This is a genomic window from Blastococcus sp. SYSU DS0539 (assembly GCF_054050855.1).
In genome coordinates this window covers 170,371-227,232 of record NZ_JBJHAF010000001.1, presented here as the reverse complement: position 1 = coordinate 227,232, position 56,862 = coordinate 170,371, and the positions used below count along the sequence as shown (strand labels likewise).

Annotated in this window: 50 protein-coding genes, 1 pseudogene and 1 riboswitch (2 of these 52 cut by a window edge); of the genes and pseudogenes, 26 read left to right on the top strand and 25 right to left on the bottom strand. The window is 72.8% G+C overall.

From position 1 onward, the window contains the following. The 3 genes in view from ACI790_RS01045 to ACI790_RS01035 are tightly spaced (each overlapping or abutting the next) and all read right to left on the bottom strand, a layout consistent with a single transcriptional unit that may run on beyond the window. A protein-coding gene (locus ACI790_RS01045) for a GIY-YIG nuclease family protein (protein WP_456567917.1) crosses the window boundary here: on the bottom strand, positions 1–586 show its 5' portion. It extends 359 nt beyond the left edge of the window; 586 of the gene's 945 nt are visible here — the first part of the coding sequence; its start codon is at positions 584–586; its stop codon lies off the left edge, out of view. Beyond that, on the bottom strand, positions 583–1,800 hold the full coding sequence (locus tag ACI790_RS01040; RefSeq protein WP_456567916.1) for a restriction endonuclease subunit S: 1,218 nt from the start codon (positions 1,798–1,800) through the stop codon (positions 583–585). The genes ACI790_RS01045 and ACI790_RS01040 overlap by 4 nt, the downstream gene beginning before the upstream one ends. Further along, positions 1,797–4,232, bottom strand: a complete 2,436-nt coding sequence (locus ACI790_RS01035) for an N-6 DNA methylase (RefSeq protein ID WP_456567915.1) — start codon at positions 4,230–4,232, stop codon at positions 1,797–1,799. Before ACI790_RS01035 ends, ACI790_RS01040 begins: the two co-directional genes overlap by 4 nt. 822 nt (positions 4,233–5,054) lie before the next feature. Between ACI790_RS01035 and ACI790_RS01030 the strand changes: the two genes are divergently transcribed. The 3 genes from ACI790_RS01030 (at position 5,055) to ACI790_RS01020 (ending at position 7,390) form a co-directional block, all read left to right on the top strand. Then, positions 5,055–5,672 carry a hypothetical protein gene (locus ACI790_RS01030; RefSeq protein WP_456567914.1) on the top strand — a complete coding sequence of 206 codons (618 nt, stop codon included), beginning with the start codon at positions 5,055–5,057 and terminating at the stop codon, positions 5,670–5,672. Positions 5,673–5,780: 108 nt separating this feature from the next. Further along, on the top strand, positions 5,781–6,074 hold the full coding sequence (locus tag ACI790_RS01025) for a DUF1330 domain-containing protein (RefSeq protein ID WP_456568131.1): 294 nt from the start codon (positions 5,781–5,783) through the stop codon (positions 6,072–6,074). A gap of 2 nt (positions 6,075–6,076) precedes the next feature. Continuing rightward, entirely contained in the window at positions 6,077–7,390 is a 1,314-nt protein-coding gene (locus ACI790_RS01020; RefSeq protein ID WP_456567913.1) for an ABC1 kinase family protein, read from the top strand. A gap of 96 nt (positions 7,391–7,486) precedes the next feature. On the opposite strand, the gene ACI790_RS01015 is transcribed toward ACI790_RS01020, so the two are convergent. The 3 genes from ACI790_RS01015 to ACI790_RS01005 all read right to left on the bottom strand — a co-directional run bounded on the left by ACI790_RS01015 (position 7,487) and on the right by ACI790_RS01005 (position 12,197). Continuing rightward, on the bottom strand, positions 7,487–8,032 hold the full coding sequence (locus ACI790_RS01015) for an enoyl-CoA hydratase/isomerase family protein (protein ID WP_456567912.1): 546 nt from the start codon (positions 8,030–8,032) through the stop codon (positions 7,487–7,489). Positions 8,033–8,234: 202 nt separating this feature from the next. After that, complete coding sequence (locus ACI790_RS01010; RefSeq protein ID WP_456567911.1) at positions 8,235–11,516, bottom strand: TM0106 family RecB-like putative nuclease; 3,282 nt, start codon at positions 11,514–11,516, stop codon at positions 8,235–8,237. Positions 11,517–11,654: 138 nt separating this feature from the next. Then, on the bottom strand, positions 11,655–12,197 hold the full coding sequence (locus ACI790_RS01005; protein WP_456567910.1) for a GIY-YIG nuclease family protein: 543 nt from the start codon (positions 12,195–12,197) through the stop codon (positions 11,655–11,657). Positions 12,198–12,575: 378 nt separating this feature from the next. On the opposite strand from ACI790_RS01005, the gene ACI790_RS01000 reads away from it, so the two are divergent. From ACI790_RS01000 to ACI790_RS00985, 4 genes and pseudogenes are all read left to right on the top strand, one after another. After that, positions 12,576–13,478 carry a hypothetical protein gene (locus tag ACI790_RS01000; protein ID WP_456567909.1) on the top strand — a complete coding sequence of 301 codons (903 nt, stop codon included), beginning with the start codon at positions 12,576–12,578 and terminating at the stop codon, positions 13,476–13,478. Positions 13,479–13,689: 211 nt separating this feature from the next. Further along, positions 13,690–14,634 carry a hypothetical protein gene (locus ACI790_RS00995; protein ID WP_456567908.1) on the top strand — a complete coding sequence of 315 codons (945 nt, stop codon included), beginning with the start codon at positions 13,690–13,692 and terminating at the stop codon, positions 14,632–14,634. Between the two features lie 7 nt (positions 14,635–14,641). Beyond that, positions 14,642–14,881: pseudogene (locus tag ACI790_RS00990) on the top strand (transposase); the annotation flags it as partial. A gap of 165 nt (positions 14,882–15,046) precedes the next feature. Further along, positions 15,047–15,670, top strand: coding sequence for a putative quinol monooxygenase (locus tag ACI790_RS00985; RefSeq protein WP_456567907.1), 624 nt, complete (start codon positions 15,047–15,049; stop codon positions 15,668–15,670). A 153-nt stretch (positions 15,671–15,823) separates the two neighbouring features. Here ACI790_RS00985 and ACI790_RS00980 read toward each other — a convergent pair whose 3' ends face one another. Continuing rightward, complete coding sequence (locus ACI790_RS00980; RefSeq protein WP_456567906.1) at positions 15,824–16,576, bottom strand: hypothetical protein; 753 nt, start codon at positions 16,574–16,576, stop codon at positions 15,824–15,826. 349 nt (positions 16,577–16,925) lie between these two features. Between ACI790_RS00980 and ACI790_RS00975 the strand changes: the two genes are divergently transcribed. The 3 genes from ACI790_RS00975 to ACI790_RS00965 are packed head-to-tail and all read left to right on the top strand — an operon-like array spanning position 16,926 to position 17,709. Continuing rightward, entirely contained in the window at positions 16,926–17,174 is a 249-nt protein-coding gene (locus tag ACI790_RS00975; protein WP_456567905.1) for a hypothetical protein, read from the top strand. Positions 17,175–17,220: 46 nt separating this feature from the next. Then, on the top strand, positions 17,221–17,451 hold the full coding sequence (locus tag ACI790_RS00970) for a hypothetical protein (RefSeq protein ID WP_456567904.1): 231 nt from the start codon (positions 17,221–17,223) through the stop codon (positions 17,449–17,451). Positions 17,452–17,502: 51 nt separating this feature from the next. Next, entirely contained in the window at positions 17,503–17,709 is a 207-nt protein-coding gene (locus tag ACI790_RS00965; RefSeq protein WP_306001666.1) for a 2-hydroxymuconate tautomerase, read from the top strand. A gap of 21 nt (positions 17,710–17,730) precedes the next feature. Here ACI790_RS00965 and ACI790_RS00960 read toward each other — a convergent pair whose 3' ends face one another. Then, positions 17,731–17,877 (bottom strand): hypothetical protein, encoded by a 147-nt coding sequence (locus tag ACI790_RS00960; protein ID WP_456567903.1) that lies wholly within the window; start codon positions 17,875–17,877, stop codon positions 17,731–17,733. Between ACI790_RS00960 and ACI790_RS00955 the strand changes: the two genes are divergently transcribed. The 9 genes from ACI790_RS00955 to fmdA all read left to right on the top strand — a co-directional run bounded on the left by ACI790_RS00955 (position 17,860) and on the right by fmdA (position 31,607). After that, positions 17,860–18,270 (top strand): alpha/beta fold hydrolase, encoded by a 411-nt coding sequence (locus tag ACI790_RS00955; protein ID WP_456567902.1) that lies wholly within the window; start codon positions 17,860–17,862, stop codon positions 18,268–18,270. The genes ACI790_RS00960 and ACI790_RS00955 overlap by 18 nt on opposite strands. Before the next feature lie 91 nt (positions 18,271–18,361). Beyond that, the gene (locus ACI790_RS00950; RefSeq protein ID WP_456567901.1) at positions 18,362–19,249 is read left to right on the top strand and encodes an alpha/beta fold hydrolase; all 888 of its coding nucleotides are present in this window, start codon (positions 18,362–18,364) and stop codon (positions 19,247–19,249) included. 141 nt (positions 19,250–19,390) lie between these two features. Further along, positions 19,391–20,641, top strand: a complete 1,251-nt coding sequence (locus ACI790_RS00945; protein ID WP_456567900.1) for an MFS transporter — start codon at positions 19,391–19,393, stop codon at positions 20,639–20,641. 174 nt (positions 20,642–20,815) lie between these two features. Further along, positions 20,816–22,741 (top strand): primary-amine oxidase, encoded by a 1,926-nt coding sequence (locus tag ACI790_RS00940; RefSeq protein ID WP_456567899.1) that lies wholly within the window; start codon positions 20,816–20,818, stop codon positions 22,739–22,741. Between the two features lie 185 nt (positions 22,742–22,926). After that, entirely contained in the window at positions 22,927–24,165 is a 1,239-nt protein-coding gene (locus ACI790_RS00935; RefSeq protein WP_456567898.1) for a polyhydroxyalkanoate depolymerase, read from the top strand. A 159-nt stretch (positions 24,166–24,324) separates the two neighbouring features. Beyond that, on the top strand, positions 24,325–28,839 hold the full coding sequence (locus ACI790_RS00930; RefSeq protein WP_456567897.1) for an HAD-IC family P-type ATPase: 4,515 nt from the start codon (positions 24,325–24,327) through the stop codon (positions 28,837–28,839). Positions 28,840–29,211: 372 nt separating this feature from the next. Continuing rightward, positions 29,212–29,496, top strand: a complete 285-nt coding sequence (locus ACI790_RS00925; protein WP_456567896.1) for a zinc ribbon domain-containing protein — start codon at positions 29,212–29,214, stop codon at positions 29,494–29,496. A gap of 79 nt (positions 29,497–29,575) precedes the next feature. Then, positions 29,576–30,280 carry an AmiS/UreI family transporter gene (locus ACI790_RS00920; protein WP_456567895.1) on the top strand — a complete coding sequence of 235 codons (705 nt, stop codon included), beginning with the start codon at positions 29,576–29,578 and terminating at the stop codon, positions 30,278–30,280. Between the two features lie 73 nt (positions 30,281–30,353). After that, positions 30,354–31,607 carry a formamidase gene (gene fmdA / locus ACI790_RS00915; protein ID WP_456567894.1) on the top strand — a complete coding sequence of 418 codons (1,254 nt, stop codon included), beginning with the start codon at positions 30,354–30,356 and terminating at the stop codon, positions 31,605–31,607. Between the two features lie 174 nt (positions 31,608–31,781). Here the strand turns inward: fmdA and ACI790_RS00910 are convergent, their stop codons facing one another. The 4 genes from ACI790_RS00910 to ACI790_RS00895 all read right to left on the bottom strand — a co-directional run bounded on the left by ACI790_RS00910 (position 31,782) and on the right by ACI790_RS00895 (position 36,165). Beyond that, on the bottom strand, positions 31,782–32,315 hold the full coding sequence (locus ACI790_RS00910; protein WP_456567893.1) for a DUF4916 domain-containing protein: 534 nt from the start codon (positions 32,313–32,315) through the stop codon (positions 31,782–31,784). A 17-nt stretch (positions 32,316–32,332) separates the two neighbouring features. After that, on the bottom strand, positions 32,333–34,117 hold the full coding sequence (locus tag ACI790_RS00905; RefSeq protein WP_456568130.1) for a putative bifunctional diguanylate cyclase/phosphodiesterase: 1,785 nt from the start codon (positions 34,115–34,117) through the stop codon (positions 32,333–32,335). Between the two features lie 194 nt (positions 34,118–34,311). Further along, positions 34,312–35,739, bottom strand: a complete 1,428-nt coding sequence (locus ACI790_RS00900) for a DUF4407 domain-containing protein (protein WP_456567892.1) — start codon at positions 35,737–35,739, stop codon at positions 34,312–34,314. A gap of 120 nt (positions 35,740–35,859) precedes the next feature. Next, a complete protein-coding gene (locus ACI790_RS00895) occupies positions 35,860–36,165 on the bottom strand; it encodes a hypothetical protein (protein ID WP_456567891.1) in 306 nt (101 codons plus the stop codon). A gap of 220 nt (positions 36,166–36,385) precedes the next feature. Between ACI790_RS00895 and ACI790_RS00890 the strand changes: the two genes are divergently transcribed. From ACI790_RS00890 to ACI790_RS00865, 6 genes are all read left to right on the top strand, one after another. After that, on the top strand, positions 36,386–36,784 hold the full coding sequence (locus tag ACI790_RS00890; RefSeq protein ID WP_456567890.1) for a hypothetical protein: 399 nt from the start codon (positions 36,386–36,388) through the stop codon (positions 36,782–36,784). 106 nt (positions 36,785–36,890) lie between these two features. Continuing rightward, positions 36,891–38,087, top strand: a complete 1,197-nt coding sequence (locus ACI790_RS00885; RefSeq protein ID WP_456567889.1) for an ABC transporter permease — start codon at positions 36,891–36,893, stop codon at positions 38,085–38,087. Continuing rightward, on the top strand, positions 38,084–38,656 hold the full coding sequence (locus ACI790_RS00880; RefSeq protein ID WP_456567888.1) for an FtsX-like permease family protein: 573 nt from the start codon (positions 38,084–38,086) through the stop codon (positions 38,654–38,656). The genes ACI790_RS00885 and ACI790_RS00880 overlap by 4 nt, the downstream gene beginning before the upstream one ends. 2 nt (positions 38,657–38,658) lie before the next feature. Beyond that, positions 38,659–39,381 (top strand): ABC transporter ATP-binding protein, encoded by a 723-nt coding sequence (locus ACI790_RS00875; protein ID WP_456567887.1) that lies wholly within the window; start codon positions 38,659–38,661, stop codon positions 39,379–39,381. Between the two features lie 51 nt (positions 39,382–39,432). Beyond that, on the top strand, positions 39,433–40,986 hold the full coding sequence (locus tag ACI790_RS00870) for an APC family permease (protein WP_456567886.1): 1,554 nt from the start codon (positions 39,433–39,435) through the stop codon (positions 40,984–40,986). A 34-nt stretch (positions 40,987–41,020) separates the two neighbouring features. Beyond that, positions 41,021–43,066 (top strand): primary-amine oxidase, encoded by a 2,046-nt coding sequence (locus tag ACI790_RS00865; RefSeq protein ID WP_456567885.1) that lies wholly within the window; start codon positions 41,021–41,023, stop codon positions 43,064–43,066. 60 nt (positions 43,067–43,126) lie between these two features. Here the strand turns inward: ACI790_RS00865 and ACI790_RS00860 are convergent, their stop codons facing one another. Next, complete coding sequence (locus tag ACI790_RS00860; RefSeq protein ID WP_456567884.1) at positions 43,127–43,552, bottom strand: hypothetical protein; 426 nt, start codon at positions 43,550–43,552, stop codon at positions 43,127–43,129. 7 nt (positions 43,553–43,559) lie between these two features. Beyond that, the gene (locus ACI790_RS00855; RefSeq protein ID WP_456567883.1) at positions 43,560–44,153 is read right to left on the bottom strand and encodes a TIGR03086 family metal-binding protein; all 594 of its coding nucleotides are present in this window, start codon (positions 44,151–44,153) and stop codon (positions 43,560–43,562) included. Between the two features lie 105 nt (positions 44,154–44,258). Between ACI790_RS00855 and ACI790_RS00850 the strand changes: the two genes are divergently transcribed. Beyond that, on the top strand, positions 44,259–44,417 hold the full coding sequence (locus ACI790_RS00850) for a hypothetical protein (RefSeq protein ID WP_456567882.1): 159 nt from the start codon (positions 44,259–44,261) through the stop codon (positions 44,415–44,417). 7 nt (positions 44,418–44,424) lie between these two features. On the opposite strand, the gene ACI790_RS00845 is transcribed toward ACI790_RS00850, so the two are convergent. The 11 genes from ACI790_RS00845 to ACI790_RS00795 form a co-directional block, all read right to left on the bottom strand. Further along, complete coding sequence (locus ACI790_RS00845; protein ID WP_456567881.1) at positions 44,425–45,243, bottom strand: N-acyl homoserine lactonase family protein; 819 nt, start codon at positions 45,241–45,243, stop codon at positions 44,425–44,427. A 95-nt stretch (positions 45,244–45,338) separates the two neighbouring features. Next, positions 45,339–46,922 carry an ABC transporter substrate-binding protein gene (locus ACI790_RS00840; RefSeq protein WP_456567880.1) on the bottom strand — a complete coding sequence of 528 codons (1,584 nt, stop codon included), beginning with the start codon at positions 46,920–46,922 and terminating at the stop codon, positions 45,339–45,341. Next, positions 46,919–47,560: a cysteine hydrolase family protein gene (locus ACI790_RS00835; protein WP_456567879.1), complete on the bottom strand. Its 642-nt coding sequence runs from the start codon at positions 47,558–47,560 to the stop codon at positions 46,919–46,921. The genes ACI790_RS00840 and ACI790_RS00835 overlap by 4 nt, the downstream gene beginning before the upstream one ends. A gap of 25 nt (positions 47,561–47,585) precedes the next feature. Continuing rightward, positions 47,586–48,728, bottom strand: coding sequence for an agmatinase (gene speB / locus ACI790_RS00830; protein ID WP_456567878.1), 1,143 nt, complete (start codon positions 48,726–48,728; stop codon positions 47,586–47,588). 6 nt (positions 48,729–48,734) lie between these two features. Beyond that, entirely contained in the window at positions 48,735–49,730 is a 996-nt protein-coding gene (locus ACI790_RS00825) for an ABC transporter permease (RefSeq protein ID WP_456567877.1), read from the bottom strand. Between the two features lie 12 nt (positions 49,731–49,742). Continuing rightward, on the bottom strand, positions 49,743–50,606 hold the full coding sequence (locus tag ACI790_RS00820; protein ID WP_456567876.1) for an ABC transporter permease: 864 nt from the start codon (positions 50,604–50,606) through the stop codon (positions 49,743–49,745). A 1-nt stretch (position 50,607) separates the two neighbouring features. Continuing rightward, entirely contained in the window at positions 50,608–52,644 is a 2,037-nt protein-coding gene (locus ACI790_RS00815) for a dipeptide ABC transporter ATP-binding protein (RefSeq protein WP_456567875.1), read from the bottom strand. Between the two features lie 52 nt (positions 52,645–52,696). Beyond that, a riboswitch (guanidine-I (ykkC/yxkD leader) is annotated at positions 52,697–52,801 on the bottom strand. 88 nt (positions 52,802–52,889) lie between these two features. Continuing rightward, a complete protein-coding gene (locus ACI790_RS00810; RefSeq protein WP_456567874.1) occupies positions 52,890–53,570 on the bottom strand; it encodes a cyclase family protein in 681 nt (226 codons plus the stop codon). A gap of 18 nt (positions 53,571–53,588) precedes the next feature. Next, positions 53,589–54,956, bottom strand: coding sequence for a glutamine synthetase family protein (locus tag ACI790_RS00805; RefSeq protein ID WP_456567873.1), 1,368 nt, complete (start codon positions 54,954–54,956; stop codon positions 53,589–53,591). A 118-nt stretch (positions 54,957–55,074) separates the two neighbouring features. Beyond that, complete coding sequence (locus tag ACI790_RS00800) at positions 55,075–55,851, bottom strand: creatininase family protein (protein ID WP_456567872.1); 777 nt, start codon at positions 55,849–55,851, stop codon at positions 55,075–55,077. After that, positions 55,848–56,862 carry the 3' portion of an isopenicillin N synthase family dioxygenase gene (locus tag ACI790_RS00795; protein WP_456567871.1) on the bottom strand. 29 nt of this gene lie beyond the right edge of the window, so only the last 1,015 of its 1,044 coding nucleotides appear in the window; the start codon falls outside the window, past its right edge; the stop codon is at positions 55,848–55,850. Before ACI790_RS00795 ends, ACI790_RS00800 begins: the two co-directional genes overlap by 4 nt.

Below are 56,862 nucleotides of genomic sequence, written 5' to 3'. Positions count from 1 at the left end.
GGAACATCGGCGAACCCGCCCGAGTGGTGGTCGGCCCGGCGCTCGGTACGGGCAACGTCGTTTTCGGCGACCGGAAGATGTTTACCCCCAGCACCGGCAGCACAATTTTGGCCTGCTCGATGAAGTATTCCATGTCCGACACGTCGGCCTCTGGCAGGACAATGGGCGACGGCGTGGTGCCGTTGGTGAGCCGTGCCCGGTTGGCCTGGAGAGCAAGCGTGATGAACCGGCTCTCCAGGTAGCGGGCGTGCGCCTTTGTCAGGTTGGTGTCCTTGCTGGTTAGCACGACGGCTCGATCCCAGAAGTCTTTGCCGTTCTGGTCCTCCGAGCGAGCGTGCTGATACAGCCGCTTGCTGACGTCATCGCCCTCGCCGATGTACGCCATCTGGCCACCCAGACTGTCCGGGTCATCGCCGAGAAGGATGTAGATGCCGGTCCGGGTTGCCTCAGGGCGCTTCAGGAGCGTCGCGAGGTCCGATCGCGGGGCCGCCACGACGTGCCCCGTCCAGTTCATGATCTCCGCCGTCAGCAACCCGCCGGGCGTGCCATCTGCCAGGAACAGCCGAACGGACTTGCCGCTACTCACCCCGCGGCCTCCAGCGGCAGCCGCGTGCGGCCGGTCAGTAATTGCTGCATCATGCCAGCCTTGATGTTCTGAGCTTTGGCGCGACGTACCTGCAATACCTCAAGCTCAGCATCGGCGCAGGACAGCATGTCCGCGATCGCGGCCTGCTCCCCCACGTCGGATGGCAGCTCAATCGGGAGCGAGCGCACAATGCTCGCGGTATAGCTCATTTGCTTAGTGCCCTGCGTGTAGTTGAAAGCCAGACTCTCGCCATAGTGAAGGTAGTAATAGAACAAATACGGTGTCAGGAGTTCTGGCCCGGGAATCACCGCCATACATGACTGGTTTGTCGCCGCATCCGCCATAAGAAGTCCGCAATTCCCCCTCGTTCCCGCGGCCTCGAGTCCTGTGATTGCCATCAGGAAGGTGCCGCTCGGCCAGATCCTAAGGCTGGCACTCTTCCGGCCGGCTTCGGTGATCCGCTGAGGAATCTGACGAATCTTTCCACGCTTCAGCTCGGTACTGGTCACCCAGGGGATGGAGCCGCCCCAGTTTCGCGGATCGGACCGCCTCGGGGTCGCTCCACTTGCGATTGTTGTGGACAACTCGCCCCATGTAGAGGTCCTCCAGGGATGAGTGAACCCCGGCAGGCGCGTGCGGCAGGTCAGCAGCTGCTGCATCATGCCCTGCATAATCGTCTGCTTCTTGGTAATGAGGCGTCCAAGGGTGCCGATCAGGTCGTCGACGTCTTGAAGTACCTCGCCGATCCGACGTTGCTCTGGCTCCGACGGCAGCGGAAGCGGCATTTGGACGAACTTTTCACGCGGAAGGTGAGCAATACTCGTCTGGGTTACAAAGTCGGCGAAGGCACCTGTTGCAGACCAGTATGCGAGCAGCGCGAGCATCAGCCGAACATCGTAACCATTCTTTGGGCGAAGTCGATGCAGAGCCTTCTGGTAGTAGCACTCTGGCAATTCGTTTCGCCAGATTGCACCCCGCCCGACCTCCCCGCCCTCGCAAACTAGGAGGTCGCCATCTCGCAATCGATAACGCTGGAGATCTGAGCGACTCATTGGCACAACGCCGCCGGCGGAGACATCAACCCGCCCCCACTGGACAGCGCGATTACCAACGTAAGGCTTAGGGATGCCGACATTCTTCGCCGCGTCGAGCATCTTCCCAAGCTGAACATCGAACTGCTGACCTACGGTCGAAGTCGCCCATGTCGCGGTCATACTTCAACACCCATGGCTGCAAGGTGATCTGCAACCTTCGATGCGAGCTTGTTCAACTCCGCGTCGAGATCACCCACTGCCGCTTCATAGCGTGCACCGAGCTGCTTGACGCGTGCAACAAGATCCAGCGTGAGGGCTTCAACTTCGCCATTCACGCGTTGTAGGACGACAGCCTTCCACTTGCCGTCAAGCACTAGCGCTTTGACGTCGTCTTCGGTCAGGTCGCCGTACTTCTTGAGCGTGGCCAGGTTGAGCTTTTCCTGCGCCTCCTTGACTTCCATCTTCGCGGCAGCTTGCGCCTCGTAGAGCCCAAGGACGTGCTCAAGCGCCTTGATCTCGTCGGGATCGAACTTCTCGCGTTTGGCGACACGGAGGCGCGCCGTTACGAGCGCTTTGGAAATCTTGTCGTCGTCCATGGCGTCGGCCAGGAGTCCGTCCTCGACAGAGTGCTCTTCGACGTACTCCTCGACGCCCCGCGCGGCGTCCTCGGCTGCGGCGTTGAGCTCATCAAGCTGAGCCTGGTCGTCGGCGAAGTAGCGCGCCACGATCAGCGCTGGCGGGATGAGGTCCATCCTGTACTTGGTGGCGCTCCGGCCGGAGCCCACCACAAGATCGGGCGTCTCGGAAAGCTTGCGCTCCTTATCCTCGATGGTCTTGCGCGGCTTGGCAGCTTCACGCCAGCCCTCGGCCATGACGAGATACACGTCGTCGTGCATGACGTCGTGCCAATAAGACATGAGTTGCTCGTAGATGTCGTACTCGTCGAGTAGCGGCATCGGCTTGAAGCGGGCGAGTAGGTCGTCGCCGAGGGTCGCGATCAAATCGTTTGGCTTGGTGTCGGCAGTGATCCCGAGGAGCGCGTCGCGGTGCGCGGCGAACCAGTCCTCGACAATCCCGGCGGCTTCGTCACGCAGCCTGTGGAAGCCCGGAGCATCGAAGATGGCCTGCTGCACCGCGCTGACATCGATGGCGAGGTTGCTGTAGCCGGGACGGTTCGGCGTGAAGATCTGGCTGCGAAGTTCCGGGAAGGCGTCCCAGTAGCGCTGCAGCGCGTCGAGGTCCCGGTCTGGGATGCCGCCGTGCAGATGGGCACTAAGGTCCTGCAGGTCCTCGGGCTCCGAGGAGTCGATATAGCGCGGAATGTTGAGGTTGTAGTCGTTCTTGGGATCGGCAATTTCACTCATCGGCACCATGCGCGAGTAGCGCTCGATCTCGATCCGCTTGTTGAAGGTGTCGACAATCTTGTGCAGATCCTGGCTACGCAGGCGGTTCTTGTTGCCGTCCTTCATAAAGCCCTTGGAGGCATCAATCATGAAAACACCTGTGCGGGACTGAGCGTTCTCCTTGTCAAGGATGACCACGCAGGCCGGGATGCCGGTGCCGTAGAAGAGGTTGGGCGGCAGCCCGATGATGCCCTTGATGAAGCCGCGCTTAAGTAGGTTGCGGCGGATAGTGGCTTCGGCGTTGCCGCGGAAGAGTACGCCGTGCGGAAGGATGATGGCTGCCTTGCCGGTGCTCTTGAGGGACTTCAGGGCGTGGAGCAAGAAAGCATAGTCGCCGTTCTTCTCCGGTGGACGGCCGTACTCAAAGCGGCCATAGTCGTTCTCGAGTCCGTTCGTCCAGGCTTTGTCGGAAAATGGCGGATTCATGACGACGAAGTCGAAGGTCCACAGCTGGTCACCCTTCGTAAAATGCGGGCTCGCGATGGAGTTACCCTTTTCGATCACGGCGATCTCGTTGCCATGCAGGATCATGTTCATCGTGGATAGCGCCCAGGTGGCATTATCCTTCTCCTGGCCATAGACCGTCATGCCGCGCGGCGCCTCGGCGGCCGCCTTGAGCAGCAGCGAGCCGGACCCGCAGGCAGGGTCGTAGACGGTCTGGTCCTGCGGGGTGTTCGGACCGATGCCGACGACCTTGGCGAGGATCCGCGAAACCTCGGCTGGCGTGTAGAACTGCCCCTTGCTTTTGCCTGATTCGGTGGCAAAGTGCCGCATCAGGTACTCGTACGCGTCACCAAGCAGGTCATCACCCTCGGCGCGTGAGCCTCGGAAGTCGAGATCCTTGAAGATCGTGACTAGCTTGGAGAGGCGGTCCTGCATCTCCTTGCCCTTGCCCAGCTTCTCTTCGTCGTTGAAGTCGGCTTGGTCGATGACGTTGCGCAGCCCGCTGGCTTCGGCCAGCTTGGCGATGATCTTGTTGAAGCGGTCGCCAATCTCCTTGTCGCCCTTGGCGGCGAGCATGTCATCGAAGGAGCCCCCGGGCGGCACCTCGATGAGGCTGTTCGGGTCGGTCTTCTGTTTGTCGGAGACGTACTTCACGAAGAGCAGGGTGAGGATGTAGTCCTTGTACTGACTCGCGTCCATGCCGCCGCGCAGCTCGTCACAGCTCTTCCAGAGCGAGCTGTAGAGGTCAGATTTCCGGAGTGCCACGGGCGGCCTTTCGATTTAATGAGGCTGTCGCCATTGTTGTATTGATTTCAGCACGAAGCAGCCCAAACGGCGTCGGCCTTCAATCAGCGGCCGACTTTACCGGCACCCTCGTGCATACGCGGGGAGGCGGCGCCTCGGCTTCAGGCCGCCAACCCCCAACGAGGGGTGTGGTGCTTGGCTCAGCGCGGCCGCCGGTGGCGAGAGCGCGAAGCTCGGCGGCCGCATAGGCCGGCCGCCACGATCACGCGCAGGAGTCCTGCCCCAAGAGGTCCTCAGCTGCCGGTGCGCGCGACCGGAATGGCTGGCCACCCGGGGCCGGGCCGGAAGGTGCGACGTGCGGCCGGCGGGGCGGCCAACGGAGCGGCGACCAGGCGGAGCGTCGTTCCGCTCGGAGCTGGCACCTCCCGGCGGTGAAGGTTGTCCCGGCACCAGCGTTCGCAGTCGGCCATCAGGTTGCCGGTGGTCATCGGGCGGGAGATCCCGCTGGACGGCATGCCGGACAACTCTGCGCAGCTCCTCGGCTCAGGACGACGGTTTCGGCGTCCCCACCGCAGGGTGCTGCCCGGCACGGTCGTCACCGGCCGAACGACCGAAGGACCTGCCGGGAGCGCGCCGGAAGACGGGGAAGGACGCAGGACCAACGGTAGGTGACGCCCGTGTCCGAGCCGGGCATCCCGATGACCGGCGCGCCCCGCGCAGCGCGCCTGCGCGGCGCATCCACCGCCAGGCCGTCACAGCATTGCGGCAGAAATGGATTACAGCCAAGGTGAGCGCCAGTGGCGACGCCACCGGGGCGCCGCCACGAACGGAAGGTGCGGCGGCATGCACGCTCGATCCACCACCATCAAGGCCGAGCCCGACAACCTCGACGCCGGCATCGCCTTCACCCGTGACGAGGTGATGCCGGCGAGCCAGCAGATCGACGGCTGTATCGGCCTGTCGATGCTCACCGACCGCGAGCACGGCCGCTGCATCGACACGACGTCCTGGGCCGACGCAGAAGCCATGCACGCCGCCACCGAGGACGTCCACCCCATACGCCTCATGCAGGTCCTCGGCGCCCAGGGCCTCGACATCCAGGAGTGGGAGATCGCCGTCCTGCACCGGGAGCGCCCGGCCGGGGACGGCGCCGGCGCCCAGGTCACCTGGGCCCGCATCCCGCCGAACCGCCTGAACGAGCTCCTCGACGCCTACCGCCACAACCTCATGCCGCGGCTGCAGGACCTGATGGGCTTCGACAGCCTGAGCATGCTGGTCGACCGGCGCACCGGTCGCACGGTCAGCGTCACAGCCCTCGAGAGCCGCGACGCACTCGCGCTGGTCCGCAAGCAGGCCAAGCACCTGCGGCAGCAGTTCGCCCAGGCCATGGGCGCCCGCATCACCGACATCGCCGAGATGGACCTCGCCGTCGCCCACCTGCGCGTCCCGGAAACGGTCTGACGGACGTCGCTACCCGAGGCGGAGCGCCAGTTGCGTCGACACATGGCGGTCGACCCCCGCGGTGCCGACGTCAAGCGCTAACTCCAGGAGGACCCCGGTCCCGTGGTCATGCTCAACCTGCTCCGCTTCGCCGAGGGCGGCCGCGAGTCCTACGACCAGTACGCCAGGGCCCTGTCCGAGACCTTCCTCCCCCGCTACGGCGGTGCGGTCCTCTACGCCGGGGACGGCGGCACGCCACTCGTCGCCGAGCAGGGCCAGGACTGGGACGCCGTCCTGCTCGTCCGCTATCCCTCCCGCGAGGCGTTCAGCCGCATGGTCGCCGACCCCGAGTACCAGGAGGTCACGCACCTGCGCACCCAGGCGCTCACCGAGGCCGTGCTCCAGCCCACGACCCCCTGGTAGCCATGCCCGCTCGGGACGAGGGGACGCCGGCGCGAAGCCGCCTGGCCCGGACGGCCCGTCTCGCCGCACTCCCGGCCGCCTACGCCGGCCGCACCGCCCTCGGACTCGGCAAGCGCCTCGGCGGCCGCCCCGCGGAACTGTTCGCCGAGCAGGTCCAGCAGCGCACCGCCGAGCAGCTGTTCGCCACCCTCGGCCACCTCAAGGGCGGCGCCATGAAGATGGGTCAGGCGCTCTCCGCCATGGAGGCCGCGCTCCCCGAGCAGCTGGCCGGCCCCTACCGCGAGACGCTCATCAAGCTCCAGGAGGCGGCGCCGCTCATGCCGGCCGTCCGCGTCCACGAGCAACTCGAGGCGTCGTTCGGTCCGCACTGGCGCGAGCGCTTCGGCGACTCCGACGACCGGCCCGCCGCGGCCGCCAGCATCGGGCAGGTCCACCGCGCCACCTGGTCCGACGGCACACCGGTGGCCGTCAAGGTCCAGTGCCCGGGCGCCGCCGAGGCGCTGGTCGCCGACCTCGACATGCTGCAGGGGCTCTCCCCGATCCTGAAAGCTGCGGCCCCGCACCTCGACGTGCGCCAGCTCTTCACCGAGCTGCGGGCACGGTTCGTCGAGGAGGTCGACTACGCACGCGAAGCAGAGGCCCAGACCGCCTTCGCCGACGCCTACCGCGGCGACCCCGACGTCCTCGTGCCCGAGGTGCTGGCCGTGGAGGGCGAGGTCCTGGTCACCGAGTGGATCGACGGCACTCCCCTGTCGCGCGTCATCGCCTCCGGCACCCAGGCCGACCGCAACCGCTGCGGCACGGCCCTCGTGCACCTGTTCACCTCCGGCCCGGCGCGTGCCCGTCGCCTGCACGGCGACCCGCACCCCGGCAACTTCCGGCTGATGGACGACGGCCGGCTCGGCGTCCTCGACTTCGGGTCGAACCAGCCCATGCCGCGCGGCTGGCCGCCCCGGTTCGGCCCGCTGCTCGCCGCCGGGCGGGACGACGCCGCGGAACTGCACCGCATCGCCGCCTCGGCCCAGCTGTTGCGACCGGACGACGTGACGCTCGCGGCCCTGCTGGGGCCCCTGAACCCCTACCTGCAACCGCTGCGCAGTCCCGAGTACCAGTTCACACGCAGCTGGCTGCAGGAGCAGACCCGACGCGACTCCGACCTCCTCGGCGCCGCCCAACGCATCCAGCGGAAGCTGACGATCCCTCCGCACTACCTGCTGCTGCAGCGGGTGGCCGAAGAGCTGGTCGGCGTCCTCTGCTCGCTGAACGCCACCGTCGCGGTGGACGGCGAGCTGCGGCGGTGGCTGCCCGGCTACTGAGCCGAGCGGCGCATCGACCACATCTGAGCCGGGCGCTCAGACTGCATGGCGACGTCCCACGGGATCGCGCCGGTGACGCCTCCTTGCGGAAGTTGCTCACCGCGATCCGCGCCAGCTGCGGGTCGCCGCGACACGGGCCGCCAGCTCCCGCGCCCGGTCCTCGACCGCAGCGTCCTCCGGCGCCTCCCAGGCCAGCCCGAGCTCCACGGCCTTCGCCCCGTTGATCTCCTCGCCGAACAGCGCCATCGCCGCCGCAGCCTCGCGGCCGATCAACCGCGACAGGATGACGAAGTGCCCGCCGCCGGGGTGCATCCCGCGCTTGAGGAAGCCGGCCAGCAGCCGCGCCTCACGGGCGATTATCCGCAGGTCGGTCGCCAGCAGCATGTTCATGCCGGCGCCCACGGCCGAGCCGCGCACCGCCGCCACCGTCGGCACCTTCACCTGGCCGAGCCGGTAGAAGGAGTCGTAGATTTTCCCCATGCCCTCGTAGGCGTCGGGCGCCGCCGGGTCCTTGCCGGCCGAGGTCAGCGTCGCCACGTCGCCACCGGCGCAGAACGACTTGCCGACGCCGCGGATGACCAGCGCCCCGACCTCCGGCTTGGCGTCCACCTCGTCGAACGTCGCGATGAGCTCATCGGCCATCCCGGGCGTCAGCGCGTTGCGCCGGTCAGGCGCGTTTGAGCGTCACGATCGTGACGCCGCCGTCCACCTCGAGCTGAACCCCACCGGTACCGGCCACGAGCCCACGCAACCTGGCGAGCGGACCGGCCCCAGGGCCGACCCGGACATCACCTGACTGGCATCACACCACGGGCCCGCACCGGCCCGCGCACCGCGGTCGGGATCAGACGACGGTCGCCGACTCCACCAGCCGGCACAGCGCGTTCACCCGCCGCAGCTGCTCGGGCGTGCGCACCGGCGCGTCGAGCAGCAGCGGGCTCAGCATCACGACGGCCAGCGCCTGCGCCCGCGACACCGCCACGTTGAGCCGGTTCAGGTCGTAGAGGAACGACACGCCCCGGGGTGCGTCGTCGGCGCTGGTGCTCGTCATCGAGTAGAGAACTACCGGCGCCTCCTGGCCCTGGAACTTGTCCACGGTGCCGACCCGCGCACCGTCCGGCAGTGCTGCCTTGATCAGCGCAACCTGGGCGTTGTACGGCGCCACGACCAGCACGTCCGCCGGCCCGATCGGCGCCTCCTCCCCCAGGTGGCTGCGCCACGTCGAGCCCTGCGCCGAGCGCCACAGCCGCGCGACCGCGTCCGCCTCCAGCTGGCACTTGTCCGCCGCCGTCAGCACGTGGTCGACCGGGTGCACCCGCAGCCCGCTGCCCGCCAGCGGCCCCTCCCCCAGCACCGCCACCCGCTCCCGGCCGTCCGCCGCCTCCAGCCGGCCCTCGTAGGCCAGGTCGGAGACGAACGCGGTGAGATCCGGGTGCATCCGGTACGAGCGGTCGAGGAAGACCCCGCGGTCGGCCGGGATGGTCGCGTGGCCGTCGAGCAGGTGCTCCAGCGCCGACGCCCCGGAGTCCCCGGGGTGCACCGCCTGCGAAGGCTGGGCCAGCTGCTGCGGGTCGCCCAGCAGCACCATCGAGCGCGCGCCCCGCGCCACGGCGACGGCGTTGGCCAGCGAGAACTGGCCGGCCTCGTCGACCACCAGCACGTCCACGGCCTCCGCCACGTCGGCCCGGGTCCAGAACCACGCCGTCCCGCCGACCAACCGCGCGTCGCCGTCCGCCAGCGCCCGCGCCACGAAGCCGTTGTCCTTCGACCACGCCACCCCGTCCGCGCCGCAGTGCTGGTGCTCCTCGCACTTCTGCAGCGCCGGCCGACCCACCGCCTTCAGCAGGTTGCCGATGACCGCGTGGGACGTCGCGGTCACGCCCACCTTCTTCCCAGCGTCCAGCAACTCCCGGATCAGCGCAGCCGCGGCCGTCGTCTTCCCGCTCCCCGGCGGGCCCTGGATCGCCAGCACCTCGCCGTCCAGCGCCAGGCCGAGCCGCACGATCGCGGCCGTCGTCGTCTCGCCCTCGCGCAGCCGCGGTCCCGCGGGAACGCGGCGCTCCACCAGCGCCTGCCCGAGGCAGTCGCGGCCGGCGAGCACGTCCTCGCCGGTGTCGGCGATCGCCGCCCGCAGGCCAGCGGTGTTGAGCGGCCCACCGGGCCCGAGCCCGCGCGACTGCGGCGGCTCTGCCGCCGTCGTCTTCAGCACCAGCCGCCCGGCCGCGGCATCCAGCTCGAAGACCGTGCCGACCTTCTTCGCGGTGTCCACGTCGAGCGCCTCGTCACCGGCGGTGAGCTTCGTGTCCTGCACCGGGAACGAGTACTCGTACAGCGAGCTCTTCTTCTCCGGCCCCACGTACCGGACGAAGGCCGGCCCGCCCAGCGCCGTCCCGTCCCCCACCAGCTCCTCGGCGTCGAGGTCCTGCAGCCGGTAGACCTCCCACCACGCCGGCCGGTCCTCGCGGCGGTGCCAGCCGACGAGGTCGCCCAGCAGCTCGTGCCCGGCCGCGTGCAGCCGGTCGGTCAGCTCCTGCTCGGCGGCCTGGGCCTCCGTCACCTTCGCGTCCGGCGCCACCACCGCGACCTCCGGCCGCGGCAACGGCCCGTGCAGCGCCTCCAGGTCGGCGCGCTGCTGCTCCAGCCACTCGTGCAGCTCGCGGGTCGAGTCGACGTCGTCCTTGTTGTAGGCCTCGATGCCGTCCAGCCGCGCCGAGTCGCCGTCCTCCAGCCAGGCCTCGTACTCCAGGACGCTGCCCAGCGCGCTGGCCACCGCGCCCTCGTGCGACCGCCCGTAGAACGCCTCGACCTTCTTGATCGAGTACGACTCCTTGCTGATCCGCATCGACTGCCGGACGACGGGATAGAGGTCGACGAACCGCTCCTCGCGCAGCAGCTGGTCCAGCTCCGCCTCGCGGACGCCGTAGCCGCCGGTCAGCTTCTTGAGCGCGGTCACCTCGTAGGGCGCGTAGTGATAGACGTGCATCGCCGGGTCGGCCTGCACCGCCGAGACGATCCGGTCGATGAGGTCGGCGACCAGTTGCTTCTCCGCCGGGCGGTCGTGCGCCCACAGCGCCGTGAACCCGCCGGCCCGGTCGCCGATGCCGGCGAGGTACTCGATGCCCGCGCCGTCGTCGAACCAGGGGTCGCCCTCGAAGTCGAGGTACAGGTCGCCGGCGCTCGGCGACGGCAGCCGGAGCAGCCCGAGGCCCTCGACCGGGTCGAGCAGCGACCGCGACGACTCCCCCGTCGTCCGCTCCTTCAGCTGCTCGGCCGCCTGCTGCTGCAGCCGGGTGCGCGCGTCGGCACCGATGCCCGATCCCGCGAGCTGCTCCGGTGACGCGGTGGCCAGCGCCGCCAGCGTCGGGATGCCCGCCGCGCGGAGGGCGTCGCGGTGGTCGCCGCGCATGGAGGCGACCAGGCCGAGGTCGTCGGCGTCCCGCAGCTCGGTCGTGCACTTCTCCGCCCAGCGGCACTGGTCGCAGTAGCCGATCGGCGCGGGAGCGGTCACCGGCGGAGCGGCGGTGAACGTCTCCAGCCGGGCCCGCGCGCGACGGGCGTAGGCGGCGACGTCGACCAGCCGCCACGGCCGCGAGACGCCGTCGCCGGTAACGACGTGGATCCCGCGCGGCGCCACGCCCTGCAGCACCGTGAGCCGCTCGGCGTAGATCGCCATCTGCAGCAGCGCGGCGACCTTCAGCTTCCGGGCGAGCTTGGTGTCGGCGCTCTCGTAGGACCAGCCGCCGAACAGCGAAGGCACCTCGACGCGGAGCAGGAAGTCGGCCTGCCCGCCCCAGGCGCCGTCGAAGAAGGTCCCCTGGTAGACGACGTCGACGCCGCTGCGCATCGCCTCGACCGTCTCGTCCTCCGCCCGTCGGCGCCCGGCCGCGTCGAAGACGGTGTCGATCTCGGCGACCGTCTTCCCGGCAGTGCGCAGCGACTCCAGGTACTTCTTCTCGTGGGCCACGCCGCGGTCGAAGACCAGCTGCAGCTCGTCGGTCGTCTCGGCCTCCGGCGCCGCCCACTCCCCCGCGGCCACGCCCAGGTCCAGCCGGGTGAGGTGCCGGCACTCCTGGTGGTGGGTCAGATCGGTCGGGCTCAGCACCAGCCGTCCGTCGAGTCGCTGCATCCCCGCACCTCTCCGCGTCACCGTCCCGGACTACCGGACCGGACCCACCCTGCCTCGTCGCAGGGATAGCGGACGCCACTGACACGAAGTTGCGGCTGGAGGGGTGCCGGCCGCTCCACTCACCGACTGGGCGACCGCTCAGCTCGAGGCTTCTCGTGCCGCCGTTCGCCAGCGCGCCCGAGCGTCGCGGACATGGCGGTACAGCGGGTGCGCCACGTTGGCCGACTGGTTGAGCGGCGGCGTCATGTCGGCGATCACCTGTGCCTCCACCGTCCAGGGCTGATCGTGCACCGCCCAGCTGAGGGCCAGGTGCTCCTGCATCCAGGCGTTCAGTTCGAGCTCGTCCTCGGGCACCAGCAGGGGGCGGTCGGTGAACCGGCTCCGCCACCCTTGCCGCTCGTGGAGCAGGGAGGCGAGTGACCGGCGCAGAGTCGACTGCCCGGTCGTCCCGCGGATGTGGTTGCCGACGACTCTGCTCCGCAACGTCGCCCGGGACCACGGACCGCTGCGAGCGAGGCCGACGTACACGAGTTCGTGCGTGCCGTCGGCGTGCCCAGGCCCGCTGACACCCGGCAGCGCGCCGGGCAGCGACCACCACGCGTAGAGGCCCGGCTCGGTCGGCACCGCATCCAGCGCCTGCCCGACGCGGACGACCTCGCCGCGCAGGTCGACGGCGCTCATACCGCTGCCGCCGATCCCGCTCCCTCGCGCACGGCCTCCGCCAGCGCACCCGTGGTCAACACACACATCTGCACGCGCGCAGACTTCCACGCCCGCGCTGACCTACGGGCGCACCCGTTGACAGCGCCGGACCGCTGAGAAGCATGACCCGCGGGACGACGCCGGGCGCCACGCGCCGCGCCCGGACGTCGCGGCGGCTCGCCGGAATCACGATCCGTGACCTCCTGCCCTCACCCGCCCCACAGGTACCCCATTTCCCCGCGTGTGCCGCGAGTGCTCGGGGGAACGTCGCCCGCTGTCGCACGACAGCCGGCAACGGGCGCCTGCTCCTCCCGCACACGCCCGGCACGAGGGCTCGCCGTGCTTACGCTCCCCGCCGTGCTCACGACCGACGAGATCGATGCGAAGCCCGGAACCCCCGCGAGTGGCGACGCGGATTACGAGTTCGCGTCCACGTGGGCGCTGCGTGGCACCGAAGGACGCACGATCGCAAGGTGGCAGAAGGGCGGCTGGGAGCTCGACAACCAGAGCCCGGGGACACTGCGAACGGAGATCACCTTCCGTCGCGTGAAGCCGAAGAACGCCTGGCAGCAGTGCGTGGCCTTCCTCGCCGAGCACTGGTCCGCCTTCGGTCGTCTGAAGCTGATGACGCAGCAGCTCGTCCTCGCGTCGGCTGGGGCTCTCGTCGTGCTCTCGCTCGTCCTCGGCATCGTGGTGGCGAGCATCGTCAGCGGCGGTACCCCTACGCCGGCAGCAACGACCGACGCAGCCGCGCCGAGCGATCAGCCCGCCGAGGCACCGAGCGATGCACCGAGCCAGGCGCCGGCGGAGCCCGAGCCGTACGTCTACCAGGGCGTGCCCTACCAGATCGTCGTGGTCGACGAGGACGTGAGCACAGCTGACCTGACCCGGTACTGGGTCTTGACCGACTCGTTCGACTATTCGACGGATGAGTACAAGAACCAGATCCGGATGATCGTCGAGGACCTCGCACGCCGGAACGGCACTGCCGATCTGATGGTCGACGTCGTCACGGACCGGGAGATCGCCGAAGCGGAAGCCTTCTCGACATTCGAGGCGTTCGTCGAGGAACACGGCGACGACTACGCCGTCAACGCGATCCCCAGGAAAGAAGAAGAGCACTGGGTCGCGTCCTACACCGGCGGCTTGGACCCCGACACCGTGCAGCCGAGCAAGTCCGCCGACGCCTACGAGATCATCTGGTGGAACCCCGGCGCACTCGAAGGGTCCGAGCAGTGGAAGCCGGCGCTCGACGGTTGAGGCGGCGGATCCCGCCGGCCGGCTGAGCGATCGGATCCGCCTCAGACGCCTAGTCCGCCAGCGCCTGCAGCAGGGGGCGGCCCGTTTCATCGGCTCGGCGCGCACGGCCAGATTTCCGGCTCATCGCAATGGAGGGTGTAGAACGGCGGCGAGGAGCCGGCAGCGGAGCTGGGCTGAACTGCTCGCACTCTGATCTGTCTGACTGCGCTCGGTGCCCGACGAGCCCGTGTTCGTCGTAGCGTTCGGGCTGATGAGTACCACCTCTGCCTCCCAGGACCTGGACCACGTCATTGCCGTCGCGACCCGCTACATCGAGCAGCACCTGGGGGAAGACCCGCTGCAGTGGAGCGAGGTCATCGACCACCTCAAGGCGCGCGGCTACTCGGATGAGGCCACCTTGGCGGTCACGCGGGCCGTCTTGGACCTCGAACGCACCGACGTGCTGTTCTACGCCATCGAGGGCATGCGGCGCCCCCGCCCCGGCGACGCCGCGCCCGCACCCCTCCATGAGGTCGCGGCCGCCGTCCTGTCTCTGCAGTGGCCGTGCACCCGCAACGACCGACCGGGCGGCAGCCGGTCCATCTGGGAGGCGTTCGAAGAGCTCGGCGGCCGTTACCGGCATTGCGACGTCTACGAGGCCATGCACACCCTGCTGAAAGGTCACGAACTCAAGAGCGGCCGCGTCTACTGGCAGCGGACGGACCTGCCGTCCCGCTTCGACGCAGCCGGCCGCTTCGCCCAGCGAGCCGAAGCCGCCGCCATGCAACCGCCGGCCTCACCCGCTCGCCAGCAGCTCGAAGCGGACCTCGTCGCCGCGTACGTCGCGACACTCCCGCACCGTTACCTTCGCGAGCACCCCATCGGTGAACTGCGAGCCGACGTGTACGAGCCGACGGTCCGGCGCATCGTGGAGGCGAAAGCCGCCGCCGATGTCGTCACCGTCGCTCACGCGTGGGCCCAGGCAGCCGCCTACCGGTACGCCGCGAACACCTCCGCCCTCGACGACCGGACCACCGTCGAGTCCATCGCGGTCCTGCTCCCGGCCGCACCCACCGGGACCGCCCGCAGCTTTCTCCAGCATGTCGCCGCAGACTGCTTCGAGGTCGAGCTCATCTACCCGCACGGCGAGACGTTCCGGCACGAGCAACTCACCTGATTCCGCCCTGATCGCAGCACTCGGCTCCGGTGTTTCCGCAACGCTGACCGAGCTCCGCCGGCCAGGACGCAGCCTCACCCAGCGGGCCGCCGACGTGCTCGCCCACTCCGACCGGCCCCGCCCCAGCAACGGCACCGCCGAAGCCCTCAGCGGTCGACTCGAAGACCTCCGCGGCACCACCCATGGGTTCCGCAGCCTCACCAACTACATCGCCAGATCCCTACTCGAGACCGGCCGATTCCGCCCCCTCACCTCCGTGGTGACCGGCTCGTCGTCGACCAGCTCGGCGCGACGACGGCGCTCGCCGCGGCCGCCGCGCACGCTCCGGTTGACAGCGGGCAGCACCTGAGCACGATGACCTGGGCGGACGCCGCCGGGGCGCCGCGCGCCTGTCCCCGGAAGGGAGGGCGTCATGCACGCCCGCACCACCACGATCACCGCCGACCCGTCCCGCATCGACGCCGGCATCGCCGACGTCCGCGACAACGTCATGCCCGCCGTGAGCGGCATGGACGGCTGCGTCGGGCTGTCGATGCTGTGCGACCGCGACTCCGGCCGCTGCATCGTCACCACCGCCTGGAAGAACGAAGAAGCCATGGCCGCGACCCGCGACGCGGTCCGCCGGATGCGCGAGCAGGCGACCGAGCAGTTCGGTGCCGCGGCGCCCGAGGTGCGCGAGTGGGAGATCGTGGCGATGCACCGGCTGCACCCCGTGGGCGACGGTTCCTGCGCCCGGGTCACCTGGTCCCGCGTCGACCCGGCCACCCTCGACAGGGTCCTCCACGTCTTCCGCACCGACCTCATCCCGCGGATGGACGAGATGCCCGGCTTCTGCAGCCTCAGCCTGATGCTCGACCGGGAGACCGGCGACAACTCCCTCACCGCCGTCTACGCCGACCGCCGGGCCATGGAGTCCTCCCGCCAGCGGGCCATGTACATCCGCGACGAGTTCCGCCGGGCGCTACGCATGTCGGCCACCGACGTCGCAGAGTTCGACGTCGTGCTGCACCACCTCCGCGCCCCCGAGCTGGTCTGAGGAGCGGACGCCCCCGCCCACGTCGGTCAGCCCGCCGCCCGACGTGGGCGCGGACCGCATCGCGACGTCCCAGGGGATCGCGCGCCCGTCACTCCTCGCGTCGAACGCGGCCACCAGCTCGTCGGCCGTGCGTCACGGTCGCGACGCCGGGCATCAGGCCGCGTCCAGCCGGTAGAGCGCGGTGTGGTGGACGTGCAGCACCGGCTCGTCACCGGCCAGCACCAGCGCGTCGTAACGGACCTCGTCGTGCCGGCCACGGCGGCCCACGCCGGTGACCACCCCATGCGCAGTCAGCTCCACGGGCAGCCGCGCGACGCCGAGGAAGCGGCAGTCGCTGGAGGTGTGGATCCACGGCCCCAGGGCGACGTTGCGCATGAGCAGCTCGTTGACCAGCCGCAGCAACACCCCGGGATGGACCAGCGCCTCCCGCCGGTACAGGTCCAGGGGCTCGCCGATCGCATCCAGGTACCACTCGTTGCGCTCCGCGGTCCCGGCCTCGGAGACGCTGCCCATCGGGCCGACGACCGGGTCGGCCAGCGGCTCGGGCGGTGCAGCGACCTGCCGGTAGCCGGTGAGATCGGGACGGTCCGCGCCGAGCCCGGCCGAGCCGACGGATCGCACCTCCCCGGACGGGTGGCTGACCGTGAGCCGGCCGTCGGCCGGCTCGACGAGCAGCTCGTCCCCGTCGTAGGTGGGCCGCCGGAAGCGCAGGTCGATCCGGCCCCGGGACAGCCACTCGACTCCCCAGGCCGCCACCAGCGGCGTCGTCGTGCGGGCGAACAGCTCCACGCCGGGGACCAGCGCCCCGGAGAAGCCGTACCGCCGCGCGACGTCGTCCTCGTGGATCTTGTTGGTCGACTCCTCGACGACGCGGGCCACGAAGCGGTGTGGTTCGGGAGCGGTCACGTCGACGGATGCTGCCGTGCCGGCCACCCGGTGTCGACACCGCCGGCTGAACATCCCCGCTCGCCATCTGCTCCAGCGGGTCACCACGGGCCTCGTGGGCGTGCTGTGCTCAGTGGGCGCCACGGTCCCCGTGGACGACGAGGCACGCAGTGGCTGCCGGGCCACGACTGCGCCGATCGCCCCGGACATGGGGGCTGCACCGGCCCGGTGACCGTCCACCGTCCGAGTGCGACACACCGTGTCGCCGCGCCCGACTCGATGTCCACCGCACCCGCACCCCTGGGCGACGGGCCGGCGGAAGCCCAGCATCGTGGTCCGTCCAACGGCCACGGCGACCCAGGAGGCCCTCATGAGCGTCCGACGCGCACTGATCAGCACAGCAGCGGCCACCGTGCTGCTGACCGCTCCGGCGACAGCCGCGTCGGCAGACCCCGGCTCCGGCGGGTGCCAAGCCTTCGGCCAGGGCGTCAGCACCCTGGCCAACACGGTGTTCCCGAGAGGCCAGTTCGGGGAGAACGCATCCACGGTGGCGACGTCGGGGCCGCGAGCCTTCCCGGAGGTGATCGTCCACCCGGAGCAGGACGCCGCCTGCCCGTAGGGCACCACTGGTCACGCAGCACCGGCCGCCCGCCGATGAGGCAGCCATGACCAGTGGACACGTCGGTCCTGCGGAAGCGGCGCACGCGGCGGCGGCCAGCGCCGTCCAGGAGCTCTACGACGAGGCGCTCCGCCACCTCGACGAACTTGCCCGCTCCCTGGGAGCCGCCCCGGCGGCGCCGGAGGCCGGCGAGCCGCAGAAGCCCTCCACGGATGCGAGCCACCCGACGCTGGAGCTCCCCCGCCGGGTGCTCTCGCCGGTGGCCGACGCGGCCTGACCCTCACCGCGCCGAGTGGTCGTCCGCGGCCGGCTGGGTTAGGGATGCCTCATGCCCTTCATCCAGATCACCATGATCGCCGGCCGCACCGAGGAGCAGAAGCGCGACCTGCTCGCCGCGGTCAGCCAGGCCACGACCGACAGCATCGGCGCTCCCCCGGAGACGGTGCGGGCCTGGATCGTCGAGGTCCCGCCGACCGACATCGCGGTGGCCGGCGAGACGCATGCCGATCGCCGCGCGAAGGCCGACCAGACCTGAGGCGCGGGACGCCGGAGCGCTTCAGTCGTCCAGCGACCGGATCCACAGCGCCGCCGCGCCGTAGGCCAGCGAGCTGACGACGGCGCGCGTCGTGGTGCGGCCACCGGCCCTGCCCGCAGTGGCCAGCGCGGTGAGCGCGTCGAGCGCCCGATGGACGTCGCCGACCACGCCAACGCCGTCGTCGAGTGGCTGGCGGCCGGCGGTCCGGACGGCGTCGTGCTGGTCGGGCACTCCAGCGCCACCCGGGTCGCCGCACACGTCGCCGTCCGGGAACCCGACCGCGTGCGGGCGCTGGTCCTCGCCAGCCCGACGGTCGACCCCGCCTACCGCAGCATGCGCCGCGTCCGCTACGCGCTGGCCGTCCACCTGAGAGACCGGCTGGAGGACACCGTCGAGCGGGTCCCCCACCCGGTGCTCGTCCTGCACGGCGACCGCGACCGCCTCTGCACCGAGGCCTGGGCCCGCGAGCTCGGCGAACGCGCGAGGGACGGCCGGTTCCGCAGCGTCCCCGCGCGCACAGCTTCGTCTGGACGGCGCCCGCCGCCTGGTCCGCCCCGATAGCCGAGCTCGCCGGCGTCCCGCCGCCCGACGGCGATTGACCCCCCGGGCACCCGGCCGCCACGATGACTCGAACGACGACCGGGAGGGACCCATGAGCGACACGGAGACGATCCAGATCCCGCACCTCGGCGGCTCGACCGTCGGCTACCGGTTCGGCAGGGCCTACGACGCGTCGCTCCCGACGCTGGTGATGGTCAACTCCTTCACCACCTCCGTCGAGCTTTACCGGCCCCAGTTCGCGGACGAGCAGCTCTCCGCCACCGCGAACCTGCTCGCCATCGAGCCCTACGGGCACGGTGCGACCCGCGCGTCGTACGGGCAGTTCACCTACTGGGACACGGCCATCGCCGGACTGCAGGTGCTCGACGCGCTCGGCATCCCCGACGCCTTCGTCCTGGGCACCTCGCAGGGCGGGTGGATCGCGGCACGCATAGCGATGCTGGCCCCCGGCACGGTCAAGGGCATCGTCCCGCTCGGCACCTCGATGGACTTCGAGAGCCAGCGCAGTCGCGAGCTGGGGTGCTGGGACGGGGTCGCGTTCTGCACCCCGGCCATCGACGCCCTGGCCGAAACCGTCGGCGACGACTGGGTGATCCCGGTCGAGCTCGTCGACGCCACCCTCGCGGAGGGCATGGGCGACGACGTCCCGGCCGACGAGCGCGCGTTCTGGCACCGGACGCACCAGGAGAACTACGCCGGCGACGCCGGACGGCAGCGGCTCCGGATCAGCAGCATCAACCTGCGCGACCGGGACGGCCTGCACGGCCGGCTGGACAGCGTGCGGTGCCCCGTCCTGTGGATGCACGGCACGGCGGACCGGGTCTACTCGGTGGCGAACGCCGAGGCCGAGATCGAGCTCTTCGTCAACAGCGCGAACGCCGAGCTCCGCGTCGTCGAGGGCGGCCAGCACTTCCTCAGCGCCACCCACCCCGGGGTCGTGAACGCCGCGACGATCGAGTTCATCAACCGCTGGACGTAGCGCACGTCGGGGCTCGCCGGCCCTGCCGCCACGCAGCGGCGCGATAGGCTCGGCCCCGTTCCGAACGTCCGTGTGTAACTACCTGCTGTCGGCGCCGCCGGCGGATCAAGGCGGCACGCCCGATCCGCAGCAGCAGAGGTCATGTTCCACACGCGCCCCACCGACCATGCGGTCATCCGCTCCGCCGGTCTCTCCTACTTCCCGATCGCCTTCATCGCCCGGCTGCCGTTCGCGATGATGATCGTCGGCGTCCTCACCCTGGTCGTCGCCGAGCGCGGGTCGGTGACCCTCGGCGGCCTCAACTCCGCCGTCGCCGGCATCGGCACCGCGATCGCCGGCCCGCTGCTCGGCGCCGCGGCCGACCGCTTCGGGCAGCGCCGGGTGCTCGTCCCGGTGGGGCTGGTCAACGCCGCCCTGCTCGGCGCCTTCCCGTTCGTCGTCGCGAGCAGCGCAGCGGACGCGGCACTCCTCGCGCTCTCCGTGCTGATCGGCGCGTCCGCGCCGCAGATCGCCCCCATGTCGCGCACCCGGCTGATGGCGATCATCCGCCGCTCGGTGCGCCGGGACCGCCGCGAGCGGGTGCTCAGCGGCACGATGGCCTACGAGTCGGCCGCCGACGAGATGGTCTTCATCGTCGGCCCCTTCCTCGTCGGGCTGCTCGCCACCGCGATCGCCCCGTGGGTGGCCATCGCCGGCGCCTCGGCGCTGACCTTCGTCTTCGTCACCGCGTTCGCCCTGCACCCCACCGGGCGGCTGCACCCCGGCACGGACGACTCCGCCACGTCCCAGGCGCCGGCACGGGAACTCGCCCGCTTCCCGCTGCTCACCGTCGTCGTCGGGACGCTCGGCGTCGGCGTCTTCTTCGGCGCGACCCTCACCTCGCTCACCGGCTTCCTGGCCGTCGACGGCCACGGCGACGGCGCCGGCCTCCTCTACGGCGTCATGGGCATCGGCTCGGCCGTGTTCGCGCTCGGCACCGCTGCGCTGCCGCAGCGGTTCACCCTCAAGGCGCGCTGGCTGGCCTTCGGATCGCTGCTGCTCGCCGCCGCGCTCGGCTACGCGTTCGCCCGGTCGGGCACCGGGCTCGTCGCGGCACTGGTGGTGCTCGGCTGTGGCGTCGGGCCGACGCTGGTCACCCTGTACAGCCTCGCCGCATCGCTGAGCCCGGCCGGCCGCTCGGCGACCACCATGACGATGCTCGGCTCCGCCGTCGTCGTCGGCCAGGCGCTCGCCTCCGCGGTCACCGGGCTCGTCGTCGACCGGCTCGGCACGGGCGCCGCGCTCGCCGCCCCCGCCGTCGCCGCCGCGATCGTGGTCGCCGCGGGCGTCGCGCACGCCGCGGCGAAGCAGCGGGCCGCCGACCGGCCGGAGCCGGAGCTGGTCCCCGCCTGAGCCGTGCCGAGGGCGGCAGCTGTTCCGGCACCGGAGCAGCTGCCGCCCACGGCAGCCGTCGCCCGGGCCCGCAGCGGCCGGTCCACCGGACCGTGCGACAGCGCGACCAGTACCCGCGCAGACTCTGGCGCACTGCCCCTTCCGCCGCCGTCCCCGGGCGAGTAGAGACAGCACATGACGACGACCGAGGTCCGCAGCGTCACCCACCCGCTCGCCCGGCTCACCGCCGAGGAGATCGCCGCCGCCGCCGGGATCGTCCGCGACGCGGACCTGGTCGGCGAGCACACGCGGTTCGTCTACGTGGGGCTGATCGAGCCGCACAAGGACGACGTCCTCGCCTTCACCCCAGGCGATCCGATCGAGCGGCGGGTCCGCGTGCTGCTGCTCGACCGCAGCACCGGTGACGGGCGCGACGTCACCGTCTCGGTCACCGGCGGCGCCGTCGTCGAGAGCGTGGAGATCGACGGCGTGGCCGACGGCCAGGTCCCGATCCTGGAGGAGGAGTTCGGCGCGATCGAGCCGATCCTCGCCGAGGACGAGCGCTGGGTCGCGGCCATGACCAAGCGCGGGCTCGACATCGCGAACGTGCGGGCGGTGCCGCTGTCGGCGGGGTCCTACTTCGAGGACGAGTTCGGGCACCGGATCATCCGGGTGCTCGGCTTCTTCCAGGCCGACGAGGCCGACCTGCCGTGGGCGCACCCGGTCGACGGCGTCGTCGCCTACGTCGACATGACCCGCGGCGTCGCGACGGCGGTGCACGACCACCTCGACCTGCCCGTGCCGGCCGAGCGCGGCGAGTGGAACGCCGAACCGCACGCCAAGCCCACCCACACCGACCTCAAGCCGATCGAGATCACCCAGCCCGAGGGGCCGAGTTTCACCGTCGACGGCGACCAGGTCACCTGGGCCGACTGGACGTTCCGCATCGGCTTCGACGCCCGGGAGGGCCTCACCCTGCACCAGCTCGCCGTCGACGGCCGGTCGGTGATCTACCGGGCGTCCATCGCGGAGATGGTCGTCCCCTACGCCGACCCCTCCCCGACGCGGTTCTGGCAGAACTACTTCGACACCGGCGAGTACCTCTACGGCCGGTTCACCAACTCCCTCGAGCTCGGCTGCGACTGCCTCGGCGAGATCCACTACTTCGACGCCACCCTCGCCGGCGAGGACGGCGCCCCGAAGACCATCACCAACGCCATCTGCATGCACGAGGAGGACTACGGCGTCCTCTGGAAGCACACCGACCTGTTCAACGGCATGGCCGAGACGCGGCGGCAGCGCCGGCTGGTGGTCAGCTTCTTCACCACGGTCGGCAACTACGACTACGGCTTCTACTGGTACCTCTACCTCGACGGCACCATCCAGCTGGAGTCGAAGGCCACCGGAGTCCTGTTCTCGTCAGCCTTCCGCGGCGACGAGCACCCGTACGCCACCGAGGTTGCGCCCGGGCTGGGCGCGCCGTTCCACCAGCACCTGTTCTGCGCGCGGCTGGACATGGCCGTCGACGGGCGGGCGAACACGGTGGTCGAGATGGACGCCGTCCGGCAGCCGATCAGCGAGACCAACCCCTACGGCAACGGCTTCGGCCGCTCCATGACACCGCTGACGTCGGAGTCGCAGGCCCAGCGGACGGCGGACGCCACCGTCGGCCGCACCTGGTACGTGCTCAACCACGAGAAGCGCAACCGCCTCGGCCAGCCGGTCGGGTACGCGCTGTACCCGCAGGCAAGCCCGCTGCTGCTGGCCGACGACGAGTCGTCGATCGCCAAGCGGGCGACGTTCTCGACCAAGGCCCTGTGGGTCACGCCCTACGAGCCCGCCGAGCGCTATGCGGCCGGCGACTTCGTTAACCAGCACCCGGGCTCGGGCGGCCTGCCGGCGTTCGTCGCGAACGACCGCCCGCTCGAAGGCCAGGACGTCGTCCTGTGGCACACCTTCGGGCTGACCCACTTCCCTCGACCCGAGGACTGGCCGGTCATGCCGGTGGACTACGCCGGGTTCACGCTCAAGCCGGTCGGCTTCTTCGACCGCAACCCGACGCTCGGCGTACCTGCGTCGACCTCCTCGCACTGCGCCGGTCAGGAGCCGCACTGCAGCTGAACGCCGGGCCGGCATCGACCCCGTTCACGCCCGTTCTCCGCGTCCGCAGCGACCCGCACGGCCTCGGCCGGCCCGCCGTGGAGGCGGCGTGCCCGACGGGCGCCTGCGCGCGCACGACCCCGGGCCCGGTTACCGTGGCGTGACGCAGATCTCATCCTGCCCCGACGACGTGACAGGCGGACCAGATGCTCTACCGCGCTTACCAGTGGAACCGGCGGACCGCGGCGCCCGTCGTGACCGCGTCGCAGCTGACCGCCCGGGCACTGCGGGCGGTGCCCGCCCCGCTGGCCCGTACGCCCGCCGTCCGCCACATGCGCGCGGCCTGCGACATCCTCGGCCACGCGCGTCCGACGCACGACCGCCCGGCGTTCGGCATCGAGTCGGCGCTGGTCGACGGCGAGACGGTCGCCGTGCAGGAGCGCCCGACGATGCGGACGCCGTTCGCCACCCTGCTGCACTTCGCGAAGCCCTCGGTCGCCGGTCAACCGCGGGTGCTCGTCGTCGGCCCCATGTCCGGGCACTTCACCACGCTGATCCGCCCGACGATCCAGACCATGCTCGCCGACCACGACGTGCACGTCATCGACTGGCACAACGCCCGCGACATCCCGGTCGAGCACGGCGCGTTCGGGCTGGACGAGTACATCGAGCACGTCATCGAGGCCATCCGGTTCCTGGGCCCGGACACCCACGTCGTCGCCGTCTGCCAGCCGGCCGTGCCCGTGCTGGCCGCGGTGGCGCTGCTCGCCGAGGCGGACGACGCCGCGCAGCCGCCGAGCGTCACGCTCATGGCCGGCCCCATCGACACCCGGGTGAACCCGAACCGGATCAACGCCAGCGCCGCGACCAAGCCGCTCTCCTGGTACGAACGCCGCGTCGTCGACAGGGTGCCGCGGGGATACGCGGGCGCCGGGCGGAGGGTGTACCCGGGGTTCGTCCAGCTGACCGCATTCATGTCGATGAACCCGAAGCGGCACCTGTCCGCCCACGGGCAGCTCTACCGCGACCTGGTCGCCGGCAACACGGCGCGCGCGGCCGCCACCCGGGCCTTCTACGACGAGTACGGCGCCGTCATGGACGTGCCCGCGGAGTTCTACCTGGAGACCGTCGGCCGCATCTTCCAGGAGCACCACCTGCCGACCGGCCGCCTCACCTGGCGGGGACAGCGCGTGGATCCCTCCGCGATCAGCCGGACCGCCCTGCTCACCGTGGAGGGCCAGAACGACGACATCTGCTCCCCCGGGCAGACGGTCGCCGCCCACGAGCTGTGCACCGGCATCCCGCAGGAGCGCAAGCACCACCACCTGCAGCACGGGGTCGGCCACTACGGCGTCTTCAGCGGGTCCCGCTGGGAGGGAGAGGTCTACCCGGTCGTCCGCGACTTCATCGACCGCGCCTCCGTGCCGCTCGCCGCTCCCGCCTGAGCGACCGACCGGTCGGTCGGAGCCGCTCTGGGCCTGATCCGCACCGCGCCGCCCCAGGCCTCCCGGAGAGGTCGGGGGCGGTGCACCGCCGGCCAGGGCTAGAACGGCCGGGACGGGCGCATCGGCGTAGCCTCGTGTGACCGTCGTCACGGGGGTCCGATGACACTGCTGCACCGGCTCGACGCGGCCCGCAGGGCCGCCACCGAGGCCACGCGCCTGGTCGGGGACGTGGCCGCGCTGGCCGCCGTCCCGGTGGTGGTCGGCGCCGGACTGCTGACCGGGTCCGGGGTGACGAGGAAGGTCGCCCGCACCGGCGCCGACCTCGCCGGCGGTTCGGTCGAGCTCACCAGGCGGGCCGTCGTCTCCGGCGCCCGGACGGTCGGCACCCTGGTCACCGGCGGCGACCCGCTCCCCGGTGGCCACCTGCACGACCTGGTCGACGCCGCCAGGGGCATGCTCGAGCCGCCGCAGGCCCGCTCCACCCGGCGGGTCTGGGCCGACCACGACCGGCTCCAGGTCGAGTTCGCCGGCGACGAGGAGCCCGGGGCCCGCCAGACCCTGCGCCGCCACCTGGAGCGCCTCGAGGGCGTCCAGTGGGCCACGGTCAATGACGTCGTCGGCCGGGTCCTGATCGCGGTCGACGAGCGCCGGATCACCCCCGACGAGGTCATCGTCGTCGTCACCGAGATCGAGCAGGCCCGCGGCGGCACGCGCGTCTTCCCCGAGCGCCCCGACCACCCGGCCGACCTCGAGCCGCTGCTCGCCGCCGCCGTCTCCGCCGCCATCGACACCGCGGCGGTCGGGGTGGCCACCGCGGCGAAGTACCTGCCGATCCCCGCGGTCACCCGGCACGCCACCCTGGTCATGGCGGTGCTGGACAGCCAGCGGTGGCTCAAGCGGGCCCTTTCCGGCCGGATCGGCCCGGTCGGCACCGACCTGGTGTTCGAGGGCGCCAGCGCGCTGCTGCACTCGCTCACCCAGAGCCCGACCGTGCCGGCGCTCAACGCCGCCGCCGCGGTCCAGCGGGCCCTGGAGGTGCGCGCCCGGCGCCAGGTGTGGTGCCGCCGCGAGCGGGAGCTGTGCCTTCCCGAACCGGACGACGACGCCACCGAGCCGCAACTCCCACCCGGCGCCCGCCCCGCTCCCCTGCCGCGCGGCCCGGTCGAGGCCTACCTCGACCGGCTCGGCCCCACCGAGTTCGCCGCCGCCCTCGCCCTGCTGCCGCTCACCCGCCGCCCCGGCCGCTCCGCCGACCTGTTCAAGGCGCTCGGCCCGAAGGCCGCCATGCAGGGCCGCGAGTCGTTCGCCGCCGCCCTCGGCCTGCTGCTCTCCCGCCAGGGCGTGCTGCCGATGGACGGCTCCGCCTACCGGCGGCTCGACCGCATCGACACCGTCGTCGTCGACGGCGGCGCGCTCGCCACCGGCCGGACCGAGGTCGTCGAGGCCACCGGGGAGGCCGGCGGGTGGGACGACGCCGCCGTCTGGACCGCCGCCACCCGCCTGCTCAGCGGCGGCAGCACCGACGACGACGGCGGCGGCAAGGTCCGGCTCGGCCCGCCGCGCACCTCGGCCGACGCCCCCGGCGGCGAGGTCCGCTCGCTGCTGCAGGGCCGCCGCCGGGTCGGCACGGTCGTCGTCGCCCCGGGGCTCGATCCGCACGCCGAGGCGCTGCTGGCCACCGCCGTCGAGGCCGGCTGCCGACTGGTGCTCACCCCGCACGTGAGCGCCGCTGAGATCGCCGGCGCGGCCCACGAGACCCCGCCCGCGGACGAGAACCTGGTCGACACCGTCCGGCGGCTGCAGTCCGACGGCCACGGCGTCCTGCTGGTCTCGGCCACCGACGGGCCGGCGCTGCTGGCCGCCGACGTCGCCGTCGCCCCCGTCCTCGAGGGCCGCGCACCCGCCTGGGGCGCCGACCTGATCACCACACCGGGCCTGGCCGACGCCTGCCGCGTCGTCGCCGCCACCGCCGACGCGAAGGCGGTCAGCCGGCGGGCGGTGCGCACCGCCCTGACCGGCAACGTGCTGGGCGGGCTGCTCGCCGCCGTCGGCAACCCCCGGGTCGGCCAGCGCCGGGCCACCACCCCCGGCAAGTGGGCCACGGTGAGCACGATGACGGCCGGCACCGTCACCGCCGTCCGGGTCGCCCGCCGCCCGGTGCCGGCACCGACCGTGCACACGCCCTGGCACGCGCTGGACGCCGACGAGGTGCTGCGCCGGCTGGCCGACGTCGTCCCCGAGCCCGAGCCGGGCCGCACCCGGCGCACCCCGACGGCCCTCCACACCCCGGCCCGCTTCGCCCGCACCGTCGTGGCGGAACTCGCCGATCCGCTCACCCCCGTGCTGGCCACCGGGGCGGCGGCGACCGCGCTGCTCGGCGAGGTCACCGACGCGGCGCTGGTCGGCGGGGTCACCGTGATCAACGCGCTGGTCAGCGGGCTGCAGCGGCTCCGCGCGGAGACGGCGCTGGAGGCCCTGCTGCTCGAGCAGGACCGCACCGCCCGCCGGGAGACCGAGGCCGGGGAGCCCGAGGAGGTGCCCGCGACCGAGCTGCGGGTCGGCGACGTCGTCGTCGTCCGCCCCGGCGACCTCGTGACCGCCGACGCCCGGCTGCTCGAGGTCGACGACCTGGAGGTGGACGAGTCCGGGCTGACCGGCGAGTCGCTGTCGGTCGCCAAGTCGGTCGAGGCCACGCCCGGGGCCGTGGTCGCCGACCGCACCTGCATGCTCTTCGACGGCACCACGGTGGTCGCCGGCAGCGGGCGGGCCGTCGTCGTCGCCGTCGGGCAGTCCACCCAGGCCGGGCGGGCGACCCGCGCCGCCGGGGGCGCCGCTCCCCCGGCCGGCGTGCAGGCCCGGCTGGCCGAGCTGACCAGCGCCGTCCTGCCGCTCACCCTCGCAGGCGGCGGGGCCGTCGCCCTGCTCGGCGTGCTGTGGCGGCGCCCGCTGCGCGAGTCCGTCGCCGCCGGTGTGGCGATCGCGGTCGCCGCCGTCCCCGAAGGGCTGCCGCTGGTGGCCACCGTCGCCCAGCAGGCCGCGGCCCGGCGGCTGTCCCGGCGCGGCGCCGTGGTGCGCAGCGCACGGGTGCTCGAGGCGCTCGGCCGGGTCGACACCGTCTGCTTCGACAAGACCGGCACGCTGACGGAGAACCGGCTGCGGGTCACCCGGCTGGTGCCGCTGGACGGCGGGACCGAGGACGACCTGCTGCGGCTCGCCGCCGCCGGCATGGGCAACGGCGACCACCGCGCGCACGAGACCGACCGCGCCGTCCACGACGCCGCCGGTGACACCGTCGCCGGCGAGCCCGACGCGAGCCTGGCCTTCGCCGCCGGGCGCGGCTTCTCCGCCGGCGTGCGGGACGGCCGGCTGGTGATCAAGGGGGCGCCGGAGGTCGTGCTGCGCCGCTGCGCCGACGCCCCCGACCTGCGCGACCGCGTCCAGGAGCTGGCCTGCGACGGGCTGCGGGTGCTCGCCGTCGCCGACCGGGCGGTCGACGGCCTCCCCGACGACCTCGACGAGGCGGCTCGCGAGCTGACCCTGCGCGGGCTGGTCGGGCTGGCCGACACGCTGCGTGAGTCCTCGGTCCGCGCCGTCGAGCAGCTGCGCGCCTCCGGTGTCCGGGTGGTGATCGCGACCGGCGACCACCCCGAGACCGCCGGCGCCATCGCCGCGCAGGCCGGCGTCCCCGGCGCCGACCGGGTGATCACCGGCAACCGGCTGGCCCGCGCCTCCGAGGCCGAGCGGGCCCGCCTGGTCGCCGACCACGCCGTCTTCGCCCGGCTCACCCCGGAGCAGAAGGTGCTGCTGGTGGGCGCGCTGCGCCGGGCCGGCGCGACGCTGGCGATGACCGGCGACGGGGTGAACGACGCCGCGGCGATCCGGCTGGCCGACGTCGGCGTCGGCGTGGAGGGTGCCGAGTCACCGGCCGCCCGCACCGCCGCCGACCTCGTGCTCACCGACTCCGACCTCACCCGGCTGGTCGACGCCATCGCCGAGGGACGGGCCATGTGGTCCCGCGTCCGCGACGCGGTGTCCATCCTCGTCGGCGGCAACGCCGGCGAGGTGACGTTCACCGTGCTCGGCACCGCCGTCGGCGGCCGCGCGCCGCTGGGCACCCGGCAGCTGCTGCTGGTCAACCTGCTCACCGATATGTTCCCAGCGCTGGCCGTCGCGGTCGCCGCGCCCCGGTCGACCAACGGGAACGGGGACGACGACGCTCCGCTCGCCGGGCACCCCTTCGCGGCGGTGCTGCACGCCGGTCCGCACTCCGGGTTCACCCGGGAGGTCCGCCGCATGGTGCTGGTCCGGGGCGCGGCGACCGCGACCGGCGCCACCGCCGCCTGGGTCGCCGGCCGGTTCACCGGACCGCTCCGCGGCCGGGCGAGCACCATGGGCCTGGCCGCGCTGATCGCCACCCAGCTCGCGCAGACGGCGTGGTCGGGACGGCGCAGCCCCCTGGTGCTGGCCACCGTGGCCGGCTCCCTCGCGGTCCTGGTCGGCGTCGTGCAGACCCCGGGCCTCAGCCGGTTCTTCGGGTGCACGCCGCTGGACCCGATCTCCTGGGCCGTCGTCCTCGGCTGCGCCGTCGCCGGTGCGGCGGGCGCCGAGGTCGTCCCGGGTCTGGTCGCGCGGTGGCGGTCGGCCGGCAGCGGGCACGCGCCGGTCAGCGCCTAGGAGCAGCGGCTCCCGCGCTCCGGGCTGCACGGCTCCGGGGCAGGCGCCATCCGCGCCCGACCCGACGGCCGCGCCACGACCCGCGCTCGTGCGCATCGCTGCGGTAATCCACCGTCGACAACCGCAGGGATGCGCATCGCGGCGGCGACGGACGGGTGACCTACCCGTTCCCCGGCTCGGCCGGCACCGCCTGGTCGGCGCCGCGCCCGACCCACCGGTCGGTGATCGGGCAGCACGGTGGGTGAAGGCGCGCGCGGACCGCGCGCAGCAGGACGATCCGGTGCCTGGCGGAGCTCCGGAGGCCTTGACCGGCCCGTCGCGACGCGAGCAGCGTGGCCGCCCTCGATCACACCGACGTTCCCGGGGACGGCGATGGCCCAGTACGTGTACCGATGCGACGACCACGGGCTGACGGAGCGCGCGCTCCCGATCGGCACCGCCGAGCGGACCACGCCCTGCGCCACCTGCGGCGCCGCCGCGGTGCGGGTCTTCACCGCCCCCCGGCTGTCCCTCGGTGACGCCACCCGTCGCGCACTGATCGACCGCACCGAGCGCAGCCGGGACGAACCCGAGGTCGTCTCCTCCCCCGGTCCGCGGCCGGCCCGCCGCCCACCGGTACCCGCCAGCCCCGCGCTCCGCCGGCTGCCGCGTCCCTGACCGGGCGCTGCGACACCACGACCACCACTCGACCCACGGGGGACAGCCAGACCGGACCAGCGAGGAAAGGGGCGTCGCCATGGCCAGCGTGGGACTGCTGTACGTCGGAGCCGTGCTGATCGTCAACGGCCTGATGCTGCTGGGCCGGGTGGACGCCCGCGCGGCCGCGCCGCTCAACTTCTTCGTCGGCGGCCTCCAGGTGATCACGCCCACCTACCTGATCATCACCTCCGGCGGCGACCCGGACACCGTCCTCGCGGCGTCGGGGCTGTACCTGTTCGGCTTCACCTACCTGTACGTCGGCTTCAACCTGCTCGGCGACCTCGACGGCACCGGGCTCGGCTGGTTCTCCGCGTTCGTCGCCGGGTGCGCGCTGGTCTTCGCGGGGCTCAACTTCGGCCGCCTGGACGATCCAGCCTTCGGCGTCATCTGGCTCTACTGGGCGGTCCTCTGGACGCTGTTCTGGATCGTCCTCGGGCTCAAGCGCGAGGAGTGGACCCGGTTCACCGGCCTGGTCGCCGTCGTCGCCGGTGTGTTCACCGCCGCCGTCCCCGCGTTGATGCTGCTCACCGGCGTCTGGGGCGACTACCTCACCGAGTCGGCGATAGCCCTCGCGGTCATCTGCCTGGCGTCGCTGGCGCTGGCCCCGCGGCTGCGCGACCCGGCGGCCACCGGGACGACGGCGCCCGCCCCCGAACTCCGGGAGGGCGACGTGCCGCCGTCCGCCCGCCCGGACGTCCCGGCTGCCCGGCCGGGCACGACGACCACCGGCGAGAGGTGGTGATCCCGCCCGCTGTCCGCACCACCCCCCGCGCGGCACCGCAGCGGTGCCGTGTCCTGCGATCCCGGAGGAAACCGTGCCGAAAGTCGTCTACCCGCTGGACTCCTCGAAGAAGTTCACCGACCAGCAGTACGTCGGTCACAACCGCTGGCACCCCGACATCCCGGCGAACGTCACCGTCCGCCCGGGTGACACCTTCCGGGTCGACTGCCGGGAGTGGTTCGACGGCGCCATCCACAACGACGACTCCGCCGACGACATCCGCGACGCGCCGCTGTCCACGGTGCACTGCCTGAGCGGCCCCTTCCACGTGGAGGGCGCGCAGCCCGGCGACCTGCTGATCGTCGACATCCTCGACGTCGGCCCGATCCCCCGGGAGGACTCCGGGCCGCTCGCCGGGCAGGGCTGGGGGTACACCGGCATCTTCGCCAAGCAGAACGGCGGCGGCTTCCTCACCGACCAGTTCCCCGACGCCTACAAGGTGGTCTGGGACTTCTCCGGGCAGACGGCGACCTCCCGGCACGTCCCCGGCGTCTCCTTCACCGGCATCGTGCACCCGGGGCTGATGGGCACCGCGCCGTCGGCCGACCTGCTGCGCCGCTGGAACCGCCGGGAGCAGGCGTTGATCGACACCGATCCCGACCGCGTACCGCCGCTGGCGCTGCCACCGCTCCCCCAGGACGCCATCCTCGGCACGCTGCAGGGCGCCGACTACGACCGGGTGGCCGGCGAGGCCGCGCGCACCGCGCCGCCGCGGGAGAACGGTGGCAACCAGGACATCAAGAACCTGACCAAGGGCAGCCGCATCTTCTACCCGGTGTTCGTCGACGGCGCGAAGCTCTCCCTCGGCGACCTGCACTTCTCGCAGGGCGACGGCGAGATCACCTTCTGCGGCGCCATCGAGATGGGCGGGTTCATCGACCTGCACGTCGACCTGATCAAGGGCGGCATGGAGACCTACGGCGTCGCCGAGAACGCCATCTTCATGCCGGGCAACGTCGATCCCCGGTACGAGCGCTGGCTGGCGTTCTCCGGCACGTCGGTGACCCTGGACGACGAGCAGCGCTACCTGGACTCGCACCTGTCCTACCAGCGGGCCTGCCTGCACGCGATCGACTACCTCACCAAGTTCGGCTACACGCCGGAACAGGGCTACATGATCCTCGGCGCGGCACCGATCGAGGGCCGGCTGTCCGGGGTGGTCGACATCCCGAACTCCTGCTCGACGGTGTACCTGCCGACCGGGATCTTCGACTTCGACGTGGAGCCGTCCGCGTCGGGCCCGACCCGCATCGACCCCGGCCAGGGCGTACCGAGGTCCAGCTTCTGAGCCGGCGCACGCAGGGCCCCGGACGGGGCCCTGCGTGCGCCGTTCGGACGCCGAGGTGCAGCGGCGTCAGGCCGCGCCACGGCTCGCGCTCATGCGCATCGTGGCGGTTATCGGCGGCGGAGAACCGCAGCGATGCGCATCGCGGCGGGCCACGGACGGCGGTGCGCTGAACCCTCAGACGCCGAGGTGCGCCAGCGCCTGCACCAGCAGCGTCGCCTGCCCGTTCATCAGCTCGGCCAGCACCGCGGGGTCCCGGGCCTCCAGCGGGGAGAACCAGGTCAGCTCCAGCGCGTCCTGCTGCGGCGCGCAGTCGCCCTCGACCGGCACCACGTAGGCCAGCGACACCGCGTGCTGCCGCGGGTCGTGGAACGGCGTGACGCCCGGCGTCGGGAAGTACTCGGCGACGGTGAACGGCTGCGGCGCCGGTGGCAGCCGCGGCAGCGCGAGCGGCCCGAGGTCCTTCTCGATGTGCCGCAGCAGGGCCGCGCGGATCCGCTCGTGGTACAGCACCCGCCCGGAGACCAGCGCCCGCTTGATCTGCCCGTCCTCGCCGGCCCGCAGCAGCAGCCCGACGGCGATCACCGTGCCGTGGTTGTCGACCCGCACCGGCACCACGTCGACGTACACGATGGGCAGCCGTTCGCGCGCGGCGTCCATCTCCTCGCGGGAGAGCATGCCGCCACCGGTCGCCGTCGTCACCTCGGTCATGAGGACTGTCTAGCCGATCACGCCCGCGCGGACAGGGCGACGGCAGCGTGACCCGGCCCACCCTCGCCCAGCTCGGCCACCAGCTCCGCCACCGGCCGGGGCCGGCCGTAGAGATAGCCCTGCGCGAACGGGCAGCCCAGCGCGGTCAGCGTCTGCGCCTGCTCCACGGTCTCCACCCCCTCGGCGATCAGCACCAGGTCCAGCGCGTCGGCGAGCGCCATGACGCTGCGCAGCAGCCGCGCCCGCCGGCTCGACGTGGTGATCGAGGAGACGAAGGAGTTGTCCAGCTTCAGGTAGTCGGTGGGCAGCGTGTCCAGCCGGGCGAGCGCCGAGTAGCCGGTGCCGAAGTCGTCGATCGCCACCCGCAGCCCGTGCTCGCGCAGGGCGTGCAGCGCCTGGACCGAGCGGGTCGTCTCCGCCTCCACCAGGCTCTCGGTCACCTCGACGACGGTGCGCGCGGCCGGCCAGCCGGTCGCCTCCAGCGTCGCCAGCACCCGGTCGGGGAAGCCGGGGTCGTCCAGCTCCAGCCCCGACACGTTGACGGTGAGGAAGAGCTGCCGCCCGGTCGCCTCGGACAGCGTCCGCGCGTCCCGGCAGGCCGCCGTCCACACGAAGGCGCCCAGCGGGCCGACCAGGCCCTCCCGCTCGGCCACCGGCACGAACTCCACCGGCGGCACCGTCCCGCGCTCCGGGTGCACCCAGCGCACCAGCGCCTCGACGCCGGCGACGGCGCCGTCGGCCGGGGTGACGATCGGCTGCAGGTGCACCGACAGCCCGCCGGTCGGCCCGTCGGCGAGCGCGGCCGCCAGGTCGCGGGCCATCGGGCTGCGGCCGCCGGCGTCGAGCTCGCTGCGCCCGCGGCCGAACGTCTTCACCCGGTACAGCGCGGCGTCCGCCCGGCGCATCAGGTCGGCCGGCGAGTCGCCCAGCTCGAACTCGGCCACCCCCACCGACGTGCCGATCTCCGGCAGCGCCGACCGCAGCTCCTCGGCGCAGGCCAGCGCGCGGTCGCCGTCGTGCCCGGGCAGCAGCAGCGAGAACTCGTCCCCGCCGTGCCGCGCGAGGACGGCGCAGCGCGGCAGCGACGTGCCCCAGACGGCGGCGACCGAACGCAGCATCTCGTCGCCGGCCTCGTGGCCGCGGGTGTCGTTGACCGCCTTGAAGTGGTCGAGGTCGAACAGCGCGGCCGACAGCGGCTCGCCGGTGCGCAGTGCCGTCCGCACCGCGGTGTCCAGCGCCTCGTCGAAGCCGCGCCGGTTCATCAGGCCGGTGAGCGCGTCCTCGGACGCACTGGCCGCCCGCCGCGCCAGGAGGCCGACCGCACCGGCCGAGCCGACGACGAGCAGCCCCAGGACCACCGCCGGACCGGCGGCGACGTCGCCGCGCAGCACGACGACGGCCGCGCCGATGAGCAGCACCTCGGTGAGGAAGCCGAGCGCCCACAGCAGCGGGAAGAACAGGAATGCGTCCATCGACACGAAGGTCAGCAGCGCCAGCACCGCCACCGCGCCGTGCGCGGGAGGCGAGACGTACGCGACGATCCCGATGCCGACGGCCCCGACGGCCAGCAGCACCTGGAAGAACAGCCGCGGCACCCGGTGCCCCCAGCGCATCACCGCCAGGCCGATCAGGGTCGTGCCCGGCCCCAGGACGCTGATGACCGGGTGGATGTCGCGCAGACCGCCCGGCGTGCCGATGACGAGCGCGATCGCCCCGAGCCCACCGGTGGCGGTCAGCAGCCCAGCGGTCCGGGCCACCACCCGCGGGGTGGCCATCTCGGGGGCCATCCGGCTGATCTGCATGCGGAACACGTCGGCCTCCGGCAAGCGGAACTTCAACGGTCAGAACGCCGTCGCGCCCCGTTCCCCCCGTCCGGGTGACCCGGAGCACAGGCCCCGCCGGCCGGAGACCCGACGACCGGGATCAGTCGCCGGCGTAGGCGGCGACGCTCCCTAGCGTTCCGGCGCCCGGCCCCCAGGCAAGCGGCAGCCGGGGGTCAGACCGTCGTCGGCACCCGGTCGACGGGCCGGCGGCGGACCGAGCGCACCGTCCGGACGGCGGCGCTGCGGGCGAGCTCCCGGATCGGGCCGGTGTCCCACAGCTGGCGCGGCTCCTCGGCGACGGCCGCCTCGGCCGGGGCCGGCTCGACCTGCCGCTCCCGCTCGATGCGGGATGCCTCGGCGCGCGCCGCCACCTCGGCCAGCGCGGCCCGGCGCCGGGCGAGGATCGCCTCCTTCTGCCGGTCGACCCGTTCCTTCTCGGCGAGCACGAGCAGCTCCTCCTTGGCCTGCGCCACCGTGCGCCGCGACTCCTGGGCCATCTCCTCCAGGTCGACGTCGCCGGAGTCGCGCAGTGCGGTCAGCCGGTCGTAGGCGGTCGGCGGGCTGAAGTTCAGCAGCAGCTTCATCAGTACCGGCAGCACCTCGACGCACATGAACAGCAGCGAGAGCATGAACTGCGCGGCGGCCAGCGTGCCGTTCTCGTCGCCCAGCCGGTCGAGCGCCTCCAGCCGCAGCAGGATCCCGCCCGAGCCCTCGTTCTGGGCGTCGAAGGCGGCCTGCAGCCGGTCCAGCTCCGCGGTCAGCCGGGTGAGCTCGGCGCGGTCGCCGTCCAGCGACGACGTCGCCAGCTGCGCGCTGCGCCCCTCGGCCGCGCCCACCGCGGCGACGGCGGCGTCGAGCTCGGAGCGCGCCGTGGTGACGACGGCGGCCTGCGCGTCGGCGGCGGCCCGGGCCTGGGCGTAGGCCTGCCCCGTGCCGGCGTCGCCGGTGCCGCAGGTGCCGTCCAGCTCGCACTGCGCCTTGGCGTCGAGCTCGAGCGACAGCGCGGTCGCCGAGTCCAGCGCCGCCTGCTTGGTGGTCACCGCGTCGCGCACCGCGGCCAGGCCGGCGTCGCTGGCGCCGCCGCTGGCGACGATCGCCTCCTGGGCGGCGATCCGCTCCTCCAGCTCCGGCAGCCCGGCGAACCGGGTGTCGGCCTCCAGGGTCTGCCGGTGCGCGTCGGCCGCCTCCGCCTGCATCACCACGATCTCGGCGTCGATCTCCTTGTGGAACACCTGCAGTGTGAGAGGGGTCGCGACGACGACGCCGAGCACCAGCGCCAGGCCGACGCGGGGCACCGCCATCGCCAGGTTCCGCTTCAGCGAGGAGTCGTGCGCCATCCCGACCAGCAGCATCCGGTCGAGGTTGACCACGACGGCGCCCCAGCCCAGCCCGACGAGCACGGCCAGCGGCCACCACACGCCCAGCGCCATCGCGACGGCGAACGCGGCCGACACCGCGGCCAGCGCGCCGGTGCTCAGCAGCACGCCGCCCAGCGCCACGAACCGGGGCCGCGCCCCTGGCGCGGCCGCCAGCACGTCCGGCCGTGCGCCGGCCAGGACGGCCAGCCCGTCGCCGAAGCGCCCGCGTCGTCGCTCGCTCATGCCGTTCCCCCCGGGCGGCGGGGATCTGGAGGACCGCCGCCCACCAGCCCTTATCGGCAGGCCGGGGCGGGAACCGGCACCGTGCGCGATCCCGCTACCGGCGCCCGGGGTGCCGGTGGGTCAGCCGACGTCGCTGGTGTCGTCGGCGTCGGGGCCGCCGTCCACGCTGCCGGCGTCGTCCTCGCCGGTCCCGTCGTCGGCGCCGGTGTTGTCGTCCTCGTCGATGCCGCCGGTGCCGCGGTCGATGCCGTCGGCGTCCTCCTCGCCGCCGTCGACCGGGTCGGGGCTGCCGACCTCCTCGCTCTGGAAGACCTCCGGGACGCCGGTGCCCTCCTCCGGATCGAGCTCGTCGTCGCCGCCGCAGCCGCTGAGCGCCAGGCCCGCGGCCAGCGCGGCGCCGGCGACCATCCGTGTGCTCCTGCGCATGTCTCCTCCTCGACCGGTGCTGTCCTCCCCGTCTGTTCCCCGGACAGCGGTCGGGACAGCGCCCCGGGGGCGGATGACACGGCTTCGACATGTGCGCCGGTCGCGGGGCGCGCGCGGGTGTCGCCGGAACGTCCCGCGCCCGAGACACTCCGGAAACGACCGGCCACCAGGGTCGGGGACGCAGGCGGCGCCGACCGGCGTCCGGACACCGGGAGATCCGATGACCACGTTCCCGCGCGAGGGCACCGCCGTCCTCACCCTGCCCGCCGGGGTGCGCGTCCTCGGCCGGGCCGCGGCCCTCCTGGCGCTCGGCTCCGCCGTCGTCCACCTGCTGCTCGCCGACGCCTCGACCCTCGGATCGCTGGCCATGCTCGGCATGGCGCTGGCCTGCCTGCCGTGCGCCTGGCACCTGTGGCACGACCCGTCGGGGCGGGTCTGGGCGACGACGGCCGCGGTCGACGCCGCGATGCTCGCCGTCCACCTGCAGATGCTGGCCCCGCGGTCCGGCCACGCCCATGGCGCCGACTCCCCCGCCCCGCTCATGTGGCTGGGGCTCGGGCTGGTCGCCGCGCAGCTGCTCGCCGCCGCCGTCGCCGCGGGAGCCGCCGCCCGCCGCTGAGCGGTGCGCACTCCGGAACCGCATGTTCACAGGGCGGGGCGTCCGTTCACCAGGACGGAAGACGCCGGGGCGATCAGCGGAAACAACCCGCCCGCACAGTTCCGGCATGGCAGGAAAGACGGTCGAGGAGACCCGCAGCGGCTCGCTCGGGCGCCCGGTGCAGCTCGAGGCGGCCGCCGCGGGCCTGCGCAACAGCACGTCGGTGCGGCTGCTGCGGTTCGCGCTGGCGAACGTGCGCCGGCGCCCGGAGCGGTTCGCCCTCGCGGTCTTCGGCATCGCCCTGGCGATCCTGTCGGTGACGGTGGTGCGCACCATCTCCTCGAGCTTCGCCATGACCGGCAGCGAGTCGGTGACCCGCGTGCTCGGCGACGCCTCGCTGTGGGCGGTGCCGGCGGCCGGCGTCCACCACGACAGCGACGTCGGCGCGATCGTCGCCGACGGACCGGCGCCCGACCTGACCGTCCCCGCCGGCTGGACCGCGACCCGCACCGTCGCCGGGATCTGGTCCTCCGGCGCGGGCGAGCTGGCCGTCTACGGCAGCGACGCGGTCGCCGCCGGCACCGCCGTCCTCGGCGCCCGGGCGGCGGAGACCCTCGGGCTGGCCGGCGGCGACGTCCTCGCCTTCGGCGGCGCCGACCTCGCGGTCACCGTCGACGGCGACGACGCGGTGGTCGCCGTCCCCGAGGCGCTCGCCGTGGACGTCGTCGGGGACGACGGCTGGTGGACCCTCACCGAACCGGCCGACCAGGCCGGGCGCAACGACCTCGGGGCGCTGCTGTCGGCGGAGACCGGGCTGCCCTCGACCACCAACCCGGCGGTGCAACCCGAGGCCGGCGGCCCGGGGCTGATCTACGACGCGGTCGGCGGCAGCGGGGCGACGACGTTCGAGCAGGAGTTCTCCGCGCTCTTCTCCGGCCAGGTCACCAGCTCCGCGTTCGGGCTGATCTCGGTGATCGGGCTGGTCCTCGGCTTCGTCATCGCCATCTCCTCCTTCCTCGCCGCGGTGCAGGAACGCCGCCGGGAGTTCGGGATCATGGCGAGCATCGGCCTGGCCGACGAGGTCCTCTACTTCTTCCTCGTCGAGTCCGCGCTGGTCTTCGTCTCGGCCTACCTGCTCGGCATCACCTTCGCCGGGATCGCCGTGTGGCTGGTGGTGCCGCAGATCGCTACCCCCGTCGCCTGGCTTGCGGCCGCCGGCACCGTCGCCGCCTACCTGCCGGCGATGGCCATCGTCGGCGCGCTCGTACCGGTCCACCGGCTGCTCCAGCAGCGGCCGGTCCAGCTCCTCGGGGACTCCGCATGAACCAGCTGAGGCACGGCCTGACCTACGGGCTGCTCTCCACCCGCCGGCGCGCCCAGTCCCTGGCGCTGCCGATCGTGACGACGGGGACCGGCGCCTTCCTCCTCGTGCTCGTGCTCGGCATGGCCTCGGGCATCAGCGCCCAGGCCGCCGCGCTCGGTCCCGCCGACGAGATCGAGCGGGCCGTGGTGCTCATCGCCGTCACGGTGCTGCTGGTCGGCGTCGTGGAGGTGGCCGTCTGCACCACCCGCACCGTCGTGCACCGCACCCGCGAGCTCGGCGTGCTCAGCGCCACCGGCGTGCCCCGCCCGCCGGTGGTCGCCGCGCTGCTGGTGGAGCCGGTGATCGCCTCCGTCGCCGGCGCCGTCCTCGGCTCGGTCGCCGCCGTCGCAACCGCCGCCGTGCTCGCCGGCACCGGGGCGGCCGCGTCCGGGGTGTCGGCCGGCGGCACCGCCGCCGGGGTGCTCGTCGCCGTCGTCGTCAGCGCCGTCGCGGCGCTGGCCACCAGCATCCTGCCGACCTGGCGGGCCGCCTCCCGCCCGCCGATCCGATCCCTGACGTCTGGAGCCTGACCATGACCCTCGCCGCCGAGACCGCCGCCGGCACCGACGTCCCCGCGCAGCCCGTCGTCCAGGTGACCGGCGCCTGGAAGCTGCACAAGCTCGGCGACGAGGTGGTCAAGGCGCTCGTCGACGCCGACCTCACCGTGCTGCCCGGCGAGTTCGTCTGCCTGATGGGCCCCAGCGGCAGCGGGAAGTCGACGCTGCTCAACATCATCGGCGGGCTGGACCGGCCGACCAAGGGCACCGTCGTCATCAACGGCACCGACACCGCGACGCTCACCGAGAGCCAGTTCGCCGCGCTCCGGCACGACACCGTCGGCTTCATCTTCCAGAGCTACAACCTGATCCCGTTCCTGTCGGCCGTGGAGAACGTCGAGCTGCCGCTGATGTTCGAGCCCTACGACCGCGCGGCGCTGCGGAGGCGCGCGCTGGAGCTGCTCGAGCTGGTCGGGCTCGGCCACCGGGTGGACCACTCCCCCACCAAGATGTCCGGCGGCGAGCAGCAGCGCACCGCCATCGCCCGCTCGCTGATCAGCAACCCGAAGCTGATCCTCGCCGACGAGCCGACGGCCAACCTCGACCACCGCACCGGCGCGACCGTCGTCCGGCTGCTGCGCGACCTCTGCTCGGACCTCGGCGTCACCGTCGTCGCCAGCACGCACGACCCGACGGTCGCCGAGCAGGCCAGCCGCGTCGTCCGCATGACCGACGGCGCCATCGAGGCCACCCCCTAGCTCCCTGCCCCGCCCGCCCCGCTCCCCCCTGCCCGACGCCCTGGAGTGCCCATGTCCGCCGATGCCCTGCCGACGTCCGCCGCCCCGCCGACGACGCCGCCGACGACGCCCCCGCCGCGCGAGCAGCTCATGACCACCGAGCTGGTCCCCGAGCAGGTGCTGCCCAAGGTGATGAGCACGTTCGGCCTCACCGCCACCTACGTGTTCATCATCTGCTGGATCACCGGCTCCTCGGTGATGGCCACCGGCGGCTGGAACGCGATCCCCATGTGGGTGCTCGGCATCGCGCTGTTCCTGGTTCCGGCCGGCCTCGCCGTCGCCGAGCTCGGCAACCTGTGGCCGGGGCAGGGCGGGGTCTACATCTGGGCCTACCGCACGATGAACGAGCCGCTGGCCTTCTTCGGCGGCTACCTCTCCTGGATGCCGGTCATCCTCAACGGGGCCGCCTCGCCGGCCATCGTCGTGCAACTGCTGTTGCTCGCCTTCCACGCCGAGATCGGCATCACGCTCAGCATCATCCTGCAGTTGCTGATCCTCTGGGTGGTCATCGGCCTGGCGCTGGCCAAGCTCGCCGCCAACCAGAAGATCATGAACGCCGCCTTCCTCACCTACGGCGCGCTCACCGCGGTCATCTTCGTCGCCGGTGCCCTGTACGCGGTGAACAACGGCGGCCCGGCCACCGAGTTCGTCGCCCGCGACGCGCTGATCCCGAACTTCGCCGTCGGCGGCTTCCTCTTCGGCACGGTGCTGCTCTACCTGGTCGGCGTCGAGACCCCGTTCAACATGGGCGCGGAGTTCCTGTCGGTGAAGCGCAGCGCCACGCGCATGATCGGCTGGGGCTCGCTGGCGCTGATCGCCATCTACCTGCTCACCACGCTCGGCACGATGATGGCCCTGCCGTCGGCGCAGATCGACCCGGTCACCGGCGTCATCGGGATGCTCGACGTCGCCGGCTTCCCCGGGCTCATGGAGATCGCCGCCGTCGTCCTCGCGCTCATCGTCTTCGTGGCGCTGGTGACCTACCAGATCGCCTACTCCCGGCTGATCTTCGTCTCCGGCCTGGAGCGGCACCTGCCGCGCATCTTCACCCACCTCAACCCGCGCACCCGCAACCCGGTCACCGCGCTGCTGGTGCAGGGCGCGCTGTCCTCGACGGTCATGGTGGCGCTGTTCTCCCAGTCCAGCCTGGCCAACGTCACCGTCTACCTGACCGGTGCGCTCAGCGTCGTCTGGCTGGTGTCGGGGTTCTTCTTCTTCGTGCCGCTGGTGCGGGCGCGGAAGCGGTACGCCGAGCGCTACACCACCGAGGACTTCTGGCGGATCCCCGGCGGCATGCCCGCCGTCTGGGCCGTCGCGGTGATCGGCTCGCTCAGCACCACGGCCGGCATCTACTACTCCTTCGCCACCCCGTGGATCGACGTCCCGGCCGCCACCTGGATGACCTGGCTGGGCTCGATCGTCGCCGTGGCCCTGGTCGTCGGCCTGCTGGTCTACGTCTTCGGACGGCGGTCGGCGGCGAAGCTCAGCGCACCCGACGCCCTCGCCCACCTGGCCGTGCTCGAGCTGCCGCAGCAGCGCTCGGCGAGCACCGAGCCCACCCCCTGACCCCGCACCACCACACGAAGGAGCACTTCCCAGCATGGCCGTCGACACCACCCTGACCGATCTGCTCGACACCCCGCCCAGCGGTGTCGCGCACCCGCTGGACCCGCTGACCGGCGCGGAGATCGAGCGCGCCGCCGCGATCATCGGCGCGAGCGAGCACGCCACCGAGAGCCTGCGGTACGTGATGATCTCGCTGGCCGAGCCGGCCAAGCCGGCCGACCTGGTCTTCGACGCGACGGCGCTGCCGCCCCGGCAGGCGTTCGCCGTGGCCTACGACGGGGCGCAGAAGATGATCTACGAGGGGATCGCCGACCTCGACGCGGGCACGGTCGTCTCCTGGACGCCGGTGCCCGGGCGCTTCCCCTCCTTCCTCGCCGAGCACATGGAGGGCGTGGAGAAGATCGTGGTGGAGGACCCGCGCTGGCAGGAGGCGATGCGCAAGCGCGGCGTCACCGACTTCAGCCTGGCGATGGTCGACCCGTGGCCCACCGGCTACTACGGCGCGCAGGACCACTACGACAACTCCCCGCTGCTGTGCCGGCCGCTGACGTTCATCCGCGCCGAGCCCGGCGAGCACGGCTACGCCCGGCCGGTCGAGGGCGTCATCGTCACCTTCGACCTCGACGCGATGGCGGTCGTCGACGTCGAGGACCACGGCGTGGTGCCCCTCCCCCGGTACGCGGGGAACTACGAGGAACGCTTCATGTTCGCCGAGGGCAACCGGCCGGCGTTCCGCCAGTTCCGCGACGACCTCAAGCCGATCGAGATCACCCAGCCCGAAGGGCCCAGCTTCACCGTCGACGGGTGGAAGGTCGACTGGCAGAAGTGGTCGCTGCGGGTCGGCTTCAACCCCCGCGAAGGCCTGGTCCTGCACCAGCTGTCCTACGACGACCGCGGCGTGGAGCGGCCGGTCATGTACCGGGCGGCGCTGTCGGAGATGGTCGTCCCCTACGGCGACACCGCCCCCACCCACTGGAACAAGAACGTGTTCGACATGGGCGAGGTCGGGATGGGGCTGATGGCCAACCCGCTCACCCTCGGCTGCGACTGCCTCGGTGAGATCTTCTACTTCGACGGCGTCGTCAACGACTCCCTCGGCAACGCCGTCACCATCCCCAACGCCGTGTGCATGCACGAGGAGGACTACGGCATCGCCTGGAAGCACACCGACTTCCGCACCGGGCTCGTCGAGGTCCGCCGCTCGCGCCGGCTGGTCATCTCCTTCATCGCCACCGTCGGCAACTACGAGTACGGCTTCTTCTGGTACCTCTACACCGACGGCAACATCGAGTACGAGGTGAAGCTCACCGGCGTCCTCACCACCGGCGCGATCGCCGAGGGCGAGAAGCCGCGGTACGGCAACCTCGTCGCCCCGGGCCTGTACGGGCCGCACCACCAGCACCACTTCAACGTCCGCATGGACATGGCGATCGACGGACCGGCCAACACAGTCCTCGAGGTGGACTCCATCCCCGAGCCCGACCCCGCGCTCAACCCCCACCACAACGCCTGGATCACCCGGGAGACGCCGGTGCGCTCCGAGGCCGAGGGCGCACGGGACTGGGAGTTCTCCACCGCCCGGTACTGGAAGATCGTCAACCCCTCGAAGGTCAACGAGCTGGGCAGCCCGGTCGGCTACAAGCTCATGCCCCGCGAGGTCGTCCCCTCGATGCTGCAGGAGGGCTCCGCGATCTACGACCGGGCCCGCTTCGTGCAGCACAACCTGTGGGTGACGAAGTACGACCCGCGGGAGATGTACGCCTCGGGCAACTACCCCTACCAGTCACCCGACGCCCAGGGCCTGCCCGAGTACATCGCCGACGACGCCCCGTTGGAGAACACCGACGTCGTGCTCTGGTACACCCTCGGCGCCCACCACATCGTGCGGCCCGAGGACTGGCCGGTCATGCCGGTGGCCTACATCGGGTTCATGCTCAAGCCGGTCGGCTTCTTCGACGGCAACCCCGCACTCGACCTGCCGCCGAGCGCGTCCTGCTCGCACTGCCCCGCCGGCGCCTGCACCTGCGGGCACTCCGAGACCCACCGCGGGCTCCCGCTCGCCGAGCACGGGGACGCCTGACCCCGAGGCGCACCCCGGTCCGGCGCCGTCCCCGCGGGGGCGGCGCCGGACCCGTCCCGGTCAGGCCTGCCCGCGGCGCCGGCCCAGGCCGACGCAGACGAGCAGCAGTCCGACGGCGAGAAAGGCCAGCTGCATCGCCGGGAAGGCCAGGCCGAGCGCGACCAGCTGGACGACCATCCAGCCGACGAGCAGGGCGCCCACCGCCGCCGTCGCCGTCCACCCGCGGGGGTCCCGTCGCAGCAGCAGGACCAACGGCACCAGGGGCAGCAGGCCGAAGAGCAGCACCAGCGCGATGCCGGGCAGCGTGTAGTCGCCGAGCAGGGGCCAGTCCGGCAGCTCCGCCGTCGTCATGCCCAGCCCCCCGCCGCTCGGGTCGGCCAGGAACCCCAGCCCGCCGGCCCAGCCGCCGCCGGCCAGGACGGCGAGCACCGCCAGGGTGACCAGCCGGACCCCTCCACCGGCCCGGGACGGAGGAGCGGCGCTCACCCCGCCATCATGCTGGCTCGGCCCGGGCCCGCCAGCGGGGATCGCGGCCGGTGCGGCCCAGCAGCCGGTCGAGCGCCGGTGCGCCGTCCGGCACCGGCACGGGCGGGCCGAACAGCCCCTCGGGCTCCTGCGACGGGTCGCTGCGGTCGCCGACGAACTCCAGGCAGGCCTGCACGGCGGCCGGATCCGCCCGGTAGGCCTGGCCCGTGGCGACGGCGAGGTCCCAACCGTGCACCAGCACCTCGTCCAGGGCGACGGCGGCCATCGCCGGCGCGGGCATGCGCACGCCGGCCACCTCGGTCTCCCCCTCCCACGCGGCCGGGTCGCGCCAGGCGGCGGCCAGCGCCTCGAGCTGCGCGGGCAGCCGGGTGCGCCAGTCCGCGGGGATGTTCGCCGCGTCGGCCGACGGACCGCCGTCGAACGCGGTCTTCTCCGCGGCCAGCCGGAACGCCAGCGCCAGGCCGGTGAGGTGGTCGAGCAGGCCGGCCACCGACATGCCCGCGCACGGGGTGGGGTCACCCAGCTGGGCGTTCCGCACCCCGGCCACCACGCGGGCCAGCTCGGCGGTCTGCGGGCCGAGGTCGAGCGTCGTCGTCTGCATGCCCGGTACGACGGCGGCGCCGCCGCGAAGTCATCGGTGCGGCCGCAACACGCTGTTCACCGCGCGCCGCGACGGGCGGAAACGTGCGCCCGGCATCGTCCGGCCATGGCCTTCCCCGTACTCCGCCGCCGGCGCTCCCGACCCGACCCGGCGCCGCCGGCGGAGGCGGCCCGGCCGGTGCGCAGCGCCGCGCTCTACCCGGTTGGCGGCCTGGTGCCGGGCCTCGCGCTGGCGACGTCGCGGGCGCTGTACCCCCGCGCGTAGCGGGGCCTCAGCGCGCGGGGGTGCGGCCGAAGCGCTCGGCGGTCCGCGCGGTGAGCTCGGGCCAGACGTGCGGGTCGTGCCCGGGGACCAGCGGGTAGCCGCGGGCGGCGGCGAGCGACTTCAGCCGCCGGATCTGCTCGACGCACTCCTCCGGCGAGGCGTTCACCCGCCCGCCGATGGAGACCTCGTCGGTGATGTTCTCGGTGAGGTCGGCGGCGTCGAAGGCGAAGACGTAGCCGCCACCGCCGACGCTGTCGTCCAGGTCGACGACGAAGCTCTGGTGGCCGGGCGTGTGCCCCGGGGTCAGCACGGCGGTCACCCCGGGCGCGATCTCGACGTCGCCGTCGGCGAGGCGCCAGTCGTGCCGGGGGTCGTCGAAGTCGATCCGGTAGATCGCGTGCTGCTCGGCCTCCGGCGTCAGCCCGAACTCCAGCTCGCGGCGCTGGGCGTGCACGGGCCGGCCGGTGAAGTGCCGCAGCCCGCCGGCGTGGTCCAGGTGCAGGTGGCTCAGGCCCACCGCCTGCACCTCGGCGATGTCGATGCCGGCGTGCGCGAGGACCTCGTCCAGCGGCTCCCCCGGGCCGGGCAGGATCGCCCGGTGCGACGGGTCGCCGTAGAAGCGCCGGCGCAGCGCCGGGTCGTGCAGCAGCGCGGTGTTGAAACCGGTGTCCAGCAGCAGCCAGCCGCCGTCGCAGAGCAGCAGGATCCCGGGCACGGGCTCGCGCATGCGCTCGCCGGCCGGCGCGCCGTCGACGGAGACGCTCTTCTCCAGCTCCTCCCAGCCCAGCGTCAGCAGCACGACGTCCCGCACTCCGGTCCTGGCCATGACCTCTCCCTCGATCGCGTGCGACGGGACGGGCGGGTGCCCGTTCCGCGGGAACCGGGAGGGCCGGCGGTTGCCCGCCGGCCCTCCCGTCGTGCTCAGGCCGACAGGCCGGCGATCCGCAGGCTCATCGTCGCCGCGATGTCCTTGGACTCCTCGACCCCCTCGAGCCAGTTCTGCGCGACCATGAAGTCCTTCCGGTAGGCCAGGTTCGTCCAGCACCCGGTCCCCGTGGCCAGCTCCCCGATCTCGGCGAAGATCTCCGGGTCACCGGTCTCCAGGGCGCTCGGGAAGAGCTCCTCGATCGCGGGGTCCCAGCAGCCGAGGTAGTTAAGGCCACCGTCCTGGGCGTACAGGATGTGCGCCGAGGTGTACGGGTGCGCCGCGTCGGGCCAGTAGGAGCTGAAGAACGCGTTGGGCGCGCCTTCCTGGTTGCCGATCCAGCCGAACACCTCCGAGGTCGTGTAGCCCTGCACCTCCGGCGTCAGCCCCAGGCCCTGCAGCTTGGCGCTGACCAGGTTGGCCAGCTGCTGGTCGTCGGGCTGGCTGGTGTCGTAGCCCAGCACGATCGTCTTCTCCTCGGCCGAGGCGTTCGCGGCGATCTCCTCCAGCGGCGCGGTGTCCGCCTGGATGTCCTGGACGTCCAGCTCCGCGGGCAGCAGGCCGGCGGGGTAGTTGCCGGTCGGCTCCTCGCTGCGGCCGGCGAAGACCTGCTCCCGCAGCGCCTCGATGTCGATGGCCTGCTGGAACGCCCGCCGGGCCGCCACGTCGGTGAACAGCCCGGTGTTGGGGTTGAGGTACATCTGCTCGGTCATGAACGACGGGAGGCTGTAGCTGGTGACGTCGTCGTTGCCGAGGTAGTCCTCCACCGCCGGCGCGTTGAGGTCGTGCAGGATCGCGTGCAGTTCGCCGTCGTTGAGCATGAGCTGCTGGGTGGACAGGTCGGTGATGACCGGGATCTCGACGGTGTCGAAGTGGACGTCGCCGCCCCACCAGTCCTCGTAGGCCTGCATCTGGTAGGCCTGGCCGACGTCGGCCCGGGTGAGCGTGTACGGCCCGGTCCCGGCGTCGTTGGTCTGCAGGTAGGTCTGGGCGAAGTCGTCCCCGGCCTGCTCGGACAGGACCGTGGGGCTCATCATCTTGGGCCCGTAGGGCGAGGCGAGGTAGTCGAGGAACGCCGAGTTCGGCGCGCTCAGCGTGATGACCACCTCGGTCGGGCTGGGCGTCTCCACCGACACGACGTCGGTGACCATGTAGGCCGGTCCCTGCCCGACGGCCAGCCGGCGGTCGAAGGACGGTTTGACCGCCGAGGAGTCGAACGGCGTGCCGTCGTGGAACGTCACGCCCTCGCGCAGCGTCAGGGTGTAGACCCGGTTGTCCTCGGACACCTCCCAGTCGGTGGCCAGCGCCGGGGCCAGGGTCGGCACGTCCGTGCCGACCTCGTACTGCAGCAGGCCCTCGTAGATGTTCTGGGTGAGGATCAGCCCCTGCCCGGCGTAGTAGATGTCGGGGTCCGGCGGCTGGCCCGGGTCCTGCAGGAAGGACAGCCGCAGGACGCCGTCGGTCGGCGCCTCGCTGGTCACCTGCGGCTGCTCGCCGCCGCCACCGCAGGCGGTCAGGACGAACGCCGCCGCGAGCGGCAGCGCCAGCCGGCGCAGCACGCGGGATGCCGAGCGGGTCATGCCCCCACCTCCACGAGCTCACGCGGGGCGCCCAGCGCGCCGAACGCGGCGACGATCTCCTCGGTGCTCCGGCGGGCGCCGGACTGCAGGTACTCCATGGCGTCCAGCGCCGCCTCGTGGCGGGCCGTCGTCGAGCCGCCGACGCAGTCCTCGACCACCCGCACGTGGAAGTCGCGCTGGTGGGCGTCGGCGAACGTGTACTGGACGCAGACGTCGGTGAGGCCGCCGATCAGGATCAGCGTCTGGGCCTGCACCGCGCGCAGCACGATCTCGAACTCCGTGCCGATGAAGCCGGAGTAGCGGCGCTTCATGATGAAGAACTCGCGGTCGTCGGCCGCCGGGTCGGGCATCAACGTGGGCCACAGGTCGGTGCCGGGCTCGCCGTCGACGCAGTGCCGGCCCTCGGCCCCGTCGAGCTCGCGGCCGAAGTCGATGCCGCTGGGGCGGTGCAGCTCCTGGAAGAACACGATCGGCACGCCGGCGGCCCGGGCCGCGGCGACCAGCCGCTCGGCGCGCTCCACCCGGCCGTCGAAGCCGGGCATGAAGGTCATGCCCGCGACGTCGGGCGGCATCGCGCCGGCCTGCTGGATGTCGACGACGACCAGCACGGGCCGGCCGACGAGAAGGGGTTGCTGCACGGGGGGCTCCTCGGGGGTGACGGGATCAGGACGTGCGGTGGGTGCGGGCGGCGCCGGTGCCGGCCGAACGGGGGTCGACGTAGTCGGGTGAGGTGAGACCGATCCGGCGCATCGCCATGCCGGTCATCGCCTCGCGCACGGCGCGGTGCGCCAGCAGGGCGGTGATCCCCGCCGTGCCGTCGTAGGGAGGGCTCACCTCGACGACGTCCATCCCGACGATGCCGACCTCGGCGGCCAGCCGGCGGACGGTCCGGAGGATCTCCGCGCTGGTGAGCCCGCCGGGCTCCGGCGTCCCGGTGCCGGGCGCGTAGGCGGGATCGCAGACGTCGACGTCGAGGGAGATGTAGAGGTGGTCGGCCTGGTCGAGGGCCTCGTCGAGGGCCCGCTCCAGGACTGTGTCGAACCCGTCCCGGCGGATCTCGGCCATGAAGTGGGTGCGGAGCTGGTGCTCCTCCATCCAGTCGAGGATCGGGGCGTCGGGCCAGTACCCGCGCAGGCCCACCTGGACGAAGTTCTTGCCCGGGACGGCGCCGCTCTCGATCAGCTTGCGCATCGGGGTGCCGTGGCTGGCCAGCGAGCCCGGGGAGTCCGGCGCGGTGTCGGCGTGCGCGTCGAAGTGGATGATGCCGACCTTGCCGTGGCCGTAGGCGTCGGCCACCGCGGTGGCGCAGGGCCAGGTGATGGCGTGGTCGCCGCCCAGGACGATCGGCACCACCCCGGCGTCGACGACGCCGCCGACGAACTCGCGGACCAGGTCGAAGGTGCCCAGGGTGTTGCCGACCAGCACCTCGGCGTCGCCGTAGTCGCAGGCGCGCAGGTGCGCCAGCGGGTCCACCCGGACGTCGAGGTGCGGCAGGCTCGACCCGTAGCCGCCGATGTAGTCCGCTGACCGGATCGCCATCGGGCCCAGGTGGGTGCCGGCCCGGCCGGTCACGGTGCCGTCCCACGGGACGCCGAGCACGGCGACGTCGATCTCGCCGGCGGTGAGGTCCTCCGGGGTGAGACAGACCGGCAACTTCATGAACGTCTGGATGCCGGCGAAGCCGCGCTCGCCGCGGGGGCGGTTGACCGCCACCGGGCCCGGCGTGCGCGGGGGCAGCTGCCAGTGCGGGAACTCGTCGGCGCCCTTGAGGGCGTGGCTGTGGGAGTGACCGTGGTCGTGCGACACGGGGGGTCAGGCCTCGATTCGGGGGTCGGCGGCGGCCTGGAGCAGGTCCACCAGGGTGTTGATCAGGACGTAGGCGACGCCGAGCACCAACATGACGCCGGCGATGGCGGTGAAGTCGTCGACGGGGATGCTCTGCGCGGTGTACTGGCCGAGGCCGGGCCAGGAGAAGATGAGCTCGACGACGAGGACGCCGGCGAACATCAGCCCGACCTGCAGCCCGGTCATGGACAGCGCCGGCCCCACCGAGTTCCGCAGCACGTGCCTGCGCATGACCTGGAAGTCGGTCAGGCCCTTGGCCCGGGCGGTGCGGGTGTAGTCGGTGCGCAGCGTCGAGACCAGGCTGGAGCGCAGCACGCGGCCGATGGCGACCGCCGGCCCGATCGCGATCGCCATCGCGGGCAGCAGCAGGTGCAGGAGGGCGTCGCCGAGCACGTCCGGCCGGGCGTTCAGCACCGCGTCGACGGTGAGCAGCCCGGTGGGCCCGGTCGGGGCGTCGGAGATGCCGGTGCGCCCGGTCGCCGGCAGCCAGCCCAGCGTCTTGTAGAAGACGATGATCCCGCCGAGGGCCAGCAGGAACGCGGGCATCGCGGCGCCGGCCATGAGCACGAACCGGAACAGCCGGGCGCCGGGCCAGCGCAGCGTCGTCGCCACGGCGAAGAGCACGCCGAGCGCCACGGCGAGCAGCAGCCCGAACGCGGCCAGCTCCAGCGTCGCGGGCAGGAAGGTGCCGATGTCCTCGCTCACCGCGCGCCGGGTGCGGAAGGAGTCACCGAGGTCGCCCTGCACCAGGTTGCCGACGTAGCGGAAGTACTGGGCCGCGAGCGGGTCGTCCAGGCCCAGCTCGGCCCGGGTCTCGGCGACGAGTTCCTGGGAGGCGTTGGCGCCGAGCATGGTGCGCACCGGATCGGTGCTGGACACCTGCTGCAGCCCGAACAGCACGGCGGTCAGCGCCAGCAGGATGAGCACGACGGCGGCGAGCCGCTTGGCGACGAGGAGAAGCACGGTGGAGTCCTCTCAGCGACCGGACATGAGGTTGCGGATGCCGTCGCCGGCGACGTTCGCGCACAGCGCGAGCACCGCGACGGCGAGACCGGGCATCACCGGGATCCACCAGTCCTGCAGCAGGAAGCTGAGGTTCCGGGCGGCGTCGGCCCCCAGCTCCGGGGCGGGCGCGGACTGCCCGAGCCCGAGGAAGGACAGTCCGGCGAGGGTGAGCACCAGGATCCCGAGGTCCTGGCTGGCGGTGACGACGGCGGCGGGCACCGCTCCAGGGAGCAGGTGCCGCGTGGCGATGCGCACCGACCCGGCACCGGCCAGCCGCGCCGCCTCCACGTGCGGCCGGACCGCCAGCGCCCGGATCTCGCCGCGGATGATGCGGGCGTAGAAGGGCCACCAGACGATGGAGACCGCGATCAGCGTGTTGACCAGGCCCTTGCCCAGCGCGGCGACGACGGCGATCGCGACCACCGCCGAGGGCAGCGAGAGGAACCCGTCGGTGATGCGCATCAGCACGGTGTCGACCCACCCACCGCGGGTGCCGGCGACCAGTCCGACCAGCCCACCGATGAACAGGCCGAGGGCCACCACCGCGAGCGCGGCGAACCAGCTCGACCGCAGGCCGTAGATGACGCGGCTGAGGATGTCGCGGCCGACGCTGTCGCTGCCGAGCAGGAAGCCGTCGGTCATCGGCGCGGCGGACGGCATCCCGACGACGTCGAGGGGACCGTACGGGGCCAGCACCGGTGCGGCGAGGGCGACCAGGGTGAGCGCCCCGAGCAGGCCGGCCGCGGCCAGGTCGGCCCGGCGGCCCCAGGACCTGCTTCCCCGGCGGCTGCGCGTGGGCGTCGCCGCGGGCGGCGCGATCTCGGCAACGGCCACGTCAGATCTCCTTCTGGCGGATGCAGGCCACGCGCCGGGAGTCGGCGTCGAGCAGGAGCTCGGTGCCGAACCGGAGGCGCTCCAGCGGGACGAAGAGCTTCGGGTCCGCGCACTCGTCCACGGCGAACGGGCAGCGGGGGTGGTACTCGCACCCCGGCGGCGGTGCCAGCGGCGACGCCGGATCGCCCTTCAGCGCGGGCGGGGCGACGCCGAAGTCGGGCACGGCGGCCAGCAGCGACTTCGTGTACGGGTGCTTGGGCTGCCGGATGACCTCGTCGGCCTCCCCCACCTCCACGATGCGACCCAGGTACATGACCGCGATCCGGTCGGAGACCACCCGGGCGACCGAGAGGTCGTGGGTGACGAAGACGACGGCCATGCCCAGCGAGCGGCGCAGGTCCTGGATCAGGTTGAGCACCGTGGCCGCGAGCGAGACGTCCAGCGCGCTGGTGGGCTCGTCGCAGAGCAGCACCTCCGGCGGCACGACCGTGGCCCGGGCCAGCGCGACCCGCTGGCGCTGGCCACCGGAGAGCTCGCTGCCGCGGGCGTCGTGGACCGCGTCGGGCAGCCCGGTCCGTCGCAGGGCCTCCAGCGCCCGGCTGCGCCGCTCGGCCTTGCCGATCCCCTCGGTGCGCAGGCGCTCGTCGAGCAGCTGGCCGACGGTCATCCACGGGGTGAGCGAGGCGCCGGAGTCCTGGAACACCATCTGCGGCCGGCCGGCGGCGCCGCCGATCGCCACGTCGCCGGCGGTCTGCTTCTCCAGCCCGGCGATGACCCGCAGCAGCGTCGACTTGCCCGAGCCGCTCTCCCCCACCAGCGCCACGCACTCGCCCTCGCGCACCTCCAGCGAGACGCCGCGGAGGGCGCCGAGCGAGGCCTTGCGCCCCCGCCCGGCTCGGACCTTGAAGGTCTTGCGGACGCCCTGCGCCCGGACCGCGGTGCCCGTCGGCAGCCCGGCCGACCGATCGTTGCCGCCCGCCGCGGGCAGCGGCGCGGGTGCGGGGGCGGCGGCCAGCGCGAGCACCGCCTCCGGTGCGGCGATGCAGGCCCGGCGGTGCCCGTTCCCGATCGGCAGCGCGTCGGGGACCAGGGTGGTGCATGCCTCGGTGGACAGCGGGCAGCGGGGCTCGTAGGGGCAGCCGGGCGGGAGGTCGGCCGGATCGGGGGCGCCGCCCTCCAGCGCCTGGATCGGGCGGGTGCGGTCGGTGGCCAGGGTGAGCCGGGAGCGCATCAGGCCGACGGTGTAGGGGTGCGCGGGCTCTCGCAGGACGGTGGCGGTCGGCCCCACCTCGGCGACCCGCCCGGCGTACATGACGGCCACCCGGTCGCTCACCTGCGCGGCGACACCCAGGTCGTGGGTGATCAGCAGGACGCTGCAGCCGACCTCGTCGCGCAGCCGGCGGAGCAGGGCGAGGACCTGCGCCTGGACGGTCACGTCGAGGGCGGTGGTCGGCTCGTCGGCGATGACCAGGGCCGGGTCGCCGGCGACGGCCATCGCGATCATGACCCGCTGGCGCAGCCCGCCGGAGAGCTCGTGGGGGTAGGCGTCCAGCCGGCGCTCGGCGTCGGGGACCCCGACCGCGTTCAGCAGCCGAAGCGCCTCCTGCATCGAGCCGGCCGCCTCGGCCACCTGCCGGCCGACCTTCATCGTCGGGTTCAGCGAGGTCATCGGGTCCTGGAAGACCGCACCCAGCGAGACCCGGCGGACCTGCCGGCGCACCTCCGGGCTCGCGGTGAGCATGTCGGTGCCGGCCACCCGGGCGACCCCGCTGGTGCGCGGGTGCGAGCCCTCCGGCAGCAGCCCCAGCAGCGCGAGGCTGAGCACGCTCTTGCCGGAGCCGGACTCGCCGACCAGGCCGAGGATCTCCCCCCGCCCGATCTCCAGGTCGACGCCCCGGACCGCCTCGACCTGCCGGCCGTTGCGGGTGAACCCGACGTGCAGGTCGCGCAGCTCGGCGACGACGTCGTCGCGGGACGGCGCGGGTCCGGCGTGCCCGGCACCGCTGCGGGCGGGTGCTGCGGCGGTCGAGTGCGTCATCCCATACCTCCGTGTGGGATCGGCGCCGGCCAGGAGGCAGCCGGCAGCGACTGTCTCCCGGGCTTTTGTCCCGCCGTGGAACGGGACGAGTCCCGCCTGCACCTCTCGGACCAGGCCCCCCGGTCAGACCGGGAGCGGAACCCTAGGTGCGCCCCACCGGAGTGGGTCGCGGATCAGTGAACTGGGCCCGCGTGACCTGCGGTTTCCGCCGGTGTTCCCTTCGTGTGACGAGAGGGTGGCCCCCGTCACACGCGGGTGACCGGCTCGTTCCCGGGCCAGAAGGCCACCGCGCGGCAGGGGGCGCCGTCGGCCCCGGCCAGCCGCAGCGGCAGCACGCTGAGCCAGGCCCCGGGGCGGTCGACCTGCTCGAGGCCGGTCAGGTTCTCCACCAGGACGCCGTCGGCCGCGGCGACGAGCTGGTGCACCGGCAGCTGCGCCGGACCGGTGCCGTCGAGCACCGTCGGATCGAGGTTGGGCGCGTCGATGCCCACGGTGCGGACGCCGGCGTCCAGCAGCTGTGCCGCGGCGTCCGGGGTCAGGTACGGGTGGTCGAAGTAGGCCGGCGTCCCGCGGTGCGCCGCCCACCCGGTGTGCAGCACCAGCGCCACCCCGGCGCGCAGCCGGTCGCGCACCGGGGCCAGCCGGCCCGGGCCGATCGGCCGCCGGGGGCCGAGGCCCCGGACGTCGGCGACGACGAGCGGACCGAGGAAGCGGTCCAGGGGCAGCTCGTCGATCCGCAGCCCGTCGGCACGCACGTGGAACGGCGCGTCCACGTGCGTGCCGGTCTGCGAGCCCATCGCCAGGTGCAGCACGTTGAAGCCCTCGACCGCGACCGTCGCCGCCGGGCGGGTGCGCAGCGGCGGATCGCCCGGGAAGACGGCGACGTCCTCGTCGAGCGGGACGGACAGGTCGACGATCGGGGGCACGGGAGCCTTGCTACCCGCTCACAGGTCCCGCAGGTAGCGGCGGCGCTCCCAGTCGGTGACCGAGGCGTGGAAGTCGTCCCACTCCCGCCGCTTCATGTCGGCGTACTCGGTGACGAACTGCGGAGCGAACACCTCGTGCACCAGCGGGTCGGCCTCGAACGCCTCCACGGCCTCCAGCAGGGTGCGGGGCAGCCGCGGCGCCTCGGAGCCGGACCAGTCGTAGGTGGCGCCCTCGACCGGGTCGCCGGGGTCCAGGCCGAGCTCGATCCCCTCCAGCCCGGCGGCCAGCATCAGCGCGAACGCCAGGTAGGTGTTGGCGGCGGAGTCGACGCCCCGGTTCTCCACGGCGGGCCGGTTGGCCGGCATCCGCAGCAGGCAGGAGCGGTTGTTGTGGCCGTAGGCGGCGAAGGTCGGCGCCCAGGAGATCGAGCCGTCGGCCAGGCGGGGCGCGAGCCGCTTGTAGGAGTTGACGGTCGGCGTCGCGACCGCGGCCAAGGCCGGCGCGTGCCGGAGGATGCCGGCGGTGAACGCGTAGGCGGTCTTGCTCCAGCCCTTTCCGGCGGGGTCGTCGGCGTCCCGGAAGAGGTTCTCGCCGGTTTCGGCGTTCTCCAGGCTCATGTTGTAGTGGTGGCCCGAGCCCCAGCCGCCGGTCACCGGCTTGGGCATGAAGGTGGCCATCAGCCCGCACTGCTTGGCGATCTGGCGGGTCATCACGCGGAACAGCGTGATCCGGTCGGCGGTCTCCAGCGCCGGGGCGTAGCCGAAGTCGAACTCGTACTGCCCGTCGCCGCCCTCGTGGTCGAAGCTGTAGACGCCGAAGCCGAGCTCGCTCATCGCATCGACCATGCGGTCGAGGAACGGCATGGAGTCGAAGGTGCTCTCCAGGTCGTAGGCGGGCGTCGGCTTCATCAGGCTGCTGGCCGCCATGGGCACCAGCTCGTCGGTCTCGTCCTCGACCGGGCGGAAGACGTAGAACTCGGTCTCGATGCCGAGGTTGGCGACGAGCCCCTGGTCGGCGGCGCGGGCGAGCTGACGCTTGAGCGTGGAGCGGGGGCAGAGCGCGAACGGCGTCGTGCCGCCGTAGGCCATGTCGGCGGCCATCCAGACGAACCGGCGGTCCCACGGCAGCACCTGCAGGGTGGCCAGGTCGGGAAGCGCCACGACCTCGTCCTCGTAGGGGTTCATCCGGCCGAGGTCGCCCATGCCGCGCGGGGTGTAGCGCTCGGACCCGGCGAGCAGGTTGGGCAGGTGGTCGATCGGCACGACCTTGCTCTTGCTCCGGCCGTTGACGTCGATCCAGCCGCCGACGGCGTACTTCACCCCCTTGCCCGCCAGCTCGGCGGCCAGCGCGGCGTGGTCGTCCTGCAGTGCGTGCACGGTGTCCATGGGTTCTCCTCGGGGAGGTCGGACGGGCGCCGGGTGCGGAGCCCGCGGGGTGCGTGGGGGCCGGTCAGCCGACCAGCCGTGGCCCGGCCGGTCAGCCGGCCGGCGGTGGCCGGGCCGGTCAGACGGCCAGCGGTGGCCGGGCGGGGACGCCGAGCGGCGGCTCCTCGGTCCGGCCCCGCTCGACCCGGTCGGCGACGGCGCGGGCGGCGCGGCCGAGGAGCTCCTCGCCGAGCTCGGCGCTCGCCTCGGACGGCCGGCCGGTCACGCCGTTGGTGGACAGCGACGGCGCGGTGTACCGGAAGACCAGGTCGGCGGTCCGGTCCTCGTCGTCGGCGTCGGCCATGCGGTCGCGGTGGACGAGGTGCGGAGCGATCGCCAGCACCATCGACGTCTCGGCGCGGTTGGCGTGGATGTCGCCGCCGTCGGCGGTGACCTCGGCGAGCAGCGCCTCGTCGGAGGCCCACCAGTCGACGCTGCCGACGCGCACCTCGGGGGCGTAGAGCCGCAGCCAGTCGGTGGCGGTGCCGATCGTGGCGGTGTTGCCGAGGTGGGCGTTGACGATCAGCACCCGCCGCAGGCCGGAGGCCGCCGCCCAGGCGACGTGCGCCTTGAGCACCTCGGCCAGCAGCGCGGGGCTCAGCGACAGCGTGCCGGGGAGGTCGGTGCCGTGGCCGTAGCTGACCCCGACCGGGACGGCGGGCAGGACGACGCCGTCGACCAGCACGGCGGCCTGCTCGCAGACCGCCGTCGCCACGAGGGTGTCCGTGCCGGTCGGCAGGTGCGGGCCGTGCTGCTCGATCGCGCCCACCGGGAGCAGGCCGACCTCGGTGGGACGGGTGCCGAGCGCCGCGCGCAGGTCGGGCCAGGCGGCGTCCTGCCAGCGCAGTGCGCTCACGCCGTCTGCCCGGCGGCCTGCAGCGCCTCCTGCCCGAAGGACGACAGCTGCAGGCTGCCCTCGGGCAGCTCCAGCTCGCCGGCGGCGATCCGGGCCCGCAGGTAGCTGAAGCTCTGCGCGGTCTGGGCGAACAGGTGGTCACCGGCGAGGAGCGGCTCGCGGGCCGGCTCCCCCTCGGCGACGAACTGCGGCAGCGGCGCGACCAGGGTGTCGTGGTCGACGTTGAAGAACAGCGGGAAGGAGTAGCGCTCCTCCGCCACCTTGCGCACCCGGTGGGTGGTGGCCACGAAGCGGCCGTTGGTCCACAGCTCGAGGATGTCGCCGACGTTGACCACCAGCGTTCCCTCGCGCGGCGGCACGTCGATCCACTCGCCGGCGCCGTTGAGCACCTCAAGGCCCGGAGCGGTCGGCAGCAGCAGGGTGAAGCACTCGTAGTCGGTGTGCGCCCCGATGCCCACGGCGTCCTTCGCCGCCGGGTCGTGCGGGTAGTGGATGAGCCGCAGCTGCGACGGCGGCTTGGTCACGTAGCGGTCGAAGGCGTCCGCCGGCTCGCCGAGGGCGAGGGCGAAGCCGTGCAGCAGCGCCCGGCCCAGCGCCAGGACCGCGTCGTACCAGGCGGCGACCGGCTCGGCGAAGCCCGGCAGGTCCGGCCACTGGTTCGGGCCGAGCATCCGGCCGGCGAGGTGGTCGGCGTCGTCGGCGGGCAGGTCGGCGCCGAGGTCGAAGGCCTCCTTGAGGTCGCGGGTGCCCCCGGCGAAGACCTCCTCGCCGATCGGCACGTACCCGCGGTGGTTCGTGGACCGGCCGATGTAGGTGCGCATCTTCTCCTCGACCGGGAGGTCGAAGAACTCCTTCGTCGCGCGGAGCAGGTCAACGGCGAGCGCCGGGTCGATGCCGGTGCCGCTGACGTAGAAGAAGCCCACCTCGCGGGCGGCCCGGCCGAGCTGGTCGGCGACCCGCCGGTGCTCGGCGGGGTCGTCGCCGCGGAGGCCGGAGACGTCGATCACGGGG

Excerpts from the sequence above, each read along its gene's own strand:
- ACI790_RS01040 (WP_456567916.1), bottom strand. The coding sequence starts at position 1,800 with ATGACCGCGACATGGGCGACTTCGACCGTAGGTCAGCAGTTCGATGTT.
- ACI790_RS01030 (WP_456567914.1), top strand. The coding sequence starts at position 5,055 with ATGCACGCTCGATCCACCACCATCAAGGCCGAGCCCGACAACCTCGAC.
- ACI790_RS01025 (WP_456568131.1), top strand. The coding sequence starts at position 5,781 with ATGCTCAACCTGCTCCGCTTCGCCGAGGGCGGCCGCGAGTCCTACGAC.
- ACI790_RS01020 (WP_456567913.1), top strand. The coding sequence starts at position 6,077 with ATGCCCGCTCGGGACGAGGGGACGCCGGCGCGAAGCCGCCTGGCCCGG.
- ACI790_RS01015 (WP_456567912.1), bottom strand. The coding sequence starts at position 8,032 with ATGGCCGATGAGCTCATCGCGACGTTCGACGAGGTGGACGCCAAGCCG.
- ACI790_RS01010 (WP_456567911.1), bottom strand. The coding sequence starts at position 11,516 with ATGCAGCGACTCGACGGACGGCTGGTGCTGAGCCCGACCGATCTGACC.
- ACI790_RS01005 (WP_456567910.1), bottom strand. The coding sequence starts at position 12,197 with ATGAGCGCCGTCGACCTGCGCGGCGAGGTCGTCCGCGTCGGGCAGGCG.
- ACI790_RS00985 (WP_456567907.1), top strand. The coding sequence starts at position 15,047 with ATGCACGCCCGCACCACCACGATCACCGCCGACCCGTCCCGCATCGAC.
- ACI790_RS00975 (WP_456567905.1), top strand. The coding sequence starts at position 16,926 with ATGAGCGTCCGACGCGCACTGATCAGCACAGCAGCGGCCACCGTGCTG.
- ACI790_RS00970 (WP_456567904.1), top strand. The coding sequence starts at position 17,221 with ATGACCAGTGGACACGTCGGTCCTGCGGAAGCGGCGCACGCGGCGGCG.
- ACI790_RS00965 (WP_306001666.1), top strand. The coding sequence starts at position 17,503 with ATGCCCTTCATCCAGATCACCATGATCGCCGGCCGCACCGAGGAGCAG.
- ACI790_RS00955 (WP_456567902.1), top strand. The coding sequence starts at position 17,860 with ATGGACGTCGCCGACCACGCCAACGCCGTCGTCGAGTGGCTGGCGGCC.
- ACI790_RS00950 (WP_456567901.1), top strand. The coding sequence starts at position 18,362 with ATGAGCGACACGGAGACGATCCAGATCCCGCACCTCGGCGGCTCGACC.
- ACI790_RS00945 (WP_456567900.1), top strand. The coding sequence starts at position 19,391 with ATGTTCCACACGCGCCCCACCGACCATGCGGTCATCCGCTCCGCCGGT.
- ACI790_RS00940 (WP_456567899.1), top strand. The coding sequence starts at position 20,816 with ATGACGACGACCGAGGTCCGCAGCGTCACCCACCCGCTCGCCCGGCTC.
- ACI790_RS00935 (WP_456567898.1), top strand. The coding sequence starts at position 22,927 with ATGCTCTACCGCGCTTACCAGTGGAACCGGCGGACCGCGGCGCCCGTC.
- ACI790_RS00930 (WP_456567897.1), top strand. The coding sequence starts at position 24,325 with ATGACACTGCTGCACCGGCTCGACGCGGCCCGCAGGGCCGCCACCGAG.
- ACI790_RS00925 (WP_456567896.1), top strand. The coding sequence starts at position 29,212 with ATGGCCCAGTACGTGTACCGATGCGACGACCACGGGCTGACGGAGCGC.
- ACI790_RS00920 (WP_456567895.1), top strand. The coding sequence starts at position 29,576 with ATGGCCAGCGTGGGACTGCTGTACGTCGGAGCCGTGCTGATCGTCAAC.
- ACI790_RS00910 (WP_456567893.1), bottom strand. The coding sequence starts at position 32,315 with ATGACCGAGGTGACGACGGCGACCGGTGGCGGCATGCTCTCCCGCGAG.
- ACI790_RS00905 (WP_456568130.1), bottom strand. The coding sequence starts at position 34,117 with ATGCAGATCAGCCGGATGGCCCCCGAGATGGCCACCCCGCGGGTGGTG.
- ACI790_RS00900 (WP_456567892.1), bottom strand. The coding sequence starts at position 35,739 with ATGAGCGAGCGACGACGCGGGCGCTTCGGCGACGGGCTGGCCGTCCTG.
- ACI790_RS00895 (WP_456567891.1), bottom strand. The coding sequence starts at position 36,165 with ATGCGCAGGAGCACACGGATGGTCGCCGGCGCCGCGCTGGCCGCGGGC.
- ACI790_RS00890 (WP_456567890.1), top strand. The coding sequence starts at position 36,386 with ATGACCACGTTCCCGCGCGAGGGCACCGCCGTCCTCACCCTGCCCGCC.
- ACI790_RS00885 (WP_456567889.1), top strand. The coding sequence starts at position 36,891 with ATGGCAGGAAAGACGGTCGAGGAGACCCGCAGCGGCTCGCTCGGGCGC.
- ACI790_RS00880 (WP_456567888.1), top strand. The coding sequence starts at position 38,084 with ATGAACCAGCTGAGGCACGGCCTGACCTACGGGCTGCTCTCCACCCGC.
- ACI790_RS00875 (WP_456567887.1), top strand. The coding sequence starts at position 38,659 with ATGACCCTCGCCGCCGAGACCGCCGCCGGCACCGACGTCCCCGCGCAG.
- ACI790_RS00870 (WP_456567886.1), top strand. The coding sequence starts at position 39,433 with ATGTCCGCCGATGCCCTGCCGACGTCCGCCGCCCCGCCGACGACGCCG.
- ACI790_RS00865 (WP_456567885.1), top strand. The coding sequence starts at position 41,021 with ATGGCCGTCGACACCACCCTGACCGATCTGCTCGACACCCCGCCCAGC.
- ACI790_RS00855 (WP_456567883.1), bottom strand. The coding sequence starts at position 44,153 with ATGCAGACGACGACGCTCGACCTCGGCCCGCAGACCGCCGAGCTGGCC.
- ACI790_RS00850 (WP_456567882.1), top strand. The coding sequence starts at position 44,259 with ATGGCCTTCCCCGTACTCCGCCGCCGGCGCTCCCGACCCGACCCGGCG.
- ACI790_RS00845 (WP_456567881.1), bottom strand. The coding sequence starts at position 45,243 with ATGGCCAGGACCGGAGTGCGGGACGTCGTGCTGCTGACGCTGGGCTGG.
- ACI790_RS00840 (WP_456567880.1), bottom strand. The coding sequence starts at position 46,922 with ATGACCCGCTCGGCATCCCGCGTGCTGCGCCGGCTGGCGCTGCCGCTC.
- ACI790_RS00815 (WP_456567875.1), bottom strand. The coding sequence starts at position 52,644 with ATGACGCACTCGACCGCCGCAGCACCCGCCCGCAGCGGTGCCGGGCAC.
- ACI790_RS00805 (WP_456567873.1), bottom strand. The coding sequence starts at position 54,956 with ATGGACACCGTGCACGCACTGCAGGACGACCACGCCGCGCTGGCCGCC.